50 protein-coding genes and 1 other RNA gene (1 of these 51 running past the window's edge) are annotated in these 54,600 nt (G+C 57.2%); 30 read left to right on the forward strand and 21 right to left on the reverse strand.

Annotated elements, in window-relative coordinates:
- The 4 genes from JAO32_RS11515 to JAO32_RS11530 form a co-directional block, all read right to left on the reverse strand.
- A protein-coding gene (locus JAO32_RS11515; protein WP_334240472.1) for a Gfo/Idh/MocA family protein crosses the window boundary here: on the reverse strand, window positions 1–746 show its 5' portion. The gene continues 610 nt to the left of window position 1, outside the view; only the first 746 of its 1,356 coding nucleotides appear in the window; its start codon is at window positions 744–746; the stop codon falls past the left edge of the window.
- 150 nt (window positions 747–896) lie between these two features.
- Entirely contained in the window at window positions 897–3,473 is a 2,577-nt protein-coding gene (locus tag JAO32_RS11520) for an HD domain-containing protein (RefSeq protein WP_334240474.1), read from the reverse strand.
- Between the two features lie 152 nt (window positions 3,474–3,625).
- A complete protein-coding gene (locus JAO32_RS11525) occupies window positions 3,626–3,964 on the reverse strand; it encodes a P-II family nitrogen regulator (protein ID WP_083345099.1) in 339 nt (112 codons plus the stop codon).
- 113 nt (window positions 3,965–4,077) lie between these two features.
- Window positions 4,078–5,472 carry an ammonium transporter gene (locus JAO32_RS11530; protein WP_334240567.1) on the reverse strand — a complete coding sequence of 465 codons (1,395 nt, stop codon included), beginning with the start codon at window positions 5,470–5,472 and terminating at the stop codon, window positions 4,078–4,080.
- 275 nt (window positions 5,473–5,747) lie between these two features.
- Between JAO32_RS11530 and JAO32_RS11535 the strand changes: the two genes are divergently transcribed.
- The 7 genes from JAO32_RS11535 to mqnE all read left to right on the forward strand — a co-directional run bounded on the left by JAO32_RS11535 (window position 5,748) and on the right by mqnE (window position 13,778).
- Window positions 5,748–6,377, forward strand: coding sequence for a hypothetical protein (locus JAO32_RS11535; protein WP_334240478.1), 630 nt, complete (start codon window positions 5,748–5,750; stop codon window positions 6,375–6,377).
- Window positions 6,378–6,497: 120 nt separating this feature from the next.
- The gene (locus tag JAO32_RS11540) at window positions 6,498–7,112 is read left to right on the forward strand and encodes an NADH-quinone oxidoreductase subunit B (protein ID WP_334240480.1); all 615 of its coding nucleotides are present in this window, start codon (window positions 6,498–6,500) and stop codon (window positions 7,110–7,112) included.
- A 239-nt stretch (window positions 7,113–7,351) separates the two neighbouring features.
- Window positions 7,352–8,989 (forward strand): hypothetical protein, encoded by a 1,638-nt coding sequence (locus JAO32_RS11545; RefSeq protein WP_334240482.1) that lies wholly within the window; start codon window positions 7,352–7,354, stop codon window positions 8,987–8,989.
- Between the two features lie 216 nt (window positions 8,990–9,205).
- Window positions 9,206–11,272, forward strand: coding sequence for a WD40/YVTN/BNR-like repeat-containing protein (locus JAO32_RS11550; RefSeq protein ID WP_334240484.1), 2,067 nt, complete (start codon window positions 9,206–9,208; stop codon window positions 11,270–11,272).
- Between the two features lie 181 nt (window positions 11,273–11,453).
- Window positions 11,454–11,828, forward strand: a complete 375-nt coding sequence (locus JAO32_RS11555; protein ID WP_334240486.1) for a VOC family protein — start codon at window positions 11,454–11,456, stop codon at window positions 11,826–11,828.
- Window positions 11,829–11,849: 21 nt separating this feature from the next.
- The gene (locus JAO32_RS11560) at window positions 11,850–12,557 is read left to right on the forward strand and encodes a helix-turn-helix transcriptional regulator (RefSeq protein WP_334240487.1); all 708 of its coding nucleotides are present in this window, start codon (window positions 11,850–11,852) and stop codon (window positions 12,555–12,557) included.
- A 72-nt stretch (window positions 12,558–12,629) separates the two neighbouring features.
- Window positions 12,630–13,778, forward strand: a complete 1,149-nt coding sequence (mqnE, locus tag JAO32_RS11565) for an aminofutalosine synthase MqnE (RefSeq protein ID WP_334240489.1) — start codon at window positions 12,630–12,632, stop codon at window positions 13,776–13,778.
- Window positions 13,779–13,787: 9 nt separating this feature from the next.
- Here the strand turns inward: mqnE and ada are convergent, their stop codons facing one another.
- A complete protein-coding gene (gene ada / locus JAO32_RS11570) occupies window positions 13,788–14,891 on the reverse strand; it encodes a bifunctional DNA-binding transcriptional regulator/O6-methylguanine-DNA methyltransferase Ada (protein ID WP_334240491.1) in 1,104 nt (367 codons plus the stop codon).
- A gap of 14 nt (window positions 14,892–14,905) precedes the next feature.
- Entirely contained in the window at window positions 14,906–15,595 is a 690-nt protein-coding gene (locus JAO32_RS11575; RefSeq protein WP_334240493.1) for a flavin reductase family protein, read from the reverse strand.
- 62 nt (window positions 15,596–15,657) lie between these two features.
- On the opposite strand from JAO32_RS11575, the gene JAO32_RS11580 reads away from it, so the two are divergent.
- From JAO32_RS11580 to JAO32_RS11620, 9 genes are all read left to right on the forward strand, one after another.
- Window positions 15,658–16,812, forward strand: coding sequence for a cystathionine beta-lyase (locus JAO32_RS11580; RefSeq protein ID WP_334240495.1), 1,155 nt, complete (start codon window positions 15,658–15,660; stop codon window positions 16,810–16,812).
- A 34-nt stretch (window positions 16,813–16,846) separates the two neighbouring features.
- The gene (locus JAO32_RS11585) at window positions 16,847–18,121 is read left to right on the forward strand and encodes an MFS transporter (protein WP_334240498.1); all 1,275 of its coding nucleotides are present in this window, start codon (window positions 16,847–16,849) and stop codon (window positions 18,119–18,121) included.
- Window positions 18,118–18,669 (forward strand): DNA-3-methyladenine glycosylase I, encoded by a 552-nt coding sequence (locus tag JAO32_RS11590; protein WP_334240500.1) that lies wholly within the window; start codon window positions 18,118–18,120, stop codon window positions 18,667–18,669. Before JAO32_RS11585 ends, JAO32_RS11590 begins: the two co-directional genes overlap by 4 nt.
- A gap of 20 nt (window positions 18,670–18,689) precedes the next feature.
- On the forward strand, window positions 18,690–19,853 hold the full coding sequence (locus tag JAO32_RS11595) for a threonine synthase (protein ID WP_334240502.1): 1,164 nt from the start codon (window positions 18,690–18,692) through the stop codon (window positions 19,851–19,853).
- Window positions 19,854–19,942: 89 nt separating this feature from the next.
- Window positions 19,943–21,436, forward strand: a complete 1,494-nt coding sequence (gene mqo, locus JAO32_RS11600) for a malate dehydrogenase (quinone) (RefSeq protein ID WP_334240504.1) — start codon at window positions 19,943–19,945, stop codon at window positions 21,434–21,436.
- A 49-nt stretch (window positions 21,437–21,485) separates the two neighbouring features.
- On the forward strand, window positions 21,486–21,923 hold the full coding sequence (locus JAO32_RS11605) for a VOC family protein (protein WP_334240506.1): 438 nt from the start codon (window positions 21,486–21,488) through the stop codon (window positions 21,921–21,923).
- Window positions 21,924–21,953: 30 nt separating this feature from the next.
- Complete coding sequence (locus JAO32_RS11610) at window positions 21,954–22,685, forward strand: SDR family oxidoreductase (protein WP_334240508.1); 732 nt, start codon at window positions 21,954–21,956, stop codon at window positions 22,683–22,685.
- A gap of 101 nt (window positions 22,686–22,786) precedes the next feature.
- The gene (locus tag JAO32_RS11615) at window positions 22,787–23,761 is read left to right on the forward strand and encodes a zinc-dependent alcohol dehydrogenase family protein (RefSeq protein WP_334240510.1); all 975 of its coding nucleotides are present in this window, start codon (window positions 22,787–22,789) and stop codon (window positions 23,759–23,761) included.
- A 106-nt stretch (window positions 23,762–23,867) separates the two neighbouring features.
- Window positions 23,868–24,764 carry an alpha/beta fold hydrolase gene (locus JAO32_RS11620; RefSeq protein ID WP_334240512.1) on the forward strand — a complete coding sequence of 299 codons (897 nt, stop codon included), beginning with the start codon at window positions 23,868–23,870 and terminating at the stop codon, window positions 24,762–24,764.
- A gap of 88 nt (window positions 24,765–24,852) precedes the next feature.
- On the opposite strand, the gene JAO32_RS11625 is transcribed toward JAO32_RS11620, so the two are convergent.
- The 3 genes from JAO32_RS11625 to JAO32_RS11635 are packed head-to-tail and all read right to left on the reverse strand — an operon-like array spanning window position 24,853 to window position 27,350.
- Window positions 24,853–25,374 (reverse strand): peptidylprolyl isomerase, encoded by a 522-nt coding sequence (locus JAO32_RS11625; RefSeq protein WP_334240514.1) that lies wholly within the window; start codon window positions 25,372–25,374, stop codon window positions 24,853–24,855.
- 37 nt (window positions 25,375–25,411) lie between these two features.
- Window positions 25,412–26,170, reverse strand: a complete 759-nt coding sequence (locus JAO32_RS11630) for a peptidylprolyl isomerase (RefSeq protein ID WP_334240516.1) — start codon at window positions 26,168–26,170, stop codon at window positions 25,412–25,414.
- A 34-nt stretch (window positions 26,171–26,204) separates the two neighbouring features.
- Window positions 26,205–27,350 (reverse strand): dipeptidase, encoded by a 1,146-nt coding sequence (locus JAO32_RS11635; RefSeq protein ID WP_334240517.1) that lies wholly within the window; start codon window positions 27,348–27,350, stop codon window positions 26,205–26,207.
- 105 nt (window positions 27,351–27,455) lie between these two features.
- On the opposite strand from JAO32_RS11635, the gene JAO32_RS11640 reads away from it, so the two are divergent.
- A complete protein-coding gene (locus tag JAO32_RS11640; protein WP_334240519.1) occupies window positions 27,456–27,671 on the forward strand; it encodes a hypothetical protein in 216 nt (71 codons plus the stop codon).
- Between the two features lie 61 nt (window positions 27,672–27,732).
- Here JAO32_RS11640 and JAO32_RS11645 read toward each other — a convergent pair whose 3' ends face one another.
- The 3 genes from JAO32_RS11645 to JAO32_RS11655 form a co-directional block, all read right to left on the reverse strand.
- A complete protein-coding gene (locus tag JAO32_RS11645; RefSeq protein WP_334240521.1) occupies window positions 27,733–28,614 on the reverse strand; it encodes a c-type cytochrome domain-containing protein in 882 nt (293 codons plus the stop codon).
- 139 nt (window positions 28,615–28,753) lie between these two features.
- Entirely contained in the window at window positions 28,754–29,938 is a 1,185-nt protein-coding gene (locus JAO32_RS11650) for a TIM barrel protein (protein WP_334240523.1), read from the reverse strand.
- A complete protein-coding gene (locus JAO32_RS11655) occupies window positions 29,935–30,273 on the reverse strand; it encodes an L-rhamnose mutarotase (RefSeq protein WP_334240526.1) in 339 nt (112 codons plus the stop codon). Before JAO32_RS11655 ends, JAO32_RS11650 begins: the two co-directional genes overlap by 4 nt.
- Before the next feature lie 233 nt (window positions 30,274–30,506).
- Between JAO32_RS11655 and JAO32_RS11660 the strand changes: the two genes are divergently transcribed.
- The 3 genes from JAO32_RS11660 to JAO32_RS11670 all read left to right on the forward strand — a co-directional run bounded on the left by JAO32_RS11660 (window position 30,507) and on the right by JAO32_RS11670 (window position 32,893).
- Window positions 30,507–31,802, forward strand: a complete 1,296-nt coding sequence (locus tag JAO32_RS11660; RefSeq protein WP_334240527.1) for a Glu/Leu/Phe/Val family dehydrogenase — start codon at window positions 30,507–30,509, stop codon at window positions 31,800–31,802.
- A 159-nt stretch (window positions 31,803–31,961) separates the two neighbouring features.
- Complete coding sequence (gene pgsA, locus JAO32_RS11665; protein ID WP_334240528.1) at window positions 31,962–32,648, forward strand: CDP-diacylglycerol--glycerol-3-phosphate 3-phosphatidyltransferase; 687 nt, start codon at window positions 31,962–31,964, stop codon at window positions 32,646–32,648.
- A 74-nt stretch (window positions 32,649–32,722) separates the two neighbouring features.
- Window positions 32,723–32,893: a hypothetical protein gene (locus JAO32_RS11670; RefSeq protein WP_334240530.1), complete on the forward strand. Its 171-nt coding sequence runs from the start codon at window positions 32,723–32,725 to the stop codon at window positions 32,891–32,893.
- Window positions 32,894–32,959: 66 nt separating this feature from the next.
- On the opposite strand, the gene JAO32_RS11675 is transcribed toward JAO32_RS11670, so the two are convergent.
- Together JAO32_RS11675 and JAO32_RS11680 are read right to left on the reverse strand one after the other, a co-directional pair.
- Window positions 32,960–33,697: a GvpL/GvpF family gas vesicle protein gene (locus tag JAO32_RS11675; RefSeq protein WP_334240532.1), complete on the reverse strand. Its 738-nt coding sequence runs from the start codon at window positions 33,695–33,697 to the stop codon at window positions 32,960–32,962.
- Window positions 33,698–33,910: 213 nt separating this feature from the next.
- Window positions 33,911–34,621: a trimeric intracellular cation channel family protein gene (locus JAO32_RS11680; protein WP_334240534.1), complete on the reverse strand. Its 711-nt coding sequence runs from the start codon at window positions 34,619–34,621 to the stop codon at window positions 33,911–33,913.
- Window positions 34,622–34,674: 53 nt separating this feature from the next.
- On the opposite strand from JAO32_RS11680, the gene JAO32_RS11685 reads away from it, so the two are divergent.
- Entirely contained in the window at window positions 34,675–35,802 is a 1,128-nt protein-coding gene (locus tag JAO32_RS11685; RefSeq protein WP_334240536.1) for a DUF481 domain-containing protein, read from the forward strand.
- A gap of 50 nt (window positions 35,803–35,852) precedes the next feature.
- Here JAO32_RS11685 and JAO32_RS11690 read toward each other — a convergent pair whose 3' ends face one another.
- The gene (locus tag JAO32_RS11690; RefSeq protein WP_334240538.1) at window positions 35,853–36,455 is read right to left on the reverse strand and encodes a c-type cytochrome; all 603 of its coding nucleotides are present in this window, start codon (window positions 36,453–36,455) and stop codon (window positions 35,853–35,855) included.
- 134 nt (window positions 36,456–36,589) lie between these two features.
- On the opposite strand from JAO32_RS11690, the gene JAO32_RS11695 reads away from it, so the two are divergent.
- On the forward strand, window positions 36,590–37,297 hold the full coding sequence (locus JAO32_RS11695; RefSeq protein ID WP_334240541.1) for a hypothetical protein: 708 nt from the start codon (window positions 36,590–36,592) through the stop codon (window positions 37,295–37,297).
- 53 nt (window positions 37,298–37,350) lie between these two features.
- Here JAO32_RS11695 and JAO32_RS11700 read toward each other — a convergent pair whose 3' ends face one another.
- Window positions 37,351–38,751, reverse strand: coding sequence for an aspartate ammonia-lyase (locus JAO32_RS11700; RefSeq protein WP_334240542.1), 1,401 nt, complete (start codon window positions 38,749–38,751; stop codon window positions 37,351–37,353).
- A gap of 78 nt (window positions 38,752–38,829) precedes the next feature.
- On the opposite strand from JAO32_RS11700, the gene JAO32_RS11705 reads away from it, so the two are divergent.
- Complete coding sequence (locus JAO32_RS11705) at window positions 38,830–39,267, forward strand: carboxypeptidase-like regulatory domain-containing protein (protein WP_334240544.1); 438 nt, start codon at window positions 38,830–38,832, stop codon at window positions 39,265–39,267.
- 46 nt (window positions 39,268–39,313) lie between these two features.
- Here JAO32_RS11705 and JAO32_RS11710 read toward each other — a convergent pair whose 3' ends face one another.
- Both JAO32_RS11710 and asnB read right to left on the reverse strand, forming a co-directional pair.
- Window positions 39,314–40,657, reverse strand: coding sequence for an amidase (locus JAO32_RS11710; RefSeq protein WP_334240546.1), 1,344 nt, complete (start codon window positions 40,655–40,657; stop codon window positions 39,314–39,316).
- A gap of 28 nt (window positions 40,658–40,685) precedes the next feature.
- Window positions 40,686–42,614, reverse strand: coding sequence for an asparagine synthase (glutamine-hydrolyzing) (asnB, locus tag JAO32_RS11715; protein WP_334240548.1), 1,929 nt, complete (start codon window positions 42,612–42,614; stop codon window positions 40,686–40,688).
- A 58-nt stretch (window positions 42,615–42,672) separates the two neighbouring features.
- On the opposite strand from asnB, the gene JAO32_RS11720 reads away from it, so the two are divergent.
- From JAO32_RS11720 to JAO32_RS11745, 6 genes are all read left to right on the forward strand, one after another.
- The gene (locus JAO32_RS11720; protein ID WP_334240550.1) at window positions 42,673–44,205 is read left to right on the forward strand and encodes a fumarate hydratase; all 1,533 of its coding nucleotides are present in this window, start codon (window positions 42,673–42,675) and stop codon (window positions 44,203–44,205) included.
- 66 nt (window positions 44,206–44,271) lie between these two features.
- Complete coding sequence (locus tag JAO32_RS11725; protein ID WP_334240552.1) at window positions 44,272–44,709, forward strand: hypothetical protein; 438 nt, start codon at window positions 44,272–44,274, stop codon at window positions 44,707–44,709.
- 109 nt (window positions 44,710–44,818) lie between these two features.
- Window positions 44,819–46,351 (forward strand): multicopper oxidase family protein, encoded by a 1,533-nt coding sequence (locus tag JAO32_RS11730; RefSeq protein ID WP_334240555.1) that lies wholly within the window; start codon window positions 44,819–44,821, stop codon window positions 46,349–46,351.
- Window positions 46,348–47,826: a TolC family protein gene (locus tag JAO32_RS11735; RefSeq protein ID WP_334240557.1), complete on the forward strand. Its 1,479-nt coding sequence runs from the start codon at window positions 46,348–46,350 to the stop codon at window positions 47,824–47,826. The genes JAO32_RS11730 and JAO32_RS11735 overlap by 4 nt, the downstream gene beginning before the upstream one ends.
- Window positions 47,827–47,867: 41 nt before the next feature.
- A complete protein-coding gene (locus tag JAO32_RS11740) occupies window positions 47,868–50,315 on the forward strand; it encodes a heavy metal translocating P-type ATPase (protein ID WP_334240558.1) in 2,448 nt (815 codons plus the stop codon).
- A gap of 53 nt (window positions 50,316–50,368) precedes the next feature.
- Window positions 50,369–50,875 carry a methylated-DNA--[protein]-cysteine S-methyltransferase gene (locus tag JAO32_RS11745; protein ID WP_334240560.1) on the forward strand — a complete coding sequence of 169 codons (507 nt, stop codon included), beginning with the start codon at window positions 50,369–50,371 and terminating at the stop codon, window positions 50,873–50,875.
- A 106-nt stretch (window positions 50,876–50,981) separates the two neighbouring features.
- Here JAO32_RS11745 and JAO32_RS11750 read toward each other — a convergent pair whose 3' ends face one another.
- Together JAO32_RS11750 and ssrA are read right to left on the reverse strand one after the other, a co-directional pair.
- Entirely contained in the window at window positions 50,982–52,262 is a 1,281-nt protein-coding gene (locus tag JAO32_RS11750) for a glycoside hydrolase family 172 protein (protein ID WP_334240561.1), read from the reverse strand.
- 38 nt (window positions 52,263–52,300) lie between these two features.
- Window positions 52,301–52,654, reverse strand: a transfer-messenger RNA (tmRNA) gene (gene ssrA / locus JAO32_RS11755).
- Window positions 52,655–52,802: 148 nt separating this feature from the next.
- On the opposite strand from ssrA, the gene JAO32_RS11760 reads away from it, so the two are divergent.
- A complete protein-coding gene (locus JAO32_RS11760; RefSeq protein ID WP_334240563.1) occupies window positions 52,803–53,900 on the forward strand; it encodes an aldose epimerase family protein in 1,098 nt (365 codons plus the stop codon).
- Between the two features lie 12 nt (window positions 53,901–53,912).
- On the opposite strand, the gene ligD is transcribed toward JAO32_RS11760, so the two are convergent.
- Window positions 53,913–54,600: non-homologous end-joining DNA ligase (gene ligD, locus JAO32_RS11765; protein ID WP_334240565.1), on the reverse strand; the 688-nt coding region annotated here is incomplete at its 5' end.

Below are 54,600 nucleotides of genomic sequence, written 5' to 3' on the forward strand. Positions count from 1 at the left end.
GCAATGGGTCCGAGACCGTGTGTGGGGTAGAGATTGCCGTCGCGCTTAGTGTGGTCTTCGCGACGCCAGAGGCCTTCGCTCTGGTTGGCGAAGAGGATTTCGCGCAGGTCATGCAGGTATGCGCCTTCACCATAAAGCAATTCGCCAAGCGCGCCTGCATGGGCCATGCGCAGGATGAGCGTTTCGTTGTAGCCGTAGCAGCAGTTCTCAAGAATCATGCAGTGGCGGCGTGTGCGCTCAGAAGTGTCGATGACCTTCCAGCAATCTTCGATGGTGGTGACGCCGGGGACTTCCATCGCAGCGTGCTTGCCGCTTTCCATGGCGGCGATGCTGATGGGCGCGTGCCAGGCCCATGATGTGGAGACTATGACAAGGTCAATGTCTGTCCGCTTCATCATCTTTTCGTAACTATGGTCGTTGCCGTAGAAGATTTCCGGCGTGCCTTTGCCTGCCTTGTTGGCAATCTGCTGCGCAGCGCGGACCTTGCTTTCCACGATGTCGCAAAGCGCAACGATCTCTGCATCCGTGGCGACGAGGTTCTTCAGCAGCGATGTGCCGCGGCCTCCAAGGCCAACAATGGCGATACGCGCGTTGCTCTTGGCGAATGGGACGTTGATCATCGTTTGCGCATTGGTGACGGGCGCGGCGTGCAACTGTGTTGCAAGGGCAAGACCCACCGTGGTGGCGGTGCCAAGCCGCAGGAAGTCGCGGCGCGAGCTATCAATGGGGGGCAAAGACTCTGACATCAGTTCGTCTCCTGTATCAACGGATGTGCGACAGTATCGCAGGAGTTTGAGCGTTCTGTCAGAGAAGCCGTGCCCAAAGCAGCTTCTCTGGGGAAAGAAACCTGTGAGCACGGCTTGCATTTGTGCGGTTCTAAAACGCTATTGAGGACGTCAGCCGGCGGCGTTAGCTTCGATGGCGTCGAGGAGCTTCTGCTTCAGTGCGGGAAGCTCGTCACTTTCTAACGGCGCGTCGTCCTGTGTGAGATAGAAGACGTCGATAGCGGTATCGCCTTCTGTGTCGATGACGGCAACTTCGATGCTGCACCGCGCCTCGCCCAATGTGGTGCTGATGGCATAGAGCAAACCGGCGAGGTCCTGGGCCACGACCTGCAGAATCGTCGAGTGCGTTGAGGATTCGGTGTCGAATTCAACGGAAGTCTTCACCTCCACCAGCGGCATGCGGCGACGTGAACGTTTGCGGTGGGCAATCATCTTCGCGGCAACTGCGGGATCGGCGATGGCGTCGTGCAGATCGCGGATCAGGTGATCGCGTTCACCAGGATTCATCTCAAGTGTGCGGAAGCTGTCGGTGAAACGGAAACTATCGACAACGATGCCGTGCGCGTTGGAGAACGCGTCTGCGGTGATGATGTTCATGCCCCATGCCGCAAGGACGCCAGCGATGCGTGCGAAGAGTAGCTGGCGGTCCGGCGTAACGAGTGTGACGTCGCTATGAGTGGGCGTCCAGTGGAAGTCGAGCTGCACGGCATCATCAGCAAGGTGCTTGCTCATGGTGTAGTGTGTGCGGATCTGTTCCGGGCTACGCATGCGTAGATAGCGCTGCGGGAAGCCCTCCACGAATTGCAGCACTTCGCGGCTTTCACCGGGAAGCAACTGCGTGATGCGTCGGACAAGTTCACTGGAGACGCGCGAGTCAAAGCGCTCATCGTCGATGTTGCGATCCAGGAAGTTTGATGTGGCGATGTAAAGCCGCCATAGGTTCTCGGCCTTCCATGGTGTGAGCGCGTCTGGATGGACGGCGTGAATGTCCGCGTAAGTGAAGAGCGTGATCATGCGCAGCTCTTCGGGTGTCTGCACTTTTTCTGCGAAGGTGCGAATGGTTTCCGCGTCGAAGATATCGCGGCGTAAGGCAGAAGACATGTCGAGGTGGTTTTGAATGAGGCCGAGAACAAGTCCAGATTCAAACTCGTCCATCTCAAGGCGAGTGACGACGCTCTGCGCGAGGCGCATGCTTTCTGTAGCGTGTTCGCCAGTGGAGCGGCCCTTGCCCGTGTCATGCAGCAACGCTGCAAGGTAGAGCAGGTCGGGGTGTTGCAGATCGCGCAGTATGATGGCGAAGCGTTTTTTCCACTCGGCCAGGGGCGACTGATCCGGCGTGGGCAGGCCGTGCAGTGTGTCAATGAGGACGAAGGTGTGCTCGTCTACCGTATAGCGATGGTAGGCGTCGCGGATGACGAGTGCGTCGATGCCGTGGAACTCGGGGATGAGCAGCTCAAGAATGCCGAGCGCGTGCATGGAACGCAGCGCAAGACCCGCGTGTTCGCCAAGGAAGATGAGGCGTAGCTTGTGCCAGAGCGCAGCGCCTTCGTCGAGTTGCGCAGAGAGCAGGGGTAAGGCTTCTTCCAGGCGCTGCTCGGCGGTGCTGCTCAGGCGCGTGCCGGTTTCCGCAACAGACTGGAAGGCGCGCATCATCACATCGGAATCGGCCGCAGGATCGTAGTCCGATGTGGCTGCGTCCAGCACGATGCGCCCACGCTCGACGCGCATGCCAAGGTTGTCCGTGACAGGACGGCGGGTGAGAAAATCACGCGTCTGCTTCAAGATGGAGCGGGCGCGGGGCATGGTGTCGGCTTGCTGTTCCAGTTGCCGCGCGATGACACGCGCATGGCGGAAGTAAAGCTGCATCCAGTGGGCGGCGTTTCGTGGCGGGCCGTTGGGAACGCCGATGCCTTCAGCTGCTGCTGCGTCCTGTGTTTTCCAATCCAGCGCGTTGCTGTCGCGGTTGGAGCGGATGTGAAGAAAGCAGCGAATGGAGGTAAGGAAGGCGAAGGCCTCGCGGAACTCAACCGAGGATGTCGGTGACGTTTTGGTTAGTTTGGCTAACCAACCGCAGACGTTCGCGTCACGCAGGCCGCCGGGACATTCCTTGATATTGGGTTCCAGATGAAAGAGCGTGTTGCCATAGCGCGCGTGGCGTTCCTGCGTAAGTTCAAGGAGACGCTGCGACAGGTTGCGGCGTTCGCGTTCCAGCAGCCTCGGGATGCAATCGTCCAGTAGTTTTGCGGTGAGCGATGTATCGCCGGTGATGGGGCGTGCATCGAGCAGCGAGAGCGTAAACTCAGCGTTTTCCGGATCGTATTTATCGCATTCAACCAGGACTCGTGTGGTGGCGGACACGCGGATACCGCTATCCCACAGCGCTTGGTTGATCTGGCGGATGATGGGCTTTGCGGACTTTTCCTTGTCTGCGTCTGCGACGACGAACAACAGATCGAGGTCTGAGGCAGGGAAGAGTTCCTGGCGCCCGTAGCCGCCAACAGCGAGGGCTGCGATGCCTGTGTCAAGTTCCTTTGCGTGCTGGTGCCAGAGATTGCGAACCAGTTCATCTGCTGCGAAGGCGCGGTCGCGGATGAGGGCAACGCCGGATTCGGCGCGATCGGCGAAGGCAGCCTTCAGCGCTGCCATGCGTCCCTGATAGGCGAGGCGTGCGGACTCTGCGCTGGTCATGAATTTCACAATAGCAGCGAGTGGCCGACTCAGCTAGTCATCAAATGAGTCTTTCGTGGAAGAGAGGTGGCTTGCAGGAGAAACAAAAAACGAACGCAACGGCTGCGGCAGAATTGCTGCGAGCGTTGCGTTCGTTTTTCTCTTGATTACGACTACAGTGCGGCTTCGCCGCGGTCTTCGTTGCGGATACGGATGGCGTCATCGACGCGGGTGATGAAGATCTTGCCGTCGCCGATAGAGCCGGTCTGGGCAGCGCCAATGATCGCGTTGACAGCCTTCTCCGCGAGTTCGTCGGAAACGACGGTTTCGAGCTTGATCTTGGGCAACAGATCGACGGCGTATTCGCGGCCGCGGTAGAACTCGGTATGGCCCTTCTGACGGCCGTGGCCGCGGGCTTCCAGTATGGTGATGCCTTCGATGCCGGCTTCAATGAGCGCTTCCTTAACAGCGTCAAGCTTGCCCGGCTGGATGATTGCTTCAATTTTCTGCATGGTCTTTCCGATCCTTCTTCGCAAGTACGATGCGAACGCTGGTCATTGTGCTTGAAAGGATGGGGTGCTGTCGCCCCCTGTTCCATGAAACGACAGCACCCATGCTGATTCCCCTAGTAGGCCGGCTCCGCGTGGTAGCCCTCTTCGCCGTGTTGCGAGAGGTCCAGACCGGTGACTTCATCGTCTGCGGAGACGCGCAGGCCAATGGTCTTATCCACGATAACCAGCAGTACTAGCGTGCCAACGATCGAGATGATCCACGCCAGGCCGACGCCGACTGCCTGGTTCAGCAACTGGTGTGCGTTGCCTTCCAGTAGACCGGTGGCGTGGCCCTTGCCCAGGATGGGGTTGATGGCGGAGTTGGCGAAGATGCCGGTGAGGATGGCGCCGAGGGTGCCGCCCGCGCCGTGAACGCCGAAGGCATCCAGCGAGTCGTCATAGCCGAACTTCTGTTTCACGATGAAGACCATAAAGAAGCAGAAGATGCCGGTGAGGAAGCCGATCCAGAGTGCGGAGATGGGCGTGACAAAACCGGCTGCGGGTGTGATGCCCACCAGGCCGGCGACCGCTCCGGAGATGGCGCCGAGTGCAGTGGGTTTGCCATGCTTGATCCATTCAGCGATGGTCCATCCGCAGGCTGCGGCGGCTGCACCAAAGTGCGTGGCAACGAAGGCGGAGGTAGCCAGCGAGCTTGCATTCAGAGCGGACCCGGCGTTGAAGCCGAACCAGCCCACCCACAGCAGAGCAGCTCCGATGAAACTAAGCACCAGCGAGTGAGGCGGCATGGGTTCCTTGGGGAAGCCGCGACGCTTGCCGAGATAGAGGCAGAACACCAGTGCGGAGACGCCACTGGTGACGTGGACGACGGTGCCGCCTGCGAAATCGAGGCAGGGGAACTTGCCGCCGAGTGCTGCGTTCAACAGGCCGCCCTTACCCCAGACCATGTGCGCCATGGGGCTGTAGACGAAGATGGCCCACAGTACCAGGAAGGCAAGGATGCCGGAAAACTTAACGCGCTCTGCGATCGAGCCAGTGATGAGCGCCGGTGTGATGATGGCGAACATGAGCTGGTAGACCATGAAGGTTTGCAGCGGAATCGTCGTGACGTACGTGCCGTCGGGGATTAGACCGACCCCGTGCAGGAAGACGTTGTGGAAGGAGCCGATGAAGCTGCCGAGGACACCCGTGTTTTCACCGAAGGCCAGTGAATAACCGCAGACGGCCCAGAGGATGGTAATAACGCCCATCATGGCGAAGGTCTGCATCATGGTGGCGAGAATATTCTTCCGACGCACCAGGCCGCCATAGAACAGGGCGAGGCCGGGAGCGCTCATCATGAGCACCAGAGCGGCGCTTACGAGCATCCATCCGTTGTCGCCAGCGGATTGCGCTGCAGCGACCGAAGTGGCCAGGTCAGCGTTCTGCTTTTCCAGCGCCGCGATGCGTGCATCAGCAGCAGGAGCAGCGGCGGAGACGCCGTGTTCTGGGGCAGGTACAGTCTGGGCCATGGAAGGCAGGGTGAAGGCGGTGGCGACGAACAAAACCACGGAAAGGAGTCGACAGAGGGCTCGGCCTGGTACACGCATGAGGCAAGGTTTCCTGTACGGATGAGGTAAGGAGGTCAGCCACATCACAGAGTAGTGCGATGCGGTTGTTCATCGCGACCTTGGAGGTCATGATGAATCGGTGCATTTGCGATGGTTCGTTTCGTTTACTGTACAGGACAGTTACGGAGAGGTGACAAATTTTGTACTTGCGAAATGGTCGAGGCGCAGTTTTGCGCGTGGCCGTGATGTTGGGAGTGGCAATGCAGGCGGTGGCGCAGAAGGGATGCCCGGCGTTGACGTTTGAGGGCGACGTGCAGGCAGGGAAGAGCTTTCATCATGCTTTGGGACTGCAGCAGAGCTTCCTGCTGGAAAGCATCGCTTCAGGATGGATTGTGCGTGTGCTGCCTGCGTCGGGAGCGCGTGGAGCGCATGATTTTGCGGAGTTGGCTACGCCGCCATATCGTTCACCGAACCCTTTGTTGATATCAACAGATTTCAGTTTTCGAGCTCAGGATGCCGTCGCGTGGAACCCTCGAGAGTTCCATTTCTTTACTTCTGCCCAGCAGATGTCGATTGCAACGAAGGCCTACGATGCAACGTTGAAGGAGCCGAATCGTCCGGCAGCAGGAGCGGCGCTGTTTCCCTTGTTGGCCGAAGCATGTACTGCTTCGCTACAGATTTTGGACGCGAGGATTGCGGGGGGATCGGCGGATCAGGCTCTGATGGCGGCGACTGTGGCTCAGCATTTTTCGCAGACAGCTCACACCGTGGATACCAGCGCCCCCCCGTCACCGCTAGGGCGAATCCTATGGATGCGCTTCCGTGTGAAGGTGGGCGAAGAGCCCAAAAGGCCAGCGAAACACTAGGGAATAGACCCGAGGAGTACCCATAGCACGTCAAGTCAACTCTAGAAACTGTCGTTATTTATGACACCTTTACCCAAGCTGGCGCTTCCACACCCAGCTTCGTGGCATAGAATGAAGCACATGAAGACATCCCCGGAAGAGACTTCCAGTAGCGGACGCCCTGCAGCACCGCAGGCATCCGACCGTTATTTTTTCGGATCGCTGGATTCGATGGGCAAGAACCAGGAAAAACTGCGCGAGGTGAACTGGGGACCGGAGCAGCCGGAAGGCGTAGTTCTGGCCAGCATGGACGCTGCGGTGAACTGGGTACGAAAGAATTCGGTCTGGCCAATGACCTTCGGTCTGGCTTGCTGCGCCATCGAGATGATGAGCATGGGCGGCTCTCGTTATGACATTGCCCGTTTCGGCGCAGAGGTGTTTCGTCCTTCGCCACGTCAGAGCGATCTGATGGTGGTGGCCGGTCGCGTGTCGCAGAAGATGGCACCGGTGATCCGCAGGCTGTATGAGCAGATGCCGGAGCCGAAGTGGGTCATCAGCATGGGCGCTTGCGCCACCAGCGGTGGAGTGTTTAACAACTATGCACTACTTCAGGGAGTGAACCAGATCATTCCGGTTGATATCTATGTGCCGGGATGCCCGCCTCGCCCTGAACAGCTTCTCTATGCCATTACTTTGCTGCAGGAAAAAATTCAGCGGGAGCGAGGCAGCATTAAAGAGAGTTTGAACATCGCATAGAGAATACAAGGATTGCGCCATTTGCCGGGCAAGTTTACTGATCGGGTTCGGCAAGCGACGCTTTGAACGTAGTACTGATGTAAACCAGCATCAGTGAATAAAGTGAATCGGTTATTGTGCAGATATTTCTTTCGATAAAAGAGATGCTGCTATACACTTCAATCGCATTCTTTAGCAAGTGAGCCTTGGTTATGAGCTCACAAAAAGTGGCATTAGATATTCCGCGGAGGATAAGTCGCATGTTTTCTCAGCCGTTTCGCAAACTGGGCAGGTCGCTTTTGGCCGCCAGCGCAGTCAGCCTGGGCGCTGCAAGCCTGGGTGCGCAAACAACGCCGGCCGCACCGGCACCGCAGGGTCCGAACCCATCCCGCGTGGATGTGTTCCTGGGCTATTCGTATTGGAGCGGTCACGGATCGGTGAAGCCGCAGGGCCTCACGTATTCGTCGATCGACAAGGGCGCAATTGGTAGCGGTGCCTACTACTTCAATAAGTATGCTGGCGTTGAGGTCTCTACGGCATGGCACCCGAGCGGTAAGAACGATGCTCTGCTGCCCCTGGTGACTGCTGGTCCGATCTTCCGCCTGCCGACCGAGTCGGTGACCTTCTTCGGTCACGCGATGGCTGGTGCTGCCCGTCTGGGTGGCCCGAACTCGGATGTGAATGGCAACCCGTTCTATACCCACCCATACCAGTGGGGTCCCGCCCTTGTTGCTGGTGGCGGTATGGACTACAACCTTCCCTGGCATGATGGTATGTTCGGTATCCGCCTGTTCCAGGCTGATTACACCTACATCCACGAGGATTACGGCCCAGTGAATGGTAACTATGGTGGCCGTGCGAACATCAGCTCCGCACAGCTCTCCTCGGGTATCCTGCTTCACTTCGGCCACATCGTGCCGCCGCCGCCGGTAACCTACTCCTGCGTTGCCAGCCCCTCGAGCGTATACGCAGGTGATCCGATCACTGTGACCGGCACTGCCGCAAACGTAAACCCGAAGAAGACCGCGACCTATGCGTGGACCTCTGACGGTGGCAAGATCTCCGGCACCAGCAACACGGCTACCGTCGACACGACCGGCATGAACCCTGGCAGCTACAACGCCAAGGGCACCGTGACCGAGAGCATGAAGGCTGGTCGCTTTGCAGAGTGCGCGGCTCCTTTCACCATCAACCCGCTGCCTGCTCTGGCTCTGACCTGCTCGGCTTCGCCGTCGTCGGTTCAGCCGGGCGGATCGTCCACGATCACCTCGGTGGTTTCGGACTCCTACGGCAAGCCGGTGAACTACACCTACAGCTACAGCTCGACCACGGGTTCGGTCTCGGGTAGCGGCACCACTGCCACCCTGTCGACCACCGGTGCAGCTCCGGGCACGATCACTGTTACCTGCAACGTCTCCGATGACAAGGGCCGCAACGCCTCTGCCACGACGACGGTCAGTGTGATCGCACCGCCACCGCCGCCGCCGGCACCGCAGGCCAGCGCACTTTGCTCGATCACATTCGATAAGGACAAGCGTCGTCCGGGGCGCGTGGACAACGAAGCTAAGGCCTGCCTGGACGATATCGCTCTGAACTTGCAGCGTGATTCGTCAGCGAAGCTGGCTCTGACCGGCAACGCAGCACCCAGCAAGAAGGGCAAGAGCTCTGACAAGCTGGCTGCAGAGCGTGCTGTGAACACGAAGGCTTACCTGGTTGGCGAGAAGGGTGTTGACGCATCCCGTATCTCGGTCTACACGGGTACGGCTGGTGCAAACACGGTAACCTCCGAGCTGATCCCGGCTGGCGCTTCCACGCCGTCCGATCTGGGCACCTCGGTGGACGAGAGCTCGGTGAAGGTTCAGCCCCGCACCGCTCCGGCCCGTAAGCACAAGAAGTAGTTCATCAACCAATACCCAGAACGGCTGGCCGAGAGGCCAGCCGTTCTGTTTTTTGCAAGCGGAGCCTGTCCGAAGGCGTCGTTTTCAAAAGATGTTGACCTGACGCAACATCCCATTGCTGGCAATAAATGACAGTATCGCGGCAGATACCCCGGAAGAGTCTGTTTACTCGTCAGACAACTAGAATTGAGTCAGGCCCATTCGAATAGGAAAACAATGAAGTCTTTTTTTCGCCTTTGTGCCCCTCTCGCCTTGTCCGCTTCCTTCCTCTCCCTCGCCACGGCGCAGTCCAAATGGCTGCCTTACGGTCCCTACGGGGGAGACGCGCGTGCTTTTGCGCAGGATCCGCATGACCACAACCATATCTACCTGGGAACCGTCAGCGGCACTGTGTATGACACGCATGATGGCGGCAACACCTGGAAATTCTTAGCCGATGTCGGTAAGCGTGACGACCTGGTGTTCGACAACCTGATCGTCGATCCTGCAAACCCCAATCGTGTTCTCGCTGCAGGCTGGGTTCTCAGCAGCGCTGACGGCGGCTTGTACATTAGCAACGACGCCGGTAAAACGTGGACCGAAAATGCGGACATGAAGGGCAAGTCCATCCGCTCCATGACCGTTGCGCCATCGAATCCGAAGTTGATGCTGATTGGTACCGTGCAGGAAGGTGTATACCGCAGCGAAGATGGTGGCGATCATTGGAAACTGATCAGCCCGCCGGGAAGCCGCGAGATTCACGAAGTGGAATCTGTTGCGTTCGATCCCAAAGACCCGAACCGGATGTACGCGGGAACATGGCATCTGCCGTGGCGTACGACGGACGGTGGAGCGACGTGGCAGAACATGAAGGAGGGCATCATTGATGACTCCGACGTGTTTTCCATCATCGTTGACCCAACGAATCCGTCGAATGTTTACCTGTCAGCTTGCTCGGGTATCTATCGTTCAAACGATCAGGGCATGAAGTACACAAAGGTGCAGGGCATTCCGTCGACGGCCCGTCGTACGCGTGTGTTGATGGAAGACGCGAAGACCCCCAACACTGTGTTTGCCGGAACCACGGAAGGACTGTGGAGGACCACGGATGCTGGTCACACCTTCGCGCGTTACGGCGATCCAAGCTGGATCATCAATGACGTGAATATCGATCCGCAGAACAGCAATCGCGTGCTGTTGGCCACGGATCGTACGGGCGTTCTGATTTCCAATGACGGCGGACAGACCTTTGCTCCGGCAAATACCGGATTTACGCAGAGGCAGATCACGGCCGTTGCGCAAGATCGCAAAAATCCGGCTCACGTCTATGTCGGCGTGATCAACGACAAGATGGCCGGTGGCGTATTTGAAAGCCAGGACGGTGGTCTTTCTTGGGTGCAGAAGAGTGCGGGCCTGAATGGATCGGATGTCTTTTCGTTGGTGCAGGCTCCTGATGGCACCATGTTGGCCGGAACACGGCACGGCATCATGCGTTGGGATGGGAATCTCTGGAAAAACTCAGGCCTGACGCTGGCATTGCCTCCATTGCCCGATCCGGATGCAGCGAAGAAGGCGGCAGCAGCGACACCCAAGACGCGTACGGGCAAGGCTGCGGCTGCTGCTGCGGCAGCGCGTGCACGCAGCAAGCCACCTCGGATTGCTCCTCCGCACAACACGCCTCCACAGGAAGCGAATTCTGGCGTGTTTGCATTTGCTGTCAATGGCAACACGGTATTTGCCGCTACAGAAGAGGGCTTGCTGAACTCTACGGATAATGGTCTGACGTGGAACCATGTTCGCTCTGCAACGGGAGAACCCTGGCGCATTGTGAAATCCGAAGGTGCGCGTGTGGTGGTAGCCGATCTGCATAAGATTGCCATCTCTACCGATAGCGGTGCCAACTTCCATGTGATCCAGGCTCCGACGGAGTTGACGTATCTTACGTCTGTTGCCGTGGACGATGGAGGTCGTGTTTGGGTAGGTGGTCGCGAAGGCGTCTGGCTATCAGAGAACGACGGCAGTTCGTGGCATACGCAGCAGGGACTATATGTGCCGAATGTTTCTGGCATTCACTATGACAGCGAAGGTAAGCGTGTTCTTGTGACAGCGAATAGGCCCAGCACGCTGGTTTTTGCCGTCAACACCAAGAACATGAAGGTGACCTATCAGGACGCAGGTTGGCCACTGCGTACGACGCGCGCTGTGGGCGATCATCTGATTGGAATTACTCCGTTCGATGGCATCGTACTGGCGCCTCGCATGGTCGATTCACCGGAGAAGCCACTGGAAGCACAACGCCGTTAATCGAAACAGGACAAATGCAGGAAGAAGAGGGAGGACATTTGTCCTCCCTCTTCTGTTTTTCAGCGACGAGAAAATCTTCTTCTGCTGACATGCTCCTGACACAATGGTGGCAGGAGCGTTTTCTTACCTTGGGATTCGTGGTCAGCGAACACACGGTTCTGACCCCGAGGAGAAAAATGTCATGAGCAAGTTTGTAAACAATGCAGTTACCTGGTTCGAAATCCCCACGGCAGATCTGGAACGTGCCACGAAGTTTTATGAGACCGTGCTGGATGTCCAGCTGATTCCATATGGCGATGCCAGCAAGGTATTTCCGCGTGGCGACGAAGGAGTCAGTGGATGCCTGGTGTATCGCGAAGTCAGTAAGCCATCTGCCGACGGCACAACGGTGTTTCTGAATGCCGATGGCAAGCTGGATGTCAGTGTGAAGCGTGCAGAAGAACTGGGCGCGAAGATCACAGTTCCTCGCACAGAAATTCCGGGTGGCTTTGGATTTTTTGCCTGCCTGGTCGATTCAGAAGGAAATCACGTTGGTCTGCACAGCACACGTTTCTAACGCGATGAAAGGCAACATGGGATGAGACGAGCTGATCGTCTCTTTCGCATTGTGCAACTGTTGCGTTCTGGTCGCCTGAAGACTGCTCATGCCCTTGCCGAGCGGCTTCAGGTGTCGGAGCGCACCATCTATCGCGATGTGCGCGATCTCCAGCTTGCAGGCCAGCCGATTGAGGGCGAAGCGGGTGTGGGCTATACGCTGCGCCGCGAGTTTGATCTGCCTCCACTGATGTTTACTGCGGATGAGTTGACGGCATTGGTTGTCGGTGCCAGGTTGGTGCAGGCGTGGGGCGGGCAAGAGTCGTTCAGCGCTGCGAAGAATGCACTTGCCCGCATTGAGGCAGTTCTTCCGCCGGAACTGGCAGCGCATCTGGATTCCATCGCACTCTATGCGTCGCCCTATGCGATGAGCAAGGATCATCGCCGTCTGCTTGATCTACTGCACGGAGCTTGTCGTAAGAAGATCGTCGTTGAGTTTTGGTATACGCGGCTGGGAGACGAGGTTTCGCAGGCTGAATACCGTTCGGTTCGTCCGCTGGCGCTAGCATTCTGGAGCGGTTTTTGGACGCTGGCAGCGTGGTGCGAGCTGCGCAATGACTTCCGCACCTTCCGTATGGATCGTATTCACGGCGAGGTCGTTACGGATCGGATATTTACTCAGAAACGTGGTCAGCGGCTGGAGGACTTTATGCGTATGGTTCGAGCGAAGTACCCGGAAAAGAAGGGATGACGCCGTCCTCCATATCCTCATGCGACGCGAGTTTCCGATGCGAACGCAGGGGAGGAGGAATACACTAGAATCATGACCGAATCGCCCACTGGCCGCCCCCGCCACGAGTTTCAGACTGACGATGCCGCACTGTGGCCCATTGCCGAAAAGGTGCTGGCACAGGAGCGGTTGACCGCGGACGACGGGTTGGCCTTGTACCGGTCGCCCGACATTCTGGCAGTGGGTTGGCTCGCGAATCTGGTGCGCGAGCGCATGCATGGCGATCTGACGTACTTCAATGTGAATCGCCATATCAATCCGACGAACGTTTGCGTGGCCACCTGCCGCCTGTGCGCCTTTGCGCGCAAGAAGGGCGAAAGCGGCGGCTATACCATGGCGTTGGAAGAGGCGTGGGAGAGCGCAGGCAAGGGATACAGCGAAGCGGTCACGGAATTTCATATCGTGGGCGGTCTGCATCCTGACCTGCCGTTTGAATACTTCCTTGATCTGGTGAAGGGGCTGAAGGAACGCTTCCCGAAGGTGCACATCAAGGCGTTCACCATGGTGGAAGTCGCGTTTCTGGCGAAGCGCGCGAAGCTGTCCATTCCAGACACATTGGTGAAGATGAAGGAAGCCGGTGTGGACTCATGCCCAGGCGGCGGTGCGGAGATTTTTGCGGATCGCGTGCGTCACATTATCTGCGATCACAAGATTGACGGCAGCGAGTGGCTGGAGACTGCGGAGATGGTGCACAACGCCGGTCTGCGCTCCAATGCCACGATGCTTTACGGTCATGTGGAGAACGAAGAAGACCGCGTCGATCACATCCTGAAGCTGCGTGCCGTGCAGGATCGTACCGGCGGATTCCAGACGTTTATCCCGTTGGCGTTTCATCCGGAAAATACCGTTCTTGGCCATCTTCCGAAGACCACCGGCTTTGACGATATGCGACAGATTGCTGTGGGTCGTTTGCTGCTGGATAACTTCGCGCACATCAAGAGCTACTGGCAGATGGTGACGCCAAAGATGGCGCAGATCTCACTGCGCTTTGGTGCAGACGACATTGACGGCACCGTGGTGGAAGAGCGCATCTATCACGAAGCCGGAGCGACCACGCCGCAGGGCATGCGTCGCGCGGATCTGGAGCGCCTGATCCGCGAAGCGGGACGTGAGCCTGTGGAGCGTGACACGCTGTACAACCGCGTGACGCGCACTGAGGATACGTTCGTTATCAACGTGTAATGGCTTTGTTCAGGCGCGAGTCTGCTCGCGCCTGAGAAGTTCTTTCTTACGATCCACACCCCAACGATAGCCGGAGAGGGCACCGTCGCTGCGTAGAACGCGGTGGCAGGGAATTGCAACCGCCAATGCGTTGGAAGCGCATGCCTGCGCGACAGCACGTACGGAGCGCGGATTGCCGATGCGTTGTGCGATCTCTGCATAGCTTGCCGTTTCACCTGCTGGGATCGCCTGCAGTGCTTGCCACACGCGTTGCTGGAAGGCTGTGCCGCGGATGTCGAGTGGCAGGTCGATACGGTGGCTGCGTGGCTGCTCGGTGAGTGCAACGATCTTCTCCAATGTCTCGGAAAAATCGGTGTCACCTTGCACGAGCGATGCTTGCGGGAATCGTTGTTGCAGATCGTCGACCAGTGTTTTTTCATCGTCACCCATGAGGATTGCGCAGATGCCGCGCGGGCTGCGTGCGACCAGAATCATCCCCAGCGTGGATGAGCCGATGGCGTAGGTGATGTCGGTATTCTGGCCGCCTTTGCGGAACTGTGTGGGCGTCATACCGAGAGTGTTTGCGGCTGCATGATAGAAGCGGCTGGAAGAGCTGAAACCTGTTTCGTAGATGGATTCCGTCACGGTTGCACTTCCTTTCAGGTGCTTCAGCATTTGTTTGGAACGCAAGGCGTTCGCGTATTGTCTCGGAGTCAGTCCGGTGGCGGCGCGGAACTGACGGTGCAGATGGAACTGGCTCAGACCTGCCTGTTGCGCAAGCGTTTCGAGTTGCGGTACTGAGTCGCCGGTTGCGACTGCGTTCTCAATCGCGCGGCATGCAGAGGCGATGACTTCCGCGGATGGATTCGCATTCTGGTCTGGCTTGCAGCGTTGGCAGGGGCGGAACCCGGCGCGTATGGCATCTTGCGCATTTGCGTAGAAGCGCACGTTTTCAGGCCGCGGCGTGCGAGAGGAGCATCCTGGACGGCAGAAGATGCCTGTGCTGCGGACGGAGTAGACGAACGCGCCGTCTGCATTGCGATCGCGGCGGACAACCGCATCCCAGCGAGTGTCGCTGAGGACGGTTTGCGCCTCCGGCGATGACGCTTTCGTGTTGGCTGCTTTCTGTTTCATGCGCGTCTTCCTTTCTATCGTTTCATGTGTGGGGCTGGCCGGTAGGCTTCTTCTGGAATGCTGGCCAGCGTGGAGTGGGACAGTTCGCCGGAGAGGCCGTAAAAGCGGCAGAAACTCATCATGAGAGGACGCCAGCGATCGGGATCAATGTGGTTGGATTTGCCCGGAACGAGCAGTGATGGGGCTGCGTGCATCCGGACAATGCGGACCTCGAATGCGAGCGCACCGGGGGCTTTGTCTGGCCGGTGGCCGAAATCGTGGACCTGCTCCAGAACGGCTTCCATTTGCAAAGGGCACTCCGCCACGCGGACAGCCTGGACACTTTCGGCGGATTGAGCCGTGAGGCCGCTGATGCCGAACTTATCCTTGTGGTGCCGGTAGCCCATGGTTTGTTTATGCGGCGGTACTGGATCGGAGCCGGTCAGCTTTGCCAGCCGGTCCACATAGTGGACCATGGCGTCGGACGGGAGGTTCAGAACGCATTCCCGCTCACGCAACAGGTTCTGGGCGGTGTGACCTCTGGCGCCAAGGCCCAGCATGCAGTTCCATCCCAGCCACCATGCGGAGGATATGGGCGCCAGATTATTTGAGCCATCGGCATTGCGCGAACTGATAAGGACGACGGGCGTTCCGACGTAAAGAATCGAGGGTTCCACGGCGATATGCATGTTGCGATCATGCGCGGTGGGGATACGTCGCCACACTCCGTTTCTTGCTGTGTAATTCACTTTCTGCGCGGTGGCCGGGTATTCGATAGGCTTGATGTATGGATTGGCGTACCCGTTTGCTGCACGAGAAGCCCGAACTCCCCGACAACTTTGAATCACTTGCCTCCGCCACTCATCGCGGATCAACCGTAGTGTTTCCCTCCATGGGAGGCATCCGTGACGGTTGGCGGCAGAGTGAAATTGGCTATTCCTACGGCATTTATGGCACGCCCACCGCAATGGAGTTGGCAGCCCGCATTGCTGCGCTGGAAGGCGCACGGCATACGTTTCTGACTCCCAGCGGAATGTCTGCGATTTCGTTGGTCGACCTGGCTTTCACCAAGGCAGGCGATCATGTGCTGATTCCCGTGCAGGCGTACGGGCCGAATGTGGAAGCAGCCAAGAACCTGCTGGGTCGCTATGGTGTGGAAACGGAACTTTACGACGCGACGATTGGTGGTGGCATTGCCTCGTTAATTCGTGAGAACACAGCACTGATCTGGTGCGAAAGCCCCGGCTCCATCACGATGGAAGTGCAGGATGTGCCCGCGATTGTTGCTGCAGCGCATGCGCGTGGTGTTGTGGTGGCGATTGATAACACTTACGCGGCGGGAGTGCTGTTCGATGCGTTTGCACATGGCGTGGACGTGAGTGTGCAGGCGCTGACGAAGTATATCGGCGGCCACAGCGATCTGCTGCTGGGTTCGGTCTCGGTCGCGACGGAAGATGGCTATGAGCGTGTGGGCAATACACGACGGATGCTGGGGCTGAGTGTTTCGCCCGATGAATGCTCGTTGGCACTGCGTGGTTTGCAGACGCTGGCGGTGCGGCTGGAACGCATGGAACGCTCCACGCTGGAGATTGCGAAGTGGCTGGCGGAACGCAGCGAGATTGATGTGGTGCTGCATCCTGCTCTGCCTTCGTGCCCGGGGCATGAGCTGTGGAAGAGGGACTTTACGGGATCGGCAAGTGTGTTTTCGATGCTGTTTTCGCCGCGTTATTCGCCGGAGCAGGTGAATGCGTTCGTCGATCGGTTGAGCCTGTTCAAGATCGGCTGGAGCTGGGGCGGCGTGAACAGCCTTGCCATGGCGTACCCCACGCTGACGCGCATCGACGCGAATCATCACGGCCGGATTGTGCGTCTGAACATCGGACTGGAAGAGCCCGTGGATCTGATCGCAGACCTGGAGCGCTCGCTTTCCTTGTTGGGATGATTCGTTGACAGAACAAGCGTTACCGCAACCGCCGATGAGCCGATTTGCGCACACTATGCGTGCGCTGCGGCATCGCAACTACAGGCTTTACTTATCCGGGCAGTGCGTGTCGTTGATGGGCACATGGATGACCCGGCTGGCGCTGTCGTGGCTCACATATCGGTTGACACATTCGGCATTCCTGCTGGGCATGGTTGGATTTGCCGGGCAGATTCTTACGTTCGTGCTGGCGCCGTTTGCGGGTGTGTGGGTAGATCGCATGGATCGCCGCAAGCTGCTGCTGATGACACAGGTCGCGGCTGCTGCGCAGTCGCTTGCGCTTGCAGTGTTGACGCTGACGAAGGTCATCACCATTCAGGAGATTCTTGCGCTGGCAGCGTTTCAGGGATTGATTGACGCATTCGATATGCCCGCGCGGCAATCGTTTGTGACGAAGATGGTGCCGGACAAAGAAGACCTGAGCAATGCGATTGCACTGAACTCGTCGATGGTGAATGTTGCGCGGCTGGTGGGGCCTTCGGTGGCTGCGATTGTGATTGCAAAACTGGGCGAGGGATGGTGCTTCAGCATTGATGGAGTTTCGTATCTCGCCGTGATTGCTTCATTGTTGATGATGCGGATTAAGCCGGATGTACCGGGTACCAACCATCGGCCGGCCATGGCGGAACAGATGCGTGAAGGATGGGGCTATGTGAGCCGCTTCATTCCTGTACGAAACATCCTGCTACTGTTTGCAATTACAAGTCTGATGGGCATGTCGCAGATGGCACTGCTGCCGCTGTTTGCCGCGCAGGTGTTGCATGGTGGTCCGCGCATGTTAGGCGTGCTGACAACAGCAAACGCCGTTGGAGCTTTGGTGGCTGCGGTGTTGTTGGCATCGCGGAAGAATGCCGTGGGGCTGCTACGACACGTACAACTCGGAGGAGCGCTGTTTGGTGCGGCGCTCGTCGTGTTTGGCATGTCGCATTGGGTTGTCCTGTCTCTGTTGGCTATGATCGCGATGGGCTTCGGCATTATGACCGGAATGGGCGGCAGCAATACGATCATCCAGACGCTTTCGCCGGAAAATAAGCGCGGTCGCGTGATGAGTTTCTATACGATGGCCTTCATCGGAATGACACCGTTTGGGAGCCTGCTGGCGGGTGCCTTGGCGCATCGGTTAGGCGCGCCGCATACGCTGGTGTTTAGCGGTGTCTGCGTGATGTTGGCAGGCGCGTGGTTCTGGTCGCAGACAGGTGCAATGCGTGTGCATATGCGTGCGCGCTATGAGGAATTGGGCATTCTGCAACCGAAGAAAGAGGCGGCATGACGAAGCAGCGTTGCAAATGGAGTGAGCGCGATCCGCTGGAGACTGTGTACCACGATGAAGAGTGGGGCGTTCCAGTGCACGATAGTCGCATGTTGTGGGAGTGCCTGATGCTGGAAGGATTTCAGGCAGGCTTGTCGTGGACTATCATCCTGCGCAAGCGCGAGAACTTCCGCGAGGCCTTTCTCAACTTCGATCCGAAAAAGGTTGCAAAGTTCGGCGAGCGCGAGATTGAGATTCTGCTGGCGAACCCTGGAATCGTGCGTTCACGCGCAAAGATTGAAGCAACGATCAAAGGCGCGCAGATTTACCTGGATATGCAGAAGAAAGGCGAGGACTTCGCCGATTTCTGCTGGAGCTTTACCAAGGGCAAAGTGCTGCGCGGCGATGGGACAGTGGTCGCAGAGACCGAGCTTTCGCGCACGATTTCGAAAGAACTGAAACGACGCGGGTTTAAGTTCGTAGGTCCCTCGATCACCTATGCATGGATGCAGGCCGTGGGTATTGTGAATGACCATGTGGCGCATTGCTTCCGTCGCAAACAGGTTTGAAGAGACTATCCTGAAGTGGTATGCCAAAGATTGCTTTTCTGGAATGTTCGCGTTGCAAGCATCGCGAAAGTGCGGATGTGCCGCGGACGGTTTGCTCCGTATGTGCCGGTACGTTTTATGTGCGGTATGACCTTTCCGAGTTGAAAGGAGCTGCAGTGCGCGACAGCCTGCCGCAGACGGACAGCATGTGGCGTTATGCTCCGGTGTTGCCCGATGCTTTGCCGGTAACACTTGCGGAAGGATGGACGCCGATGATGGCGTCGCGCCGCAATCCCAATGTGTTGTTGAAGGAAGAAGGCGCCAACCCCACTGGCACATTTAAGGCTCGTGGCATGAGCCTTTGCATGACCATGATGAAGCACTATGGCGTGCAGAAGGTGGCGGTGCCCAGCGCAGGCAATGCTGGCGGCGCATGTGCTGCGTACGCTGCGGCCGCGGGCATTGAGGCGCATGTGTTCATGCCCCAGGATGTGCCGTTGGCGAACCAGGTGGAGTGCATTGCCTATGGTGCGCACATGACGCTGGTGGATGGCCTGATCAGCGATTGCGCCAAGATTGTGGCAGCTCGCAAGGACGAAGAGGGATGGTTTGATGTGTCCACGCTGAAGGAGCCGTTTCGCGTGGAAGGCAAGAAGACCATGGGGTATGAGTTGGTGGAACAGCTTGGCTGGGAGTATCCCGATGCGGTGTTCTATCCCACCGGCGGCGGCGTTGGCCTGATTGGCATGTGGAAGGCGTTCCTTGAGATGGAGGAGCTGGGCTGGGTATCCGGCAAACGGCCCAAGATGATTGCCTGCCAGGCTGCGGGATGCGAACCGGTAACGAAGGCGTATCGCGAAGGCAAGGACGCCAGCGAGATGTTCCAGAATGCACATACGCTGGCCAGCGGTCTGCGTGTCCCGAAGCCATATGGCGACTACATCATTCTGGATGTGGTGCGTGAGAGCGGCGGTACGGTGATCTCGCAGACGGATAACGAAATCTATGCGTCGATTCAGGATTGGGGCCGGAATGAGGGCATTCTGTTGTCGCCGGAGGGCGCTGCGGCTACGGCTGCGTACGACCGCCTGATTGAGAATGGCTTCCTGAAGAAGACGGACCGCGTGGTGATCTTCAACACCGGTACGGGTAACAAATACACGGATGTGCTGAGCGTCATGCAGCGTGCGAATCCTGAGCTATAACGTTTCCAATCATTTGGGTGTGCGATCACCGAACGATCTGTCCGGTGATCGCATTGCCGCTCGTGTTTTCACGCTGATAGGCTTTTTCCATGTCTGAGACTGCACTACTGCCTGCTGAAACTGATGTATTGCTGGTGGGCGCCGGTATTATGTCTGCCACGCTGGGCACTCTGCTCAAGACGCTGGTTCCTTCTTTGCACTTGACCGTGGTGGAATCGCTGGATCGCGTCGCCGTGGAGAGTTCTGACGCATGGAACAACGCGGGTACGGGCCATGCGGCGTTGTGCGAGCTGAACTACACGCCCGAAGGCAAAGATGGTTCGATTGCGATTGATCGCGCCATCAAGATCAATGAGCAGTTTCAGCATTCAAGGCAGTTCTGGGCTGCGCTGGTGGAGCGCGGTCTGATCTCAGATCCGAAGCAGTTCATCAACCCTGTGCCGCACATGAGCTTTGTTTCCGGTGCGGAGTCGGTGGAATTTCTGCGCAAGCGTTATAACGCCATGCAGCAGTGTTCGCTGTTTCAGGGCATGCAGTTCTCAGATGACCCTGCGGTATTGAAGCAGTGGATTCCACTGATGATGGAGCAGCGTTCATCAAACGAACCGGTAGCAGCAACACGCGCAGAATTTGGTACCGATCTCAACTTCGGCGCGTTGACGCGCATGTTGTTTAGCGCCCTGAAGCAGCAGGGGAGTCAGGTGGTCATGCGGCATCGTGTGACGGAACTGACGCAGTTACCGGATACACGCTGGTATGTCGAAGTGGAAGACCTTGCCACAGGCAAGACGAGCCGCGTGACGGCTCGGTTTGTGTTCCTGGGCGCAGGCGGCGGAGCTTTGCCGCTGCTGCAGAAGTCGGGGATTCCCGAAGGCCGTGGCTATGGTGGTTTCCCGGTCAGCGGGCAGTGGCTGCGCTGCACGAATCGCGATGTCATTGAGCGTCATGCAGCGAAGGTGTACGGCAAGCCTGCGCTGGGCGCGCCGCCGATGAGCGTGCCGCACCTGGACACGCGTGTGATCGATGGCAAGAAGGAGCTGTTGTTTGGGCCGTTTGCCGGATTCACCACGAAGTTTCTGAAGTTTGGTTCGTTCCTTGATTTGCCGCTGTCCGTTGGTACCGGCAACCTCGTTTCTATGCTGGGTGCGGGCGCGCACAACCTCGATCTGACGAAGTATTTGATTGGTCAGGTGATGCAGTCTCAGGAAGACCGCGTGAATGCACTGCGTGAGTTTGTGCCTACGGCTCGCGGTGAGGACTGGGTTCTGGAGATTGCAGGGCAGCGCGTACAGATCATCAAGCCGGATGCAAAGTCTGGTGGACGGCTGGAGTTTGGCACCGAGGTGATCCGCAGCGCGGATGGATCGCTGGCGGCGCTGCTGGGGGCCTCGCCGGGTGCTTCCACAGCGGTTTCCATCATGCTGGAACTGATTACGCGAGGAACGTCCGTTGTGCCACAAGAGGCTCGCACACCGACAGCGCTGCAATCGCTGATTCCCAGTTATGGGCGTTCCATGGCGAAGGAGCCGGAGTTGTTGGCGCAGGTTACGGAGCAGACGGGCCGGTTGTTGCAGCTTCGATAGCAAGGCAGCGTTTACCGGCTACGCCAAGGTGGAGTAGCCTTAGGCGCATATGAGTGCCCGCTTTTCAGCTATGCTGCACATCGCCGGTGACGTTCGCGACGCCATTGCTTTTTACAAAAAAGCATTCGACGCTACAACGGGCTGGAGCACGCCTGACGCCGATGACATGGTGGCTCAGCTTCTGGCACACGGAGCGGAGTTCTGGGTGCATCCGGCCGATGAGACGATCGGCAATCCGTCGCCGCAACAACTTGGCGGTACGGCAGTACGATTGATGCTCATTGTGGAAGACCCGGATGTCGTATTCCATCAGGCTGTGGCGGCCGGCGCGGTGGTTCGCTCTCCCATGCAAGACCACGACTACGGATGGCGCGATGGTTCGCTGATGGATCCGTTTGGTCATCGGTGGGAGATTGGTAAGCCGCTTCTCCGCGCTTCTGACGATGTCCTAAGAAAGCCGAATCCCCACTTCGTCCGCCGCGTCTAACTCCTGCTCACGAAGCATAAGGAGACAGGCATGTCGAAGGTTGTTCTGATTACAGGTGCGAATAAGGGCATTGGTTTTGAGGTAGCTCGGCAGTTGGGGCACGCCGGATTTACCGTTCTGCTGGGTGCTCGCGATGCTGCGCGTGGTGAGGAAGCAGCGGCGAAGCTTCGCAGCGAAGGCGCTGATGTTCGCTATGTTGTGGCCGATCTGGATCGTGCTTCGGAGACAGCGACAGCGCTGGCAGGTCAGATTAAGAAGGAGTTTGGCCATCTCGATGTACTCATCAACAACGCGGGCATCTTCGATCTGACGGGCGGCGATAGCCCGGCAAGCACGGCCAAGATCGATGCCGTGAAACGCACTTTCGAGATCAACTTCTTCGGTACGGTTGAGTTCACGCAGCCGCTACTGCCATTGCTTCGTGCCGCCGAAAGCGCGCGCATTATCAATGTTTCAAGTGGGCTGGGTTCTCTCGGACTCAACAGCGACCCCACCTCGCCCTTCTATCCTGTGAAACCGCTTGGGTACAACGCCTCAAAGGCCGCGCTGAATATGTTCACTGTGGATCTTGCCTGGGAGCTGCGCGATACCAGGATCAAAGTAAATTCCATTTGCCCCGGCTTTACCGCAACGGACATCAACAACAACACCGGCACGCAGACCATTGAAGAAGGCGCAGAAGCAATCGTGCGTTTTGCGCAGCAGCCTGACGACAGCCCTACGGGCGGCTTCTTTCACAAGGATGGAACGTATCCCTGGTAATACCTGCTGCACCCTTAACTGAGGGCTGATATGCTTAGCCGCATTCCAGGCCCTCAATTAAGTGGACGCTTACGATAAGCGTGCACAACGTAAGGAAAGCCATGATTGCATATGTCGTCGAGAGCGCAGGCGGACCGTTCCGTGCTGTAGAGGTACCCACACCTCAACCAGCGAGCAATCAGGTGCTTGTGCAGATATGTGCAAGCGGAGTGAACCCACTCGACACCAAAATTCGTGCAGGAGCAGGCGGCCATGCAAAGCAGCCGCTTCCGGCCGTGTTGGGGTTGGACATGGCGGGTGTGGTCGCGGCGGTGGGAGCTGATGTAACGGAGTTTCGTCCGGGAGATGAAGTCTTCGGAATGGTCGGCGGCGTGGGCGGGTTGCAGGGAACACTGGCAGAGTTTGTGCTTGCGGACGGAGCGCTACTTGCACGAAAGCCAAATACACTCACCATGCGACAGTCTGCCGCGTTGCCGCTCGTCACCATTACTGCGTGGGAAGGCCTTGTGGATCGCGCCGCTGTGCATGCTGGGCAAACGGTTCTGGTGCATGCAGGTGCCGGCGGTGTGGGATATGCCGCTATCCAGATTGCCCTTGCACGCGGTGCAAAAGTATTCACGACTGTATCCGCCGACAAGCGAGCGATTGTTGAGGCGTTAGGAGCAATCGCAATCGACAGGTATGCGGCGGTAGATGACTATGTTGCTGAACATACCGGTGGTGAAGGCTTTGATATCGTCTACGACACCCTCGGTGGCGCGGTGCTGGATGCCTCCTTCGCAGCGGTCAAACGCTATACGGGGCATGTTGTCAGTTGCCTCGGTTGGGGCACGCATTTGCTGGCTACCCTGTCTTTTCGTGCGGCCACATATTCCGGAGTATTCACTCTGCTGCCGCTGTTGTCGGGAGTTGGACGAGCTCATCATGGGCAGATTCTGCAGAGTGCAGCGGAGCTTGCAGAGCAAGGTCAACTAAAGCCGCTGCTGGCTGACGAGCAGTTTGGAAAGAACGATATTGCCCGTGCTTACGATGCCGTTGCCAACGGCAGCAAAGGGAAAGTAGTCCTTGAACTTTGATCGTCGCAGTTTCCTGGCATCCGCTTTCGTTGGCGTCGATGCCTTTCGTCGCAAGATCTCCTTGTCCAATTTCAATCAGCAAGCCAACGCTTCGAAGGAAAACTTTATGACTGACCTTCCGAATATTCCGCTGACCTCTCACCATCGCGTTGAAGTCGATGGTGTAAATGTGTTCTACCGCGAAGCAGGCCCTTCCGATGCTCCGGTCATTCTCTTACTCCACGGATTCCCAACGTCATCGTTTCAGTATCGAGAGCTTATTCCGCGCCTTGCCGATCGCTATCATGTGATAGCTCCAGATCTGCCCGGCTTCGGCTTTACTGAGGTTCCCGCGGATCGTGGTTATAAGTACACGTTCGACTCGCTGGCCAAGACTATCTTCGCGTTCACGCAAGCACTGAAGCTTACCCACTACGCGATGTACGTTTTTGATTACGGCGCTCCCACAGGCTTCCGCCTGGCATTGATGGCTCCTGAGCGAGTGACCGCCATCTTGTCTCAGAATGGCAATGCTTACGAAGAAGGCCTGGGCGACGCCTGGCAGCCTATTCAGCGCTATTGGCGCGAACCCACGCTGGAGCATCGGAACGCAATCCGCACCGGCTTAAACCTTGAAGGAATGCGCCACGAATATTCCGTAGGGATTCCAGACCCAAGCCTGATCAAGCCGGAAGGTTACACGCTGGATGCCGCTCTATTGGCGCGCCCCGGCAATGTCGATATACAACTCGATCTTTTCCTTGATTACGCCAACAACGTAAAACTGTATCCCAAATTTCAGGAGTACTTTCGCACTGCGAAGCCTCCGCTGCTCGCGGTGTGGGGTAAGTTCGACCCATACTTTATCCCTGCTGGAGCAGAGGCGTTCAAGAAAGACATTCCGAATGCCACGGTTACATTCCTTCCAACAGGACACTTTGCGCTTGAGACTCACTTGCAGGAGATCGCGGTGGCGATGCGTGAGTTTCTGGGGGAACACGTGGGTAAGGCGAGTCATGTATAGGGAACGATAAGCAGGTGTGACAAACAAAGATCGTTACAGGAAACGGCCCGCCGAAGCGGGCCGTTTCTCTTGCTCGTTGTGAATGCGTTCAGACGCGCTCGATGACAACCGACTCGAGAACGACGGGCTTCTTGGGGCGGTCCATGCCGTCGCGGGCTACCTTGCTGATCTTCTCCACGATGTCGTAGCCTTCCACGACTTCGCCGAAGATGGTGTGGCGGCCGGTGAGCCAGGTGGTTGGTGCAACGGTAATGAAGAACTGCGAGCCGTTGGTGTTGGGGCCTGCATTTGCCATGGCCAGCTTGCCGGTCTCCTGGAAGCCGTGCGGCGAGCCCTTGGTCTCGTCTGCGAAGCGGTAACCGGGGCCGCCCATGCCGGTGCCTTCCGGGTCGCCGCCCTGGATCATGAACTCAGGGATCACGCGGTGGAAGATGGTGCCGTCATAGAGCTTGTCGCCCTTCTTGCTGCGGCTCTCCCACTTCTTGGTGCCCTCGGCCAGGCCGATGAAGTTGGCGACGGTCTCCGGCGCATCCTTCTCAAAGAGGCGCGTGACGATGGTGCCTTCGCTGGTGTTGAAGACGGCGTAGGTACCGGGTGTGCGATCTGCCATGGATGTTTCCTTTCTATTGCTGCAAGACGTTGGATGCTTACTGCGCTGCGGGTGCGGCAGGTTGGGTCGCCATGGGATCCGGAGGAATGGTGCCACCCTCCGGAACAATCGTGACGTGCTTAATCACCACAGGGGTAACAGGCTTATCCTGCGAGTTCTTTTCTACTCGGGCGATGGACTGCACGACGACCACGGAATGGGGATCACACTGGCCGAAGATGGTGTGTTTGCCATTCAGTTCGGGAACTGGCGCTTCTGTGATGAAGAATTGCGTGCTGCCTGTGCCGGGGCCAGCGTTGGCCATAGCCAGGCGGCCCTCCCGGTCAAAACGCAGACCGGGCGAGCGCTCTTCGCCAATGTAATAGCCAGCATCGCCAGCGCCGGTTCCTGCGCGGTCGCCGCCCTGGATCATGAAATTGGCAATCACGCGATGAAAGGTGGTGCCGTCGTAGAAGGGCACACCGTGCATCTTCTGGCCGGTCGTGGGATCGACGAAGTCCTTGGTGCCGGTGGCCAGGCCGATGAAGTTCTCCACGGTCTTGGGGGACTCGTTCTGGAAGAACTGGCAGGTCAGGCGACCCATCGTGGTGTCAATGACAGCGGTGGGGCCGTTGGGTGCGGGCGGAACTCCGAGGCCTTCTGCGGCTCCGGGTGAATCCGGCAGGTCGTCCGCGGGCTTTGCCGGAGGATTCTGCTGCTGGGCAGGCGGTGCAGTGGACCCTGCCTGTGCCAGTGCCGCTACCGGAGCAGCGGCGAGAATCGCGAAGAGAGATAGGGGCGCAAGTCGGAACATCATGCCACTTCCAGAATACGCCGCGCGGCGGAAGCGGTCACGCGGCGGCGAACTCCTCGGCCTGTTGCAACACACGCAAGAGGTTTTCACCGAGCATGCCGCGAAGGTCGTCAGCAAGCCATCCGCGTTCCAGAAGTGCGGCGGTCAGCTTTGGTAAGTCCGCGGCGGTTTCCATGCCTTCTACGGAGAGGGCGATGCCATCGAAGTCAGATCCAATGCCGACATGCTGCGGGCCGACGAGGCGTAGCAGATGGTCAAAGTGTTCGACGAGGACGGAGAAGGGAACCGGTGGAATGCGGCGAGCGAAGGCGCGCTCAATAGCGAGTTCGTCGAAGAACAGGAATGGCTTGCCTTGTGCACGAAAGTCTTCGCGGGCCTTTTCGAGCGCTGCATTTCTCTCCGGCTTCATCGCGTTCCAGGCTTCCCGCCACGCGTCGCTAAGGAAGCCTGCGAAGAAGTTCACCATGACGATGCCACCTTTTGCGGCAAGTTTCCGGGCCATGTCGTTGGAGAGGTTGCGGGCTGCGTGGCAGATGTGGCGTGACGATGAATGCGAAGCGATGACAGGCACCCACGATGTTTCCAGAACGTCGTGAAAGGCGGCGTCGCTGACGTGAGAAATGTCCACGAGCATGCCAAGGCGGTTCATCTCGCGCACCACCTCGCGACCGAAGGCCGTCAGGCCGCCGTCACCACCATAGCCGCTGGAACCGCACCAGTCGTTGGCGTTGGCCCAGGTGAGCGTCATGTAACGCACGCCGCTGGTATAGAACTCACGGAGGTCTTCGAGGCTGTTTTCTATGGCGTGACCGCCTTCGATGCCGATCAGCGCAGCGTATTGGCCGTTGCGTTTGGCGCTACGCACTTCGTTTGCATTGGTACAGATGGTGATGGCTTCCGGCTGCTTTGCGGCCTGTTGATGAATGCCAGCGATGAGGCTGCGGGTTCGTTCCGCGAACTTTCCTTCCCATGCATCCGGTTCCGGCCAGGCAATGAGAAAGCCCCCGTGGAGATGTCCTGCGGCGGCTGTCTCTGCGGAGAGTTGGCCGATGCCCAGAGGCGAGCCCGACCAGTTCCAATCTTCATCGACAAAGCGTTGAGGCGTATCGGCGTGGCCGTCCAGCACGATGTTGCTGTCATGGAGTGCTTTCGCTTCTGCGAGGAAGTTTCTCATCTGTTTCATGTTAGCTCGATTGCCAATGCTTTCTTCGGGTTGCGGGTATGCCGTGGAATGGCGTGGCAAACCCTGCCATGATCTTCGCGTCTATGTTGGGCGAGGTGACAGACAATGAGCGGTTTGACCGGAAATGGATTTGCAGGTGAGGGCGAGGGAGTAGCAAAGGAAAAGGTGAATACGCCGGACACCCCAGCACGCCCAGGCGTGAATTCACTGGAACGCGCCGAGAGTGGACACCAGAAGGGCATTGACCGGGCAGCGGAAGACTCCGCACGCCGTGCAATGAATCGCCAGGCACATGAGGATGGAGACATCTTTACCAAGTAACCCTTCCCCAGGACACGAAGACAGCGGCTCCGCGATCCCCCGTCGCGGGGCCGTTCGTGCTTCATGGCTGTGTCGAGGTTGGAGTGGCTGATGGCGAAGCTCCCGCAGTGATCCACAAGCGGAGAGTTTCGATCTCCTCCGGAGTAAGCGGTTCGCCTTTCTTCGGCATCAACTTCGGATCGTTCGATGGCAAGGTGATGCGGTGCAGCAGGATGCTGCGTTCGGGGTGCCCGGCACCCACAATGTCGCCGCTGGCGCCGCCGTCCATCAGGTGTGCGTAACTATCCAGACGTAGATTGCCTTTGCGCTCCTGAGTGCCGTGGCACTTTACGCAGTTGGCGTTCAGTATGGGCTGCACCTGTTTCGCGTAGACCCCCTCGGGGTCGACGGCGGGATAGCTGCGCGACGGTGCGAGGTGAGGGGCGAACTCGGTAAGCCAGTCGTCACCGTAGACGATCTTGCCGCCAGTATGAGCAGTCCAGAGTGTCAGCAAAGCAAGCGGGATGGTGAGCGATGCTCGCAGGGGTAGGAACGTGCGCAGCAGGGAGATGGCGATAGCTGCAATGGCGAGGACGATGCCTGTCCACAGATGCGTGCGCACCTGATCTGCGGGAAAGGCTCCGGCATGCGCCAGAATGATGCCAAGTAGCGCAGAGAAAAAGCCTGTGATGGCTGCGATAGTGAGTGTGATGGATGCTGCCTGTTGCAGCGCAGGACGCTTCTTCGCAACGAGATCGAAGACTGGCACCAGAAACAGCAGACCGATGGGCAGATGAATCAGGCCTACGTGGAAACGGCCCAGGAACTGACCGGTGTGTGTCTGCCCGTCTGGCGGCAGGATGGATGGCAGCGAAAGCAGCAAGAGGATAGCCGCTGTGCTGGCGATCCATATCTTGGGGTGAGGTCTATTGGTGGTGTAAAGCTGTTCTTCCTGCGTCTGCATCCTGCTTTGAGCTTAGCGGAAGTGATAGTTCCCGGCTTCCCGGTGTGTCGTCGTGGCACGAGACGAAGAAGATCCTTCGACCTCACTTCGTTTCGCTCAGGATGACGATTCACCGAACCCTTGGTTTTAACGCGATGGCTCAGGCATATGAACCGCCGCTGCTGGCGTTCTTTGCCGCACGCTCGCGGCTGATCGTTTCCACGTAGCCACTTTCCTTCAATGCGGCGAGCGGATCGACTGGCAGGCCCTTGGATGCGCGCCACGCCTGTACCAACGGACGAACGTCGGTGAAGAAAGCGTTGCGGAAGAGTTCTTCGGCTTCGACCAGCGCGCAGGCATCCTGCAGTTCTGAGAGTTTGGCCTGATCGATGAGGGCAGCGCGAGCATAGAGCTCCTGCGCCGTGGCGACGGTCTGCACCATGGCCTCCATCTTGCCTTTGAGATTGTGGCTCTGGTCGATCATGTAAGCAATGTCGCTGCTGCCACCGCTGGCAGTATGGGCATGAATCTCATGGAAGATGCGGAAGACCTGGTACGGGTCAATCGAGCCGAGTGTCAGGTCGTCATCCGCGAACTTGCGGTCGTTGAAGTGGAAGCCGCCGAGCGCGCCAAGATGCAAGAGCCACGCCACGATCTGTTCAATGTTGGTGCCGAGCGCATGATGTCCCGTATCGACAAGCACTACGGCTTGCGGGCCAGCCTGTTTCGCCATGGTGCAAGCCATGCCCCAGTCGGCGAGGTCCGTGAAGTAAAAGGCCGGTTCGAAAGGCTTGTATTCAACGAGCAGGCGCTGATTCGGCGCAAGTTCAGCATGCGTTGCGGCGAGCGCTTCGGTAAGCCAGCCGATGCGGCGTTGAATGCTCTGCGTGCCGGGATAATTCGCACCATCGGAGAGCCATAGCGAAATGTCCCGCGAACCGAGTGCTTTTGCAATCTGCACGCTCTCGATCATGTGATCGGTCGCTTGTTTGCGAATGGCTGGATTCGGGTTGCAGAGCGAGCCGAATTTGTACGACTGATCCTGAAACAGATTTGGATTGATGGAGCCGGAGCGGATGCCGTGCTGTTGTTCAAGCTGACGAATCTCGCTGACGGAACCTTCTCCTTTGGGCAGATCCCACAGAACATGCAGTGCCACGGTGGGAGCGACGCCGGTGATCTTGTTCACCATGCCTGCATCTGCAAACTTTTCCGCGATCGTGGTGGCGGCGCCAGGTTGGATGAACTTGCCGAAGCGTGTGCCGGTGTTGGCAAATCCCCAGGATGGAAGCTCGATGCGGAAGTTGTCGAGTGCGGCAAAAACTTTCTGCTGTGCGTCGTTCATTCGGTTCCTTCAGGGTGTCCAGGCATGTAGAAGACTTCCGGCATCATGGCAAAGCGTTCGCCGGGTGCAAGATCGGGTACGGGTTCAAAGATGTCGGCCATCATGGTCTGCCAACGTGTGTTGGCTTCGCTGGTCGCCATACGCGCAAGGAAGGCATCGAAGTTGTCCACGTGCAGATAGAGGAAGAGTTGCTGGCCGCGGCGGAAGATGGAGTATTCGCGCACACCTGCATCAGCCAGGTCTTTCAGCAACTCCGGCCACACGGCCACATGGCGGCGATCGTATTCGTCTTCGCAGCCTTCGCGGATGCGGAGCTGATAGGCGTACCGTGGCACGTGCAAAATTCCTCCGCAAGAAGATTAAACGCTGTTAGCCGATACGATACACAGCGTTTGGTCAGTCTTGCTCATTGTTTGGCAGGGTGCTTATACTTCGCCGGTTTGGCCGCTGTAAGGCCGCATGTCGTGGATTGAGCATGCACCTGTGGCAGGTTTTGAGGCGTCCAAAGGAAGTGGTCTTTTGCGGCCCTGCGTGACCGGAGGAGACGAAGGAAAGAAGGCGTAGAAGTATGGCAGTAACAGTGGATCTGGAACGCGCTGCTGCAGAAGCAGCTTTGGAAAAGGAAATGAACCCGTGGGAGGCTCAGGCCGCCCGCTTTGATTTTGCGGCGAAAAAACTGGATCTGGACGCAGGGATCTGGAAGGTATTGAGCCAGCCCAATCGCGAGATCATTGTGCATTTTCCGGTGATGATGGACGATGGCCGCATTGAGGTCTTTACCGGCTATCGAGTGCAACATTCCATGGCACGTGGTCCCGCAAAGGGCGGTATTCGGTATGCGCCGGATGTGTCGCTGGACGAGGTGCGCGCGCTGGCAAGCTGGATGACCTGGAAGTGCGCCGTGGTGAATATTCCGTTTGGGGGCGCTAAGGGCGGCGTCATCTGCGATCCGAAGAAGATGAGCCAAGGCGAACTGGAGCGGTTAACGCGGCGTTACACGGCGGAGATGATCGATGTATTTGGCCCGGAAAAGGACGTTCCTGCGCCCGATGTAAACACGAACGAGCAGACGATGGCATGGATCATGGACACGTACTCCATGCACATGCGGCAGACCGTGACCAGCGTGGTGACGGGCAAGCCCATCAATATTGGCGGTTCGCGTGGACGTTCGGCGGCAACGGGCCGTGGTGTTTCCGTGGCTTGCGATCAGGCACTGCAATACCTGGGCATGAAGCCTGCGGATTGCCGCGTGGTGGTGCAGGGATTCGGTAATGTGGGATCGAATGCCGCGTTGCTGCTGCGTGAAAAAGGCTACAAGGTGATCGGCATTGCGGAGTGGGACGGCGGTTTGTACAACGGCGACGGAATCAACATCCCCGCGTTGGTGGAACATCGTAAGAAGACCGGCTCAATCCGCAATTTCAGCGGTGCAACCGAAGCAAATAGCGAAGAGCTATTGACCACTCAGTGCGAAATTTTGATTCCGGCAGCGCATGAGAATGTGATCACCAGCCGCAATGCCGGGGCAGTGAAAGCGCGGATTCTAGTAGAAGGAGCGAACGGCCCTACAACTCCAGCAGCAGACGACATCCTGGAGAAGAATGGTGTGTTCGTGGTGCCGGATATCCTGGCGAACGCCGGTGGCGTGACGGCCAGCTACTTCGAATGGGTGCAGGATCGCATGGGCTATTTCTGGACCGAGGATGAGGTGAACGATCGGCTGGATCGCCTGATGACTCAAAGCTTCCATGACGTGATTCGTTATGCGGAGGCACACGGTGTGAACAACCGCATTGCGGCGTACATGCTGGCGATTGATCGTGTGGCATATACGACGAAGCAACGCGGTATCTACGCCTAAGAAGCGGAACGCAATGGGCACAATGGTCTTGGCTATGGCCGCATTGAGCCATCGTAGACATGGCGCACATTGCGTTCTGCCTTTCTTACCTTCCTGTGCAAGAATCATGGTGACGTCGCACGCAGGCATGACGCCTGATTGCGGCCAGGTACAGTCCGTTTGAATCTGCCCAATTCCATTACGATGAGCCGGATAGCCTGCCTTCCGCTGCTTATCTGGTTACTTTCCGCAAGCTCACCGATAACGGGGCATGCGCAGGAAGTGGCTGCGTCGCTGCTGTTCATTCTGGCGGCTATTACGGATGGGCTGGATGGCTACCTGGCGCGCAAACGCGGACAGATCACCACCATTGGCATGTTGTTGGATCCGCTGGCAGACAAGATGTTGGTGACGGCCGGGTATGTCTGCCTGGTCAGTTTTAATCCGCACATTGTGAAGCCGTGGATTGCAGTGTTGGTTATCGGTCGTGAGTTCCTGGTCAGCGGTCTTCGTTCCATTGCGGCGAACGAAGGGTTCACCATTGACGCCAGCGAAGTTGGCAAGCTGAAGACGGTGCTGCAAATCGTTTCCGTTGTTGCTGCGATTCTGGATCGCGGATGGAATGCATGGTGGGTTGGACCGGGGTGGCGGAATGACACAGGTTGGTTCTTCGTCCCGGTGCATGTCATTGCAGTGACGGCCATCTACTGGATGACGTTTGTATCGATCCTCAGCGCCGTGGATTACTTCGTTGCCTTCTGGAGCAAGCTGGATCATGCGAGTCAGGTTTCGCGTAAGAAACGCAGCCGTTTGATGAGCCGGAAGAAGACTGTGGCGGCAGTAGGGCCGACCACCGGTAACGCTTAGTCAGTTCAGATCAAAAGGGGGGCGGTATGGCTTTGAGGAAAAGAGAGGCCTGCGGTGCGCTCGCTATGGGATCTATGGCCACTGGTGCTCTTGCAATCAGTGCGCTGGCAACAGGTGCAGTCGCGATTGGTGCCGTTGCGATTGGGGTATTGGCTATTCGTCGCGTACGGATTCTCGAGGCGCGGATTGATTTGCTGCATATCCGTGAGCTGACCGTAGATCGTCTGACTGTGCTTGAGAAATAAACATCGCAAATAAGAAAGCCCGCTCAGTTTGAGCGGGCTTTCTTACTGCTAAGGGCCAACGTTTGTTTAGTTGGCGGAGTTGTGCGGCTGTTGCCGTTGCACAAAGTGGTACGGAGGCCAGGGGCCGGAGAGCTGCATGCGGCAGTCCTTCAGCATGTCCATGGCGGTGGAGTACTTATTCTGGTAGCGCTCGACGTGCTTTTTGTCGACCAGATGGGCGATGTCGAGCAGCATTTTGCCTTCGCCGGCGCGTTTGCAGGTTACTTCTTCTGCGTCGGGCAGGAACATGCGCTGCATTTGTACCTGCAGGGCACGAGCCTTGGACTGGCGTTCGCGTTGTGCGCTCGCAGTCTCACGCAGGCTGGCGAGGTATTCCTTGCCGACAACGCCTGCAGCAGTCTTGTGCGACTCCGTGCAGATGTCATCAACAAGCACCTTAAGGTGCATCTCGGCTTTGCCGCGCAGGCGTTCTACGTTGTGGATGAAATGGCGATGGTTTGAGCGGACGGAGCGGCGCAGGGCGTCGTCGTCTTCAAAGTGGGTTCCGAAACGGAAGGGAAGAACCGTGGCGTGCTTAAAGCACTCTGCAATCACACGCGCATGATCGCGCTGTGCTTGCTGGTCCATGCGGGCATCGTCTTCAGGGTTGTGTTCCGAGACAACAACGGCGAGGTCACTGGCGGGGAAGGCGAAGGTTTGATTTCCGAAGAGGCCCGAGATTCCATCGAGTGGCATCGGACGACGGTGGCGAAGAAGCTCCGGAAAGGAAGTCCTTTCCGCGATGCAATAGGCATACCACGACATCTTTGTTTCTCTCCCAATTCGCGCCGTTACATGGGTAACCCCATGGTCACGGTTTGACCTGTCCGGGTCTCGGGCGTCTGGGTGAAAATATGAATCTCCCGACGCGAAGCGAATAGTAAGCAAACGAAGAAACAGTTGGCAAGCCCGTGTTTCTGGCTTTCTTTGGGACACTTTGGGGATTCGCTGGCTGCGCTTGTGATCGAAACGTTTCGGTTACGAAAGTGCTCCGATCGCTCGAGTGCGCCATCCATAACGGATCGCAAGCAACCGCAACACAAAACCGATGGTGGTGCCAATAGACGCCGCATGGTTTACCGGAACCCCTATGCGAGCCAATCCGAGAAACGCAGCGGCTGCAAAAGTGGCGACCAGTGCGTAGAGTTCGCCCTCCTGGAAGGTAGCCGGTGTTCTGCCGCTGAATAAATCCTTTAATGCACCGCCTCCAACGGCGGTTGTGACGCCAAGCATCAGGCAAGGTAAGAAGCCGAGGTGGGCATTCATGGCACGTGTGCTGCCGGCGGTCGTGAAAAACGCTAGGGCCAGCGCATCGACGATGTTCATGAAGGCAAGCATTCGTGGGCCTACCGTATGGCCGAAAAAGATGGCAATGGCAGCACCGGCAAGTGCATAGGCGAGATAGGAAGGATGCAGCAGTGCGAGCGGAGGGCCGTCGCCCAGCATGATGTCACGCACCAAGCCACCACCCACGCCGCTCAACAGGCCCAGCCCGAGCAATCCAATCACGTCATAGCGCGAGGTATGGTCGCGACGCAGACTCAGCACTCCGCCCAGTGCACCCAGTGATATCGCGGCGATTTCAAAGAAGCGAAAAAATACGCTGGAAATCTGCTGAGGGTGTAGCGGTAGCGGAATTGTGGGTCCTACCTGCAGAACTTGACAGGTTAATGCGTGCAAAGAGTGCATGAGAATTGCCTCAGGCTATGCTAAATACCATGACACGTTACATGCACTGGAGAATGAATGCGCAAGTAGCTTGCCTGCTTGTGCTCGGTGTGGGGATGGGGTTGAAGGCGCAGCAGGCTGCGCCGGAGAAGGATGTCCTCATCTTTACGAACGGCGATCAGCTCAGCGGCACACTTGAACGAAGTGTCGGTGGCAACGTTGTCTTCAAGAGCGACATGGCTGGCGAGATCACTGTGCCGCTGTCGCAGGTGAAAGACCTGAAGACGCATGGTGCGTTTGCTGTTCTCAAGCATGGCGTGCCAGTGGCGCAATCGAAGAAGGTTGTGCCCGCTCCTGTGGAGATCACTACGGAGACCGTGACTGTGCAGGAGACCGCACAGGTTCCCGCGCAAACGGTCCCGGCGAAAGACGTAGCCTACGTCGTCGATAAGCAGACCTTCGACAGTGCGCTGGCGCGCGATATTTCATTCTTCCGTGGATGGAATGGCGCCGTGAACCTGGGCACCAGTTTCACGCAGGCGACCATTCACGGTGGCACCATTTCTACGGGCGTTTCGCTGATCCGGCAAATTCCAGTGGTTCCGTATTTCCGGCCACGCAACAGAACCACAGCGAACTTCCTGGAAAACTACGGCGTTTTGACCACCCCGGCGGTCATCAGCGGAACTGGTTCCGATGAGCAGGCTAAAACCAGCATTATGCATGCGGATGCAGAGCGCGATGAGTACATCTCGAAGAACGTTTATGTGCTGGCTACCACTGCCTTCGACCACAACTACTCGCAGAGCATTGCACTGAACCAGCTTTATGGTGGCGGCTTCGGTTGGACGGTATTCAACAAGCCTCTGCATCAGCTGGATCTGAAGGCGGATGCGCACTATCAACGGCAGGGGCATTTCGATCCTTCTCTGAACCTGAATCTGTTTGGATCCACTTTTAGCGAGGCCTATCGCAGATCTCTGCCTTACAAGATGGTGTTGACGCAGACGGCCGCCTTTATTCCGGCGTGGAATGACTTCAATGCCTACTCGGCGAACGGCGGTGTGACATTGGCAGCACCGCTATTCAAGCGCCTGGCGCTGAGTGTGACGGCGTTGGATAGTTACATCAACAACCCTGATCCCGGTTACAAGAAGAACAGTTTCACGTTCACAACCGGACTGACGTATGCGCTGAGATAAACAGCGCGCACGAATGCAAAAGCCCTGGCTACTGCCGGGGCTTTTCTTGTTCAGGGTTTGATTTCCGTGGGCTGCAACGGAGGCAATCCCTCAGTGAGTAAGTTGCGCACGGGATCGGGCAATTCGCCGTTGGAGGCCTGCAGTAGCAGGCTGATCTGCCACAGTTGTGTATCGGTAAACGTCTTGCCAAAAGCAGGCATGCCGGTGCGGCGAATGCCATAGGCCGTCTTCCAATAGATCTCGCCAGGCTTCTGGCCTGCGAGAACGGATTTGTCCTGTGGCGAGAAGAACTGTGGTGCGCGGGGCGACATGGCGCGTCCGGTTGCGGAGCTTTGTCCCGGTGCTCCGTGGCAGGAGACACACTGCTGCCGATACAGCCTTGCTGCGGCCTCAAACGTGTCTTCGCTGGCGGGGAATGGAGGCGTTTTAGCTTCGGATTTTGCGCGTGCATTGGCTGGGACGCTGGCCACCAGCGGTTCCCAGAGGGATGCCGCATCGCTAACAGCGACGGGTGGCTTGCCAAATCGCATCCATGCGGCGATGGTCGCCAGGGTGAGGATGGCGCCAAGTAACATGCCGAGGATCAGCTTGCCTGTGCCGCCGTTGCCACCGCGACGGCTGGATCTGCCGGAATTTCTGCTTTGTTTTGCCATGGTTCGGTTCTTTCTCGCGCGTGTCCGGCAGGGAATGTTCTAATGGGTGTTGTGGTCCGTCCGGGTCGTCCCGGATTTTCATCCGCTTCCGTCCAACGTAGCAAGCCTGCGGGCCACCTGAGGAGTATTGGTTGATGTTCCGTTTCACCGCACCGGCGCCGCGCGCGCTTGCCGCCTCCGCCGCGTTAGTTCTGTTTGCCGCAACGGCCACTGCACAGGCCACCTCGTCTACGCCTACCCGCGGCTCGCGTCGTCTGAATGCGAACCGTCAGGCGCGCATCGCACGCAACATCGCGGACGCTTACTCGCACCGCTGGGAAGTAGCGGGTGGTGGCGGTTTCCTGCGCTTCCGCACGGGTGAGAATCTGCAGAAGATCTCTGAAGTGAACTTCTTCATGAACGCCAACTATCAGCTCAGCCCCACGCTGGGTATTGTGGGCGACGTGCGCGGGTTCTATGGCAGTGCCAACATCCCGAACCTGTTCGTGAAGAATGGTGTCTATAGCCCGCAGATCAGCGAATACACTTTCATGGCTGGTCCGCAGTACCGCTTTTATGCCAAGGAAAAATACACGCTGAGCGCGAACGTTGTGGCCGGTGTGGCTATGAGCAAGTTCGGCGGCGACGCGAAGGGGCTGCGCTCAGAAGACCTGGGCATGTGGCCAGATTCGAATGCAAAGTTTGCTTATTCGCTCTCTTTCATTGCGGATTACAACATTTACAACAACCTGGCAGTTCGTGTGCAGCCGACGTATGTGGGCACCACCTTTGGTGGAACGGTGCAGAACAACCTGGGCCTGCAGGCAGGTGTGGTGTATCGCTTCGGACGTCAATCGAAGTAAGTTCGCTTCTTTCTAGAAGCAGAGGCCGCTCATTATGAGCGGCCTTTGTTGCGTTATGCGTACTCTTTTTCGCGCGGCTCGGTCATGGCGCGGGCGTCAAGGATGGTGCTGATCTGGTGTTCTGTCAGTAGATTTTTTTCGCGCACGATGTCGATGATGGAGCGGCCAGTAGCGATGGATTCTTTTACGACTTCGGCAGCTTTCGCATAGCCAATGTAAGGATTCAGCGCTGTGGCCAATGAAACGGTGGATTGCGCGTAGAAGGCGCAGCGAGCTTCGTTGGCTGTGATGCCGCGGATGCAGCGGTGATCCAGTTCGCGCAGCGTGTTGGTGAGGATGGTGATGGACTGGAGCACGTTGTGCGCCATGGTGGGCATCATCACGTTCAACTCAAGCTGGCCTGCCTGCACGGCCATAGCGACGGCTGCATCGTTGCCGCAGACCTGAAAACCCACCATCGCGGCAAGCTCCGGCAGTACGGGGTTGACCTTGCCCGGCATGATGGACGAGCCGGGTTGCAGACCAGGAAGATCGATTTCACGGAGGCCCGTGTTTGGGCCGGAAGAGAGCAGGCGAAGGTCGTTGGAGATGCGGATGATCTCCAACGCTAGAGTTCGCAGTGCGCCGGAAATGCTGGCCATGGGCGCGCACGATTGCATGGCGTATCGCATATCGTCGGCGGCGGTTAGTGGTTCACCCGTTCGTTCGGCTAACAAACCAACGGCGAGATAGCGATACTGCGGATGCGTGTTGATGCCGGTACCGACGGCGGACCCTCCGAGCCCCAGTTCACGTAGACCGGCGCTCGCTTCCGCGATGAAAGTCTTGGCACGGCGGATGGCCACGGCGTAGGCCGCGAACTCCTGCCCCAGGCGGATGGGAACGGCATCCTGCATGTGGGTGCGGCCTGATTTCAGAATGTGGTCGAACTCGGCGGCTTTTGATTCCAGGCCTTCTGCCAGCGATTCCAGCACCGGATAAAGCTCTTGCAAGGCGAGCAGGGCAGAGAGGCGCATGGCCGTGGGAAAAACGTCATTGGTGCTTTGGCCGTAGTTCACATGGTCATTGGGGTGCGCCAGCGTGTATTCACCTGGAGTGCCGCCAAGTAGCTGCGAAGCGCGGTTTGCCAGCACTTCGTTCGTGTTCATGTGTAGCGAAACGCCTGCACCGGCCTGAAACACATCCACAACGAACTGATCGAGATGCTGCCCGTCGAGGACCTCCTGCGCCGCCTGCTGGATAGCTCGTGATTGGTCCGGGGTGATCAGGCCCAGGTCGCCGTTCACCTTTGCAGCGGCGAATTTGATGAGCGCCAATGCGCGGACAAGAAAAGGATTAGCGCGGAGGCCGCTGATGGGAAAGTTCTCGATGGCGCGTGCCGTTTGCGCTCCGTATAGCGCTTTGGCGGGAACCTCTACGTAGCCGAGCGAGTCTTTTTCCCTGCGCGTGTCCATGTTGCATCCCTCTCATGAAGTTAGATGTTTGCCGCACAGGAAACAGGGTGCGAAATTGCCCTTGCCGGGAGTAAAATCATGCCCATGAAGCGTTTCCCTTTTTCCATGGTTCTTCTTGCCGGAGTGTTCGCCTTTGCCGGAGTTGCGAGTGCAGGTGCACAGTTTATTCCGGGCTTGAGCCGGAACGCCAACGGGACAGGCTCAAGCGGTGAGAAGGGCCTTGGCATTGGCACCTATGACACCAAGACTGTAGTGCATGAACGCGTGGTCAGTGGTGTCGTCAAGAGCAAGGACGGCGCGCCGCTGAAGGGCGCTGTGGTGTACCTGAAGAATGACGGCAATAAGAATGTGAAGTCCGTGACCGTGGATGAGACAGGCAAGTTCCGTTTTGTGCAGCTTTCACGCACAGTGGACTATCAGCTTTGGGCTGAGTCGAAGGACAAGAAGACTGACCAGAAGACGATCAGCCAGTTCGACACGCGCGATACGATTACGCGCGAGCTGACCATCGAGTAGTGGCTCTTCCTTTGGATGAAAAAGCCTCGCATTGGCGAGGCTTTTCTTATTGGCGCAATGGCGACAGAACTGCTTCGATCGCAGATCCTACGCGCAGTACGTGCGCATCGTTGCCATGAGCACCAGCGATCATCAGGCCGACGGGCGCTTCGCCGTTCGGATGGCAGGGAACGGAAAGAGCGCAGCCATCGAGGAAGTTGAAGATGCTTGTGTTGCGCAGCATTTGGCCGTTGGCGTTGAAGTAGGCCGTATCGTCGTGTTCCAGCTCCGCGATGGGCGGCGGAATGATGGGCGTTGTCGGAAGCAGAATGGCGTCGTATCCCGCGAAGACTTGCATGGATTCAGCAACGATTTCTCGTCGTGCCTGCATCAGGTCGAGGAAGTCTGCGGCCAGCATGTTGGCACCGTGCAGGATGCGTGTGGAGACGTGCGGGTCGTAGCGGTTCCCGCTGGTTGCAAGCAGACGCCGGTGCCACGCATACGCCTCAGCTGCGGCGGTCTGATTACTGGCAGGAATACGCGCCAGAGCCGGGAATTCCACCGGTTCGATGATGGCGCCGGCTGCTTTCAATGCGAGTAGCGCATTCTGGAAAGCGTTGTTTGTTGCATCGTCCAATCCTTCCAGAACGTAGCCCTGCAGGATGCCAAACTTGAGTTTGCGCGGAGGCAATGCAGGCTGCGGGGCATGGGCTGCGCCAGAGAGAACAGCATCGAGGCGCGCACAGCAATCCACTGTGGCCGCCAGCGGGCCGACGGAATCAAGACTGCGAGCGAGGGGCAGTGTGCCATCCATGGGAATGCGGCTGGCTGTGGGTTTGAAGCCTGTAAGTCCACATAGTCCAGACGGAATACGCACAGAACCGCCTGTATCTGTGCCGATGGCCGCCGCTGCCATGCCGTCTGTCACTGAGATAGCTGCTCCGCTGGACGAACCACCGGGGATGCGGCGATGAGCGCGATCCCACGGATTGGCAGGAGTACCGTAATGCGGGTTCAGTCCGAGCCCGCTATAGGCAAACTCCGTCATGTTTGTCCGGCCAATGATGACGGCTCCCGCTGCGCGCAGACGTGCGACGATGGTTGCGTCCTGCCGGGCTGGAGGCGCTTCAGCCAACACGACAGAGCCTGCGGTAGTGATTTCTCCGGCCACGTCGAATAGATCCTTCACTGAGATAGGAAGTCCCAGCAGAGGTTGATTCGCTGTATTGCCCGCACGGATCAGACCGTCGGCTGCGTCGGCTTGCTGCAGAGCCGTGTCACTGACACGGGTAAAGGTTCGCGCACCCTCGCCGCCGGGGTCGGCGATGTTGGTGAGGCATTGTTCAACCAGTGCGCGGCTGGTTGTTACTCCAGAGTGAAGTTGTTGCAGAACATCGCCAATCGGACGCATTGCCTGATTGTATGTTCCGCAACCCTGTTCAACTCGTAACGAAAGCCTTCTCCAGATGGAGAGCCCATCCTCTCAACCCTCGTTTTGGCTTTTCTCCCGGGAAGCCTACGCTTAGCCATTCGCGAACAGGGGCTGCGAAGCCGGTTTTGGGTCGATTCAGGATATGGGCGGGCAAATGTCGCGCAGGAGTCGCGATCATGTCCTGCTTGGTAAAGCCTCCGTGCACGATGTAAGGCGCAAGAACCTTCAACAGTTTCCAATCGGCAAAAGGAACTCGGATTTCGACGGAGTTGGCCATGCCTGCCCAATCCGCGTCTCGCAACAACTGGTTCCGCATGTACATCGTCATTTCCAGAATGTGTACATGCAGCTTGTCCACATCTCCAGACACCAGGTTTGGGAGTCGTAGCCCAATCAGGCCCGTCTCCTCCAGTTCACGCAATCCGTCCCGCGCCATATCGGGGTTCATCACATGTTTCAATTCCCAGGGCATGAACAGACCGCGACGCAGTAGGTACGAGCCCTGAATATTGGTTCCATACTCCAGTAGTCCGGCATATTTGGGAGAAGTCATGTAGCGCAGGAAGGGAGCGGATAGACATCGAAACGTCTTCCCAAGCCCTGGAATGCCATTTGCCCACTGAAACTTCCGCTTGATTGCAGGAACCTGGTGGAAGCTTGGGTAGCCCCCGAAAAGTTCGTCACCACCGATGCCGGAGAGGGCCACCTTGTAGCCGAAATCCTTGGCCATGCGACTGATCATGAATACATTCATCCCATCAATCGTGGGTTGGTCCATAGCGTTCACAAAGGACTCATACATCTGCGCGAACTGTTCCGCTCCGTAGAACTTTTCCTTATGGGCTAGTCCGTAAAAATCTGCGATCTCATGTGCTAGTTTCGTTTCGTCTTCTGCCTTGCCGTCTGTAAAACCCAGAGTCATCGCCTGGGGGGCCTCTCCTTTTCGTTCACTCAGAAGTCCGGCTATGGTTGCTGAATCTAATCCCGCCGACAGGAAGAGTGCCACCGGTACATCCGAGATCATGTGGGCGAAAACCGAGTCAAATAGCGCTTCGCGAAGTACGTGCTGTCGCTCCGCGTGATCCTGCGTTACTTCCTGTGTCGCGGCTGCGGCAAATACGTCGCCAACGGTTTCCCCCTGTATGAGTCGTGGCTCGCATCCAGGTTCCACGATCATGGCCGCGCCGGCAGGAAGACATCGAATCTCTCGATATAGCGTGTAAGGCTCTGGGACAGAACCCCACAAAAGAAAAGCTGCCCGTCCGGCAGCATCAGGTGTGTGGGTGTCCAGCAGAGGCTTTAGCGCCTTGACCTGAGAAGCAAAATAAAATTTGCCATCGATCACACTGTAGTACATCGGTTTTATGCCTAACGGATCTCGTGCCAGGACGAGTATTTGGGCACTTTTGTCCCAAATTGCGAAGGCATACATCCCCCGTAGTCGTGGGAGCATATCCAGCCCATATTGCTGGTACATGTGGAGCAGAACTTCGGTATCGCCTTCCGTTTGAAAGCAATGTCCATAAAACTCCAGTTGTGACCGAAGTTCGCGAAAGTTATAGATTTCCCCATTAAAAACAATCGATAGAGAGTGATCCGGGAAGTGCATCGGTTGGTCAGAAGCTTCTGTGGGATCAATGATCGATAGACGACGATGTGCCATTCCGATTTCAGAATGCGGGCCTACCCACGAGCCATATGCATCCGGCCCTCTATTTCTCATTGGGTACGCCATAACACTTAACGTTTCAAAAGGAGAAGCTGCCGGCCCATTCAGAGCCAGAAAGCCTGCAATGCCACACATAAAAGACCTGCCCTGACGAGAAAAACGTGCATAAGTTTCAGTCGTTGCAGAAATTGTCGCTTTGGAGGCGTAAAAAATCAGTAAGTTTCGGTCCCTATCTTTCGATAGCCTTGGTCCTACTCCTTGGGGCATGCACAATAGGATGGTCCGTCAAAGACCAACTTTCATTGGCTTTACCATGGAAGTTGTCATGACGCAGATCAAGCAGGAAGACTTCATCAGCAGCATTGCGGACGCGCTGCAATACATCAGCTACTACCACCCGGTGGACTACATTACGAACCTCGCTCGCGCCTATGAGCTTGAGGAGTCCGTTGCTGCCAAAGATGCGATGGCGCAGATTCTGATCAATAGCCGCATGTGCGCGGAGGGTCATCGTCCCATCTGCCAGGACACTGGCATTGTGTCTGTCTTTCTGAAGATCGGAATGGGCGTGCAGTTTGCCGACGCCACCATGGATGTGCAGCAGATGTGCGATGAAGGCGTACGCCGCGCCTACCTGGATCCGGACAATACGTTGCGCGCGTCGGTGCTGGCGGACCCTGCGTTCAGCCGCAAAAACACGAAGGACAATACGCCTGCCGTTGTGGTTACGGAGCTGGTCGCAGGCGATGGTGTGGACGTAATCGTTGCAGCAAAGGGCGGCGGCAGCGAGGCGAAGAGCAAGTTTGCCATGTTGAATCCGTCGGACTCGATCGTTGATTGGGTGCTGAAGATGGTGCCGCAGATGGGGGCGGGGTGGTGTCCGCCGGGGATGCTCGGCATTGGCATTGGCGGCACGGCTGAGAAGGCGATGTTGCTGGCCAAGCAATCGTTGATGGAACCCATCGACATGCAGGAGCTGATTGCGCGTGGGCCACAGAACAAGACTGAGGAACTGCGCATCGAGCTGTATCGCAAAGTGAATGCGCTAGGGATTGGTGCGCAGGGACTTGGTGGCTTGACGACGGTGCTGGATATCAAGATTCTTGACGCGCCGACACACGCGGCGAACCTGCCTGTTGCCATGATTCCGAATTGTGCGGCCACGCGGCATGTGCATTTTCATCTGGATGGCAGCGGTCCTGCAAAGCTTGATCCGCCGTCGTTGGAAGATTGGCCGAAGCTCACTTATAACCCCACAAATGCGCGCCGCGTGAATCTGGACACGGTGACGCGTGAAGAAGTGGCGACATGGCAGGCGGGTGAAACTGTTCTGCTGAACGGCAAGCTTTTGACAGGGCGCGACGCCGCGCACAAGCGCATGACAGACAGGCTGAACCGCGGTGAGAAGTTGCCGGTGGATTTTACAAATCGCTTTATCTATTACGTCGGCCCGGTCGATCCGGTACGCGAAGAGGTGGTTGGACCCGCAGGGCCGACGACCGCAACGCGTATGGATAAGTTCACGCGGCAGATGCTGGAACAGACTGGCCTTTTGGGTATGGTGGGCAAGAGCGAACGCGGACCGCAGGCGATTGATGCCATCAAGGACAACGGTGCGGTGTACCTTATGGCCGTTGGCGGTGCCGCGTATCTGGTGTCAAAGGCCATTAAAGCGTCGAAGGTGCTGGCGTTTGAAGACCTTGGCATGGAGGCAATCTACGAATTTGAAGTGGTAGATATGCCCGTGACCGTGGCAGTTAGCGCCGATGGCACCAGCGTTCACACGACTGGTCCAGCAGAGTGGTCAGCTCGCATTGCGGCTTCGCAAGATCTGGGCGGCGTGCCGATTCTTCAGTAGGCATGCGACTTTGGAATGCATCGAACGCGATTCTGGTGCATCCTAGAAGGCAGGGAGGACAGTGAAATGCGGAAGATGATCGCCAATGCGATGCTTTGCCTGCTTTTGCTGCTCTCCGTGGGCACGGCTCGATGCGAGTCGATATGTGCTGTGTCGGCAATGCCTGCGATGGCTGCATCTGCCATGGATGAAGCCGCCGCGATGCCGCATGACGGTGCGATGGTGATGGACTCCGGTATGGAGCATTGCCAGGGAATGCGCGCAGAGCGTAACGATCTGCCCAATATCGATGCTGGATGCGGACAGATGAATTGCCGTCATCAGGCGTTGCCGCCTTCGGCAGACTTCCGTGTTGTAACGGATGATGCAGCATCGCTGGTGGCTGTGGTTCTTCCAGTGACAGAGCATGTGGTTGTGCCAATCACACATGTGCTGGATGTTACAGATCATCCTCTTGCTGTTCCGCTCTCTCCTCTCGAACAAACTTCCATGCTGCGCGTGTAATACGCCGGTTGTTGCTGCGTGTTTGTGAATGCGCAGTCATCGCCGAACGTTGCGGTGCGTTGTGTCGCACCGTGTGTACACGTTGGTTTTCAGTATGGAGTTTTAAAAGATGTCGACACGCAGATCGTTTCTGCAGCGTACGGCTGCATGGTCCGCGGCATTGCTTGCCGCTGGGCGCGAAGGTAAGGCGGAGGTTGTTGCCTCTGTTCCGCAGACTGCTGTGCCGCAGGTGCATGCAAAAGGCGGTTATTTAGGCACAGCGAGCGGTTCGCTTTCAAAGTTGGAAACAGGTGCAAGGCCAGTGGGTACGGTGCCCGTTATCACCACGGAAGTGGGAGACTTGCCATTTGAGATGGATGGCGATGTAAAGGTGTTTCGCCTGACTGCAAGCGTCTTTCGCCAACAGATTGCGCCGCAGAAGTGGATGGATGTGTGGGGCTTCAACGGGAGTGCTCCGGGACCCACGATTCAGGTGACGCAGGGTGATAAGATCCGTGTGATTTACAAGAACGAACTGCCTGAGCCCACGTCGATTCATTGGCATGGGTTTGAAGACACTATCGGTAACGATGGGATGCCGGGCATCAGTCAACCGCCCATCAAACCCGGCGAGAGCTTCACCTATAACTTCATCATCAAGCAGGAAGGTACCTTCTTCTATCACTCGCACATGGCCATGCAGGAGATGGCAGGCATGTTGGGCGCGGTGATTATGCACCCCAAGGTGCCGTATCGTCCGCACTGCGAGAAGGACTATGTCATTCACTTGCAGGAGTTCGCGCTGCTTGCGAACCAGACGATTCCTGACACCATGAAAATGGAGTACAACTGGTTGCTGCTGAATGGCAAAGCAAGTCCAGCGACAACACCACTGATCGTAAAGCAGGGTGAACGTATTCGGATTCGCTTTGTGAACATGGGCATGGATCATCATCCAATGCATGTTCATGGGCACACGTTCTACACGACAGGCACGGAGGGGGGGCGCATTCCCGAGACAGCATGGTGGCCGGGAAATACGGTGCTGGTTGGTGTTGGACAGGCGCGCGATGTGGAATTTGTTGCAGATAATCCTGGTGACTGGATGCTGCACTGCCATCTGCCGCACCACATGATGAACCAGATGGTGACACAGGTGGGACCGATGACGCGGCCCATGAACATGGACATGGTGACAAAGCCTGCCATGCGCAATGGCGATGCTGCGCTTGCAGATACTGATATGGACCCATCGATGATGGGCATGATGCAGCAGCAGACGAACGGCTCGCCACGCATGAGTGCGCAGCAACGCAAACAGCAGAGAGCCTTTGATACCAGCCATGAAGGCATGATGCAGCAGATGCAAGAGGCTGCGCCGAATGCAGAGAATGTGCCGAACTATCCGCAGGATGCACTGATGGAAGGGCCGATGATGTCGATGGACGCATTGGTCAATCGCCCGGAGAATCTTGGTCTGCGCGCAGACTGGAGCCGTTTCATGCAGGGCATGATGACCTTTGTACGTGTGCTTCCTGCGGAACAATATGACCGCGTGATTGCTGCGATGAAAGCTGCAAATCGACCGAATGATCCAATGGCTTCGTTGTATGGAGGTGCTGCAACGAGTGCTGTTGCAAAGGTCGAGGAGGTGCGTCGATGAAGATGCATTCTCTGATACTGGCGTGCGTGATGACGAGTGGTGCGGCGACAGCGCAATCGATGGATGGTATGCAGCACGATCATGCTGCAATGCAGAGGCAGCAACAAAGTCTGCCTGCAACGAAGGATGCTCTTACGTATCCCATGCAGGAAGTGCAGGAGCCGGAGGCGCTGGAGTTTCGTACAGGGGAGAATCTTCCTGCACCGGAACTGTTAAAGGACGTTGTGAACCAACCGGCGATGACGTTGGCGCAGTGGTTGGATCTTGCAGAGGCGCATCATCCTTCGCTTGTGGAAGCGCGTGCGGCCGTGGCACGCAGCGAGCAGCAGGCAAGACAAGTAGCATTGCCACCTGATCCGGTTGTCGGCTATTCAGGAGAGCACATTCGCGGCGGCAGCTTTCATGGCGGTGAACAGGGCGCGTTTCTTTCCCAGGAGATCGTGCTGGGACGAAAGCTTGCTCTGCGTCGTGATGTGGTTCGCGCGGAAGGTAAGGCCAATGAAATTGGCGTGGAGATGCAGCGTGCGCGCGTTCACAACGACGTTGCGCAACGATTCTTTGATGCACTGAGCGCACAGGTTTCGGTGACCATTCATGAACGCATGTTGAAGCAGGCAGAGGATGCGCAGGTGAACGCACATGAATTGATGCGCGTGGGACAAGCGGATGCAGCTGATGTATTGAAAGCCGAGATACAGACAGAGCAGGCGAAGATGGAATTTGTCGATGCACAGCGGATGTTTTTGGCGTCGTTCGGAAGGCTTGCTGCGACAGCAGGCGTGGCTACGATCAGTGCGCAGCCATTGGATGGGAAATTGACTGAGCCACCGCAGATGGATGTGCAGGATTTGATACGTAAGAGCGTTGAAGACAGCCCTGCGGTGAAACAGGCAGCGGCCTCGGTAACAATTGCAGAAGCGCAGGTGAAGTCCGCGCAGCGTGAGTCTGTCCCGAATGTGAAAATCACAGCGGGCGAGTGGTATTCCGGCGAGCGGTTGGATAGAACGAATAAGGCTGCAGGCTGGATGGGATTTGCGCAGGCTGGTGTTCAGTTGCCGTTGTGGAATCGCAACCAAGGCAACGTCGGTGCTGCCAAGGCGGACTTATCTCGTGCACAGGCTGCGGTAGTTCGTACGCAGATGTGGATACGGGAGCGCGCAGAACCTATTGCGCAACAGTATGAACAGGCGCGATTCACGGCTGACCGATATCGCACGCAGATATTGCCAAGAGCGCGCCGGGCGTATGAATTGGAAGTGATGAAGTACCAGCAGATGGGGCAGGCATATCCGAAAGTGCTTGAGGCCCAGGCGATGTTGTATGAGTTGCAGTTGGGATATGTGAAAGCGTTACATCAGGAATGGTCTGCGGCAATTGCTTTGGAGAACTTTACGCTGGATGGAGCGTTGGAAAAACCTATGAGCATCGGCGCGGAAGATGCGATGCGTAATCTGCCTTCAAGTGCGGGGAACTGAGGTCTGTTGCGATGAGTTGCTGTAGTGGTGAAGAGAAAACGATGGCAGTGCAGACCGATCCAGTGTGCGGTATGTTAGTGGACCCAACGAAGGCTGCTTCATCCGCAAAGTTTGAAGGAACCACGTACTACTTCTGCTGCAAAGGTTGCCACGATAAGTTTTTGGCTCATCCGCAGAAGTATTTGCAGGGAGATACGGAGGCGGGCAGCTGTTGTGGTGGAGTGCAGGGGTTGGTGACTCTGTCATCAGCTCCTGCTACCCCGAAGGTGAAGGACGTTGTTTGTGGAATGACGATTGACCCTGCGAAGGCTGCGGCTTCGATGGACTATAAGGGGGACACCTATTACTTCTGTTCGAAGGGATGTCACACCAAGTTCATAGCTGATCCGGAAAAGTATCTGCATCCGTCTCCTGCTGTGCCTCCGTCTGTTGGCGCAGAGAGCATCGAATACACGTGTCCCATGGATCCTCAGATTCGGCAGATGGGACCGGGAACGTGTCCTATCTGTGGCATGGCGTTGGAGCCTGTAGGTGCGGTGCTGGAGGAAGACACTTCCGAGCTGGATGACATGACGAAGCGGCTTTGGATCGCCGCGGTGTTGACGTTGCCATTGTTGCTGATGATGTTCATGCGACCTTTGCCAGTGGTCGAGCTTTTGTTGGCTACAGCAGTGGTGTGGGGATGTGGATGGCCGTTCTTTGTACGTGGATGGCAGTCTGTGTGCACGGGCAACTGGAACATGTTTACGCTGATTGCGCTGGGAACAGGCGCGGCTTATTTATACAGCTTGGCTGCGGTTGAGGCACCCCAGTTTTTCCCTGCAACAGCGCGTGGTGCATCTGGCGCGATTGGGCTTTACTTTGAACCTGCGGCCGTAATCGTAACCCTGGTGCTGGTGGGGCAAGTGCTTGAGCTTCGTGCACGCAGCAGCACAGGTGCTGCATTGCGTTCTTTATTGGGATTGGCCCCGCAAACTGCATTGCGCGTCGAAGGCGATAGCGAGACAGAAGTGCCGCTATCAGATGTGCATGTCGGGGATGTCTTGCGTGTGCGTCCCGGAGAGCGTGTGCCAGTGGATGGTGTGGTGTTGGATGGTGCTTCATCGATTGATGAGTCGATGATGACCGGAGAACCAATGCCGGTTGCAAAGGTTGCGAATGACGCCGTTACCGGTGGAACGATGAACGGCACTGGTGCGTTTCGTATGCGTGCAGAACGTGTTGGCGCAGATACGATGTTGCTACAGATTGTGCGGCTGGTAAGTGAGGCACAACGAACGCGTGCGCCGATTCAACGCGTTGCAGATCGCGTGAGTGGCATCTTTGTTCCCGCAGTACTTGTGTCTGCTGTGATTGCATTCGCTGCATGGATGCTGATGGGGCCGCAGCCTCGACTGTCGCATGCAGTGGTGAGTGCGGTAGCTGTGCTGATCGTGGCGTGTCCGTGTGCATTGGGATTGGCGACACCGATGGCAATCACCGTAGGTACAGGGCGTGGCGCGCATGCAGGTGTGTTGCTGCGCAATGCGGAGGCACTGGAGCAACTTGGCAATGTGAATACGCTGGTGATTGATAAGACGGGCACGCTCACGGAAGGCAAGCCTTCTGTTGTGGAGGTCACGCCACAGCCTGGCTTCAGTACAGAGGATGTGCTGCGGTTTGCCGCAAGTGTGGAGAAGATGAGCGAGCATCCTCTGGCTGGCGCAGTGGTTCGCGCTGCTGAGGAACGTGGTGTAGCGCTGCATTCTGCAGATGGGTTTATTTCGACGACTGGGCAAGGAGTGTGTGCAACGGTCGATGGCCGCAGCATTGCGATAGGAAATGCTGCGGTGATACGTGAGCTGCCGCAAGACAGTGATGCATCGCGGATAGATGGTCGAACGCTGATCTTTGTTGTTGTGGACGATGTGTTTGCAGGAAGCATCGGTATCGCTGATCCGATGCGTTCGACTGCTGCTCATGTGGTGACGGAGTTGCAGCGTGCAGGACTGAAGGTTGTGATGGCGACGGGTGATCATGAGGCGACAGCGAAGGCTGTAGCTGGACCTTTGCAGATTGAGTACAAGGCGAGCCTGTTGCCGCAGGACAAAGCTGCTTTGGTGAAACAACTGCGTGATAGCGGCGCAGTGGTTGCCATGGCGGGCGATGGTATTAACGATGCTCCTGCGTTAGCTGCTGCCGATGTTGGTATTGCAATGGGAACAGGAACAGACATTGCCATGGAATCAGCGCCTGTGACGCTGCTGAAGGGCGATTTACAGAGTCTGTTGCGAGCGCGGCGATTGAGTGTTGCCACCATGAGAACTATTCGGCAGAATCTGTTTTTCGCTTTCTTTTACAACGCATTGGGAGTGCCTCTTGCCGCAGGCGTTCTGTATCCGCTGTTTCACCTGACGTTGAATCCGATGGTAGCCGCAGGTGCGATGAGTCTTTCGTCTGTTTGCGTCATCGGAAACTCGTTGCGATTGCGTTCTGTAAGGCTGGAATAAGAATTGTTAATCATGATCGTGATTAACATGCTTTGCAAGGAGAGATTGAAAATATGGGCCTGGTGAAAACTTCAATGCCATCGCCTGTTGGCGTGCTGAAGTTGGTGGCAAGCGATGTTGGGTTGGTCGCTGTGCTTTGGCCGGAGGATGATCCTAAGCGTGTGCGATTGGAAGAAGCTCGTGAAGATGATTCGCATGTTGTGTTGAGAAAAGCTGTAGCCCAACTCGAAGAATATTTTGCGGGAAAGCGTCGCGAGTTTGAGCTGCCATTGGATGCGCGTGGAACCGAATTTCAGAAGTTGGTTTGGGAACAGTTATTAGCCATTCCGTATGGGGAAACGCGTAGTTACGGCGAACTTGCCGCGCGTTTGGGAAAGCCTACGGCGAGCCGTGCGGTGGGGGCAGCAAATGGACGGAATCCACTGTCGATTGTGGTGCCTTGTCATCGCGTGATTGGAACGTCAGGCGCGCTTACAGGATTTGCCGGTGGACTTGAGACGAAGCGCGTATTGCTGGAGTTGGAAGGGATTTCAATCCCGGGGCAGAAACCACTGTTCTGATAGTTGTTTTGCGGGAGTAAACTCCTTCGCTTCCATTAACGCAGCGCGTCTTCTCACACAAATGCCCAGGTTGCTTATTGCAGACCTGGGCATTCTGTTTGTGGCTTTATTGCGGGCGCGTAGGTGATTGCGGATTGGCCGTTGGTGAGATCGCACCCGGCTGCGGGATGGGGGGCGGCGCTACTGGCGGTGCGATGTTCTGTTGCGGGCCGTTGCCGGGGCCACCGGTGGAATAGATCGTTGGTAAGCGAGTTTCTACCGCAGGTAGTTCAGGGAATGGGGCATGCGGCTCGGTCTGATACCAGTAAGCGACGGAGTAGTAGTTGTCGGAACGATGGTTAGCATGGCCATGTTCGATTGTGCCCTTAAATTCTTTGGTGAAGGGAATGGGCGAATCGAGATGGAAACGGTAGACGAGATTGTGGCTGCCAGCGAGTTCTGATCCCACGAGCGGCGCTCCATTGCTCTGGTACGCAAAGTGAGTTCCGAAATCCCATGCACCAAGGAAGTAGTCTTCTGATCCGGTGCCGGTGATGGTTGGCTTGCTCATGTCGTCGATGAAGAGCATTTCATCGCCCTCACCCCACCATCCATCCTGGTTTTGTACGACGCCAAGTGTGAGACCGACGTAGTGTCCTTTGCCGTTGGCTTCAAGGAAGGTGTAGTTATCCTTGCCATCTAAGTTGGGCTTCAGGTTTACGCGATAATCCTGGTTGTCGTAAAAGTCTGTCGTCCATCCTTTGTTGGGAATGGCCTGACGATACTGTGCATGGAAATAGAGAGAATCCTTGTCTGCGACATTCGGGCCGGTGCGGTATTCCAGGTTGTAGTAGAAGCTGTTGATGGGGAGCTTGCCCTGATTCTCGATCGTGATGCGCGCGTGCTTCCGAAAGGGCATGGGGAAGTAGCTATTGAGCGCACGGCTGGAACCAACGTTGAGAAGAGCAGATTCAAAGCCGACATATTCGCCAGTGTTTTGACCGAAGAAATCGCCGATGGGGACTTCGACACTGGGGGTGGCTTCACCGTCCCAGTAGATGCGCAGAACGACGCGCTTGAGGAAGTACTTTTCGGCGTCAGAGATAGTCACCCAAAGGTGCGAGATCTGGCCGGGTCCATCGACATCCATCAAGGTTGCTGTTGCACCCGCGAGTACACGGAGCGAGTCACGATTTCCTCCGGTGGGGTCCATGCTGCCGATGCGATGCAGCGTGTAGGTCTGTGGATGTGTGAGGTCGACATTACCGCGAACCGCCTGAGCAAAGGCGGAGAGCGCAATCAGAGATGAAAGCAGGGCAGGCAAGACAAAGCGCATAAGCGAAGCATCCAATTCCGTAGGGAAAGTGGCGAGCGCCACCACTCTACTGGCTTTGCGTTCTGCTGTCACGCGGGAACTGCGTGATGGTGATTTGGAAGAAATGAAGTTGGTGGAGGCGGGGAGAATCGAACTCCCGTCCGAAGAAACCAATGACAAAAGGCATTCATGCTTTTCCCGTATCATCTTTGTCTCGTAGCCGCCACTTAGAACGGGCGAAGATGTAACGGCCACCAGCCTGATCGATCTCATCATTGCCGTCCAGGCGGAACAGCTTTGACCAGCCTACTGTGCGACGATTGGTACCTGCCCGTAGGCGAAGCGGGAGCAATCGGCTACTTAGTTAATTAAGCAGCAAGCGCGAATTGAGGTTCGGCACTTATAGTTTTGTGAGCGATTACGGGTGTCCACACCCCGGCATGCCCTCTTGCCACAAGCGACCCCGTCGAAACCATGACGCCCCCAACTTTGTGGAGCAGCTTCGAGCGTTGCGTGTTGCAGCGCTGTCAAAGAACTGTAACCAGTATAAATCCTGCGGCATTCGCGCGATGGTACTTCAGCCCGGTATACTTCGCGGGAGTCCGCGCATGGCGGCGTGAGGTGCATGGAACAATGAAGATGGCAGTGGCGCTGCTGGCGCTGGGGATGATCGGAACCGGTATGAATGCGGAAGTAACGAAGGCGTCGTTCGGCACGGCGAAGAACGGCAAACCCGTTGAAATCTATACGCTGAAGAGTCCGGAGCTGCAGGTGAAACTGATCACGCTGGGCGCGCGCATTCAGGCGATTGACGCTCCAGATCGCAATGGCAAGTTTGCCGATGTGGCTCTCGGGCATCCGCAGGCTGCGAGCTATCAGGATGATGGCGGGACGTACTTTGGCGCAGTGGTCGGACGCTATGGCAACCGCATTGCCAAGGGACAGTTCACGATTGATGGCCATACCTATCATGTCCCGATCAACAACAATGGCCAGTCGTTGCACGGCGGCACCGACGGTTTTGATAACCGTATCTGGAGCGCCAAGGAAGTGGCCGATGGCGTAGAGTTCACTTTGATTTCACCCGATGGCGACCAGGGATATCCTGGCACGCTGACTGCGCATGTTACCTACACGCTGCACGGGCATGACCTGAAGATTGAGTACAGCGCCACAACCACAAAGCCAACGGTAATTAACCTAACGAACCATTCCTACTTCAACCTGTCGGGTGAGGGAAATGGAACGATTCTGAATCACAAGATCCAGATCAATGCCGATCGTTATACACCGGTGGACAAGGTACTGATTCCCACAGGTGATCTGCCTCCGGTGGCTGGCACGCCCTTTGATTTCCGCACACCGCACTCCATTGGTGAGCGTATCGAGGCGAAGAACGAACAACTGACCATTGCCGGTGGCTACGATCACAACTTTGTATTGAACGGTGCCGCGGGAACGATGAAGACCGCCGCCATTGTGACCGATCCTTCGTCTGGACGCACGCTTACCGTGAAGACTACGGAGCCGGGTGTTCAGTTCTATACCGGTAACTTCATCAAGGATGGCGAGATTACCGGCACAGGTGGCAAGAAGTATGTGCGTCGCGGTGGATTCTGCCTGGAGACGCAGCACTATCCAGATTCCCCGAACCACCCGGCGTTTCCGAGCACGCTGCTGCGACCGGGACAGACGTATCACACAACAACAATCTTCAGCTTTACCAAGTAATGTCCGCTGCGGCTAGGAGCGCTTCGCCTTCGGCGCGAAGTGCTCCACTGCTGCGGCGTTCAGTGTCTGTTTGATCTCAAGCAGTTTGCGCCACGGATCCTTCTTCAGGCGCGGCTTCCATTCCTCAAAATCATGAACGGTATAGCGCGGACGCGTGTTGCCAGTAAGCTCCTTCCACTCCAGTGGCATGCTTACGGGAAGGCCTGTGCGTGCGCGCATGCTGTACGGTGCAACGGCCGTAGCACCCCGCTCGTTGCGCAGGTAGTCAAGGTAGATTTTTCCGGTGCGTGCAGCTTTGCTCATCTTGGTTAGATAGAGTTCGGGGCGGGCTTGTTCCATGGCTTGCACCAAACCGTGGGTCCACGCTTTCATCACGGCGAAGTCATGCTTTGGCGTGATTGGGAAGAGAACGTGTAGGCCCTTGCCCCCGGTTGTTTTTACGAAGCTTTCTACGCCTGCGCTTTTCAGTACATCTCGAACTTCGAGTGCAGCTTCGCAGACGGTAGACCATGAGAGTGACTCATCGGGATCGAGGTCAATGATGATGCGATCAGGGCGTTCAAGATCGTCGTTGCGCGAGCCCCAGGGATGGATCTCCAGCACGCTCATCTGCGCGAGTCCGGCGAGAGCTTCTGCGGTGTTGAGTGTGATGTATGGCTCAGGTGCGCCGCCTTTCTTGTCAGCCACCATCACACTGCCA

It is taken from the genome of Terriglobus sp. ADX1, from assembly GCF_036877645.1.
In the GTDB taxonomy this organism is placed as follows: Bacteria; Acidobacteriota; Terriglobia; order Terriglobales; family Acidobacteriaceae; genus Terriglobus.

Bases quoted from the DNA above. Each gene is read 5' to 3' on its own strand.
- JAO32_RS11555 (WP_334240486.1), top strand. From the start codon at position 11,454: ATGAGCAAGTTTGTAAACAATGCAGTTACCTGGTTCGAAATCCCCACG.
- JAO32_RS11545 (WP_334240482.1), top strand. From the start codon at position 7,352: ATGTTTTCTCAGCCGTTTCGCAAACTGGGCAGGTCGCTTTTGGCCGCC.
- JAO32_RS11530 (WP_334240567.1), bottom strand. From the start codon at position 5,472: ATGGCCCAGACTGTACCTGCCCCAGAACACGGCGTCTCCGCCGCTGCT.
- JAO32_RS11610 (WP_334240508.1), top strand. From the start codon at position 21,954: ATGTCGAAGGTTGTTCTGATTACAGGTGCGAATAAGGGCATTGGTTTT.
- JAO32_RS11690 (WP_334240538.1), bottom strand. From the start codon at position 36,455: ATGGCAAAACAAAGCAGAAATTCCGGCAGATCCAGCCGTCGCGGTGGC.
- JAO32_RS11585 (WP_334240498.1), top strand. From the start codon at position 16,847: ATGAGCCGATTTGCGCACACTATGCGTGCGCTGCGGCATCGCAACTAC.
- JAO32_RS11745 (WP_334240560.1), top strand. From the start codon at position 50,369: ATGGGCCTGGTGAAAACTTCAATGCCATCGCCTGTTGGCGTGCTGAAG.
- JAO32_RS11735 (WP_334240557.1), top strand. From the start codon at position 46,348: ATGAAGATGCATTCTCTGATACTGGCGTGCGTGATGACGAGTGGTGCG.
- JAO32_RS11605 (WP_334240506.1), top strand. From the start codon at position 21,486: ATGAGTGCCCGCTTTTCAGCTATGCTGCACATCGCCGGTGACGTTCGC.
- JAO32_RS11640 (WP_334240519.1), top strand. From the start codon at position 27,456: ATGAGCGGTTTGACCGGAAATGGATTTGCAGGTGAGGGCGAGGGAGTA.
- mqo (WP_334240504.1), top strand. From the start codon at position 19,943: ATGTCTGAGACTGCACTACTGCCTGCTGAAACTGATGTATTGCTGGTG.
- JAO32_RS11540 (WP_334240480.1), top strand. From the start codon at position 6,498: ATGAAGACATCCCCGGAAGAGACTTCCAGTAGCGGACGCCCTGCAGCA.
- JAO32_RS11725 (WP_334240552.1), top strand. From the start codon at position 44,272: ATGCGGAAGATGATCGCCAATGCGATGCTTTGCCTGCTTTTGCTGCTC.
- JAO32_RS11525 (WP_083345099.1), bottom strand. From the start codon at position 3,964: ATGCAGAAAATTGAAGCAATCATCCAGCCGGGCAAGCTTGACGCTGTT.
- ada (WP_334240491.1), bottom strand. From the start codon at position 14,891: ATGAAACAGAAAGCAGCCAACACGAAAGCGTCATCGCCGGAGGCGCAA.
- JAO32_RS11615 (WP_334240510.1), top strand. From the start codon at position 22,787: ATGATTGCATATGTCGTCGAGAGCGCAGGCGGACCGTTCCGTGCTGTA.
- JAO32_RS11635 (WP_334240517.1), bottom strand. From the start codon at position 27,350: ATGAAACAGATGAGAAACTTCCTCGCAGAAGCGAAAGCACTCCATGAC.
- JAO32_RS11730 (WP_334240555.1), top strand. From the start codon at position 44,819: ATGTCGACACGCAGATCGTTTCTGCAGCGTACGGCTGCATGGTCCGCG.
- JAO32_RS11680 (WP_334240534.1), bottom strand. From the start codon at position 34,621: ATGCACTCTTTGCACGCATTAACCTGTCAAGTTCTGCAGGTAGGACCC.
- JAO32_RS11740 (WP_334240558.1), top strand. From the start codon at position 47,868: ATGGCAGTGCAGACCGATCCAGTGTGCGGTATGTTAGTGGACCCAACG.
- JAO32_RS11520 (WP_334240474.1), bottom strand. From the start codon at position 3,473: ATGACCAGCGCAGAGTCCGCACGCCTCGCCTATCAGGGACGCATGGCA.
- JAO32_RS11720 (WP_334240550.1), top strand. From the start codon at position 42,673: ATGACGCAGATCAAGCAGGAAGACTTCATCAGCAGCATTGCGGACGCG.
- JAO32_RS11705 (WP_334240544.1), top strand. From the start codon at position 38,830: ATGCCCATGAAGCGTTTCCCTTTTTCCATGGTTCTTCTTGCCGGAGTG.
- JAO32_RS11630 (WP_334240516.1), bottom strand. From the start codon at position 26,170: ATGATGTTCCGACTTGCGCCCCTATCTCTCTTCGCGATTCTCGCCGCT.
- JAO32_RS11675 (WP_334240532.1), bottom strand. From the start codon at position 33,697: ATGTCGTGGTATGCCTATTGCATCGCGGAAAGGACTTCCTTTCCGGAG.
- JAO32_RS11590 (WP_334240500.1), top strand. From the start codon at position 18,118: ATGACGAAGCAGCGTTGCAAATGGAGTGAGCGCGATCCGCTGGAGACT.
- JAO32_RS11760 (WP_334240563.1), top strand. From the start codon at position 52,803: ATGAAGATGGCAGTGGCGCTGCTGGCGCTGGGGATGATCGGAACCGGT.
- JAO32_RS11685 (WP_334240536.1), top strand. From the start codon at position 34,675: ATGAATGCGCAAGTAGCTTGCCTGCTTGTGCTCGGTGTGGGGATGGGG.
- JAO32_RS11625 (WP_334240514.1), bottom strand. From the start codon at position 25,374: ATGGCAGATCGCACACCCGGTACCTACGCCGTCTTCAACACCAGCGAA.
- JAO32_RS11670 (WP_334240530.1), top strand. From the start codon at position 32,723: ATGGCCACTGGTGCTCTTGCAATCAGTGCGCTGGCAACAGGTGCAGTC.
- JAO32_RS11660 (WP_334240527.1), top strand. From the start codon at position 30,507: ATGGCAGTAACAGTGGATCTGGAACGCGCTGCTGCAGAAGCAGCTTTG.
- JAO32_RS11550 (WP_334240484.1), top strand. From the start codon at position 9,206: ATGAAGTCTTTTTTTCGCCTTTGTGCCCCTCTCGCCTTGTCCGCTTCC.
- JAO32_RS11645 (WP_334240521.1), bottom strand. From the start codon at position 28,614: ATGCAGACGCAGGAAGAACAGCTTTACACCACCAATAGACCTCACCCC.
- JAO32_RS11700 (WP_334240542.1), bottom strand. From the start codon at position 38,751: ATGGACACGCGCAGGGAAAAAGACTCGCTCGGCTACGTAGAGGTTCCC.
- JAO32_RS11580 (WP_334240495.1), top strand. From the start codon at position 15,658: ATGGATTGGCGTACCCGTTTGCTGCACGAGAAGCCCGAACTCCCCGAC.
- JAO32_RS11560 (WP_334240487.1), top strand. From the start codon at position 11,850: ATGAGACGAGCTGATCGTCTCTTTCGCATTGTGCAACTGTTGCGTTCT.
- mqnE (WP_334240489.1), top strand. From the start codon at position 12,630: ATGACCGAATCGCCCACTGGCCGCCCCCGCCACGAGTTTCAGACTGAC.
- JAO32_RS11695 (WP_334240541.1), top strand. From the start codon at position 36,590: ATGTTCCGTTTCACCGCACCGGCGCCGCGCGCGCTTGCCGCCTCCGCC.
- JAO32_RS11595 (WP_334240502.1), top strand. From the start codon at position 18,690: ATGCCAAAGATTGCTTTTCTGGAATGTTCGCGTTGCAAGCATCGCGAA.
- JAO32_RS11710 (WP_334240546.1), bottom strand. From the start codon at position 40,657: ATGCGTCCGATTGGCGATGTTCTGCAACAACTTCACTCTGGAGTAACA.
- JAO32_RS11620 (WP_334240512.1), top strand. From the start codon at position 23,868: ATGACTGACCTTCCGAATATTCCGCTGACCTCTCACCATCGCGTTGAA.
- JAO32_RS11650 (WP_334240523.1), bottom strand. From the start codon at position 29,938: ATGAACGACGCACAGCAGAAAGTTTTTGCCGCACTCGACAACTTCCGC.
- asnB (WP_334240548.1), bottom strand. From the start codon at position 42,614: ATGCCCCAAGGAGTAGGACCAAGGCTATCGAAAGATAGGGACCGAAAC.